General features: G+C 34.9%; 48 protein-coding genes, 1 tRNA gene, 1 rRNA gene and 1 pseudogene. 25 read left to right on the plus strand and 26 right to left on the minus strand.

The genetic code is table 11. The annotated features are described in order from the left end of the window. Positions 1 to 67: 67 nt before the first annotated feature. The 3 genes from A9G34_RS03655 (at position 68) to A9G34_RS03665 (ending at position 2,318) form a co-directional block, all read left to right on the plus strand. Entirely contained in the window at positions 68 to 892 is an 825-nt protein-coding gene (locus A9G34_RS03655; protein WP_081295259.1) for an IS3 family transposase, read from the plus strand. A gap of 108 nt (positions 893 to 1,000) precedes the next feature. Next, complete coding sequence (locus A9G34_RS03660) at positions 1,001 to 1,336, plus strand: fatty acid desaturase (protein WP_255305663.1); 336 nt, start codon at positions 1,001 to 1,003, stop codon at positions 1,334 to 1,336. A 905-nt stretch (positions 1,337 to 2,241) separates the two neighbouring features. Then, positions 2,242 to 2,318: transfer RNA gene (locus A9G34_RS03665), tRNA-Met, on the plus strand. 65 nt (positions 2,319 to 2,383) lie between these two features. Here the strand turns inward: A9G34_RS03665 and metF are convergent. The 4 genes from metF to A9G34_RS03690 form a co-directional block, all read right to left on the minus strand. Further along, positions 2,384 to 3,259, minus strand: a complete 876-nt coding sequence (metF, locus tag A9G34_RS03670; protein ID WP_065568899.1) for a methylenetetrahydrofolate reductase [NAD(P)H] — start codon at positions 3,257 to 3,259, stop codon at positions 2,384 to 2,386. A gap of 127 nt (positions 3,260 to 3,386) precedes the next feature. Further along, positions 3,387 to 5,660, minus strand: a complete 2,274-nt coding sequence (gene metE, locus A9G34_RS03675; protein ID WP_065568900.1) for a 5-methyltetrahydropteroyltriglutamate--homocysteine S-methyltransferase — start codon at positions 5,658 to 5,660, stop codon at positions 3,387 to 3,389. Positions 5,661 to 5,833: 173 nt separating this feature from the next. After that, a complete protein-coding gene (locus A9G34_RS03680; protein WP_034909547.1) occupies positions 5,834 to 6,385 on the minus strand; it encodes a DUF1440 domain-containing protein in 552 nt (183 codons plus the stop codon). Positions 6,386 to 7,137: 752 nt separating this feature from the next. Next, positions 7,138 to 7,590 carry an integrase core domain-containing protein gene (locus tag A9G34_RS03690; protein ID WP_442902650.1) on the minus strand — a complete coding sequence of 151 codons (453 nt, stop codon included), beginning with the start codon at positions 7,588 to 7,590 and terminating at the stop codon, positions 7,138 to 7,140. A gap of 122 nt (positions 7,591 to 7,712) precedes the next feature. On the opposite strand from A9G34_RS03690, the gene recN reads away from it, so the two are divergent. The 5 genes from recN (at position 7,713) to A9G34_RS03715 (ending at position 12,581) form a co-directional block, all read left to right on the plus strand. Next, positions 7,713 to 9,374, plus strand: a complete 1,662-nt coding sequence (gene recN, locus A9G34_RS03695; RefSeq protein WP_065568903.1) for a DNA repair protein RecN — start codon at positions 7,713 to 7,715, stop codon at positions 9,372 to 9,374. A gap of 52 nt (positions 9,375 to 9,426) precedes the next feature. Continuing rightward, positions 9,427 to 10,653 carry a bifunctional phosphopantothenoylcysteine decarboxylase/phosphopantothenate--cysteine ligase CoaBC gene (gene coaBC, locus A9G34_RS03700; protein ID WP_065568904.1) on the plus strand — a complete coding sequence of 409 codons (1,227 nt, stop codon included), beginning with the start codon at positions 9,427 to 9,429 and terminating at the stop codon, positions 10,651 to 10,653. After that, a complete protein-coding gene (dut, locus tag A9G34_RS03705) occupies positions 10,637 to 11,095 on the plus strand; it encodes a dUTP diphosphatase (RefSeq protein WP_065568905.1) in 459 nt (152 codons plus the stop codon). The genes coaBC and dut overlap by 17 nt, the downstream gene beginning before the upstream one ends. Then, on the plus strand, positions 11,092 to 11,685 hold the full coding sequence (slmA, locus tag A9G34_RS03710) for a nucleoid occlusion factor SlmA (RefSeq protein ID WP_065568906.1): 594 nt from the start codon (positions 11,092 to 11,094) through the stop codon (positions 11,683 to 11,685). Before dut ends, slmA begins: the two co-directional genes overlap by 4 nt. Positions 11,686 to 11,747: 62 nt before the next feature. Further along, the gene (locus A9G34_RS03715) at positions 11,748 to 12,581 is read left to right on the plus strand and encodes a mechanosensitive ion channel domain-containing protein (protein ID WP_065568929.1); all 834 of its coding nucleotides are present in this window, start codon (positions 11,748 to 11,750) and stop codon (positions 12,579 to 12,581) included. Positions 12,582 to 12,642: 61 nt separating this feature from the next. Here A9G34_RS03715 and cysE read toward each other — a convergent pair whose 3' ends face one another. Then, positions 12,643 to 13,404 (minus strand): serine O-acetyltransferase, encoded by a 762-nt coding sequence (gene cysE, locus A9G34_RS03720; RefSeq protein WP_065568930.1) that lies wholly within the window; start codon positions 13,402 to 13,404, stop codon positions 12,643 to 12,645. Between the two features lie 181 nt (positions 13,405 to 13,585). Next, complete coding sequence (locus A9G34_RS03725; RefSeq protein ID WP_065568907.1) at positions 13,586 to 14,830, minus strand: oligosaccharide MFS transporter; 1,245 nt, start codon at positions 14,828 to 14,830, stop codon at positions 13,586 to 13,588. 210 nt (positions 14,831 to 15,040) lie between these two features. On the opposite strand from A9G34_RS03725, the gene A9G34_RS03730 reads away from it, so the two are divergent. After that, positions 15,041 to 16,045, plus strand: a complete 1,005-nt coding sequence (locus tag A9G34_RS03730) for a LacI family DNA-binding transcriptional regulator (RefSeq protein ID WP_065568908.1) — start codon at positions 15,041 to 15,043, stop codon at positions 16,043 to 16,045. A 44-nt stretch (positions 16,046 to 16,089) separates the two neighbouring features. Here A9G34_RS03730 and A9G34_RS03735 read toward each other — a convergent pair whose 3' ends face one another. Continuing rightward, complete coding sequence (locus tag A9G34_RS03735; protein WP_065568909.1) at positions 16,090 to 17,559, minus strand: glycoside hydrolase family 32 protein; 1,470 nt, start codon at positions 17,557 to 17,559, stop codon at positions 16,090 to 16,092. A 313-nt stretch (positions 17,560 to 17,872) separates the two neighbouring features. On the opposite strand from A9G34_RS03735, the gene A9G34_RS03740 reads away from it, so the two are divergent. After that, positions 17,873 to 18,832 (plus strand): aminoimidazole riboside kinase, encoded by a 960-nt coding sequence (locus A9G34_RS03740; protein WP_065568910.1) that lies wholly within the window; start codon positions 17,873 to 17,875, stop codon positions 18,830 to 18,832. A 137-nt stretch (positions 18,833 to 18,969) separates the two neighbouring features. On the opposite strand, the gene ispC is transcribed toward A9G34_RS03740, so the two are convergent. From ispC to deoC, 3 genes are all read right to left on the minus strand, one after another. Next, on the minus strand, positions 18,970 to 20,148 hold the full coding sequence (gene ispC / locus A9G34_RS03745) for a 1-deoxy-D-xylulose-5-phosphate reductoisomerase (RefSeq protein WP_065568911.1): 1,179 nt from the start codon (positions 20,146 to 20,148) through the stop codon (positions 18,970 to 18,972). A 1-nt stretch (position 20,149) separates the two neighbouring features. Further along, complete coding sequence (deoR, locus tag A9G34_RS03750) at positions 20,150 to 20,911, minus strand: DNA-binding transcriptional repressor DeoR (RefSeq protein ID WP_065568912.1); 762 nt, start codon at positions 20,909 to 20,911, stop codon at positions 20,150 to 20,152. A 61-nt stretch (positions 20,912 to 20,972) separates the two neighbouring features. Beyond that, positions 20,973 to 21,644, minus strand: coding sequence for a deoxyribose-phosphate aldolase (deoC, locus tag A9G34_RS03755; protein WP_065568913.1), 672 nt, complete (start codon positions 21,642 to 21,644; stop codon positions 20,973 to 20,975). Between the two features lie 461 nt (positions 21,645 to 22,105). Between deoC and A9G34_RS03760 the strand changes: the two genes are divergently transcribed. Then, entirely contained in the window at positions 22,106 to 22,981 is an 876-nt protein-coding gene (locus A9G34_RS03760) for a LysR family transcriptional regulator (protein ID WP_065568931.1), read from the plus strand. A gap of 98 nt (positions 22,982 to 23,079) precedes the next feature. Here A9G34_RS03760 and A9G34_RS03765 read toward each other — a convergent pair whose 3' ends face one another. The 11 genes from A9G34_RS03765 to miaB all read right to left on the minus strand — a co-directional run bounded on the left by A9G34_RS03765 (position 23,080) and on the right by miaB (position 36,015). Continuing rightward, positions 23,080 to 24,150: an alpha/beta hydrolase gene (locus A9G34_RS03765; protein WP_065568914.1), complete on the minus strand. Its 1,071-nt coding sequence runs from the start codon at positions 24,148 to 24,150 to the stop codon at positions 23,080 to 23,082. Positions 24,151 to 24,212: 62 nt separating this feature from the next. After that, on the minus strand, positions 24,213 to 25,409 hold the full coding sequence (locus A9G34_RS03770) for an MFS transporter (protein WP_065568915.1): 1,197 nt from the start codon (positions 25,407 to 25,409) through the stop codon (positions 24,213 to 24,215). 234 nt (positions 25,410 to 25,643) lie between these two features. Then, the gene (gene frr, locus A9G34_RS03775) at positions 25,644 to 26,201 is read right to left on the minus strand and encodes a ribosome recycling factor (RefSeq protein ID WP_065568916.1); all 558 of its coding nucleotides are present in this window, start codon (positions 26,199 to 26,201) and stop codon (positions 25,644 to 25,646) included. 29 nt (positions 26,202 to 26,230) lie between these two features. Further along, on the minus strand, positions 26,231 to 26,965 hold the full coding sequence (gene pyrH / locus A9G34_RS03780) for a UMP kinase (protein WP_034947527.1): 735 nt from the start codon (positions 26,963 to 26,965) through the stop codon (positions 26,231 to 26,233). Positions 26,966 to 27,083: 118 nt separating this feature from the next. Continuing rightward, complete coding sequence (gene tsf, locus A9G34_RS03785) at positions 27,084 to 27,941, minus strand: translation elongation factor Ts (protein WP_065568917.1); 858 nt, start codon at positions 27,939 to 27,941, stop codon at positions 27,084 to 27,086. Between the two features lie 84 nt (positions 27,942 to 28,025). Continuing rightward, positions 28,026 to 28,763, minus strand: a complete 738-nt coding sequence (gene rpsB, locus A9G34_RS03790; protein ID WP_034947534.1) for a 30S ribosomal protein S2 — start codon at positions 28,761 to 28,763, stop codon at positions 28,026 to 28,028. 335 nt (positions 28,764 to 29,098) lie between these two features. Next, the gene (locus tag A9G34_RS03795) at positions 29,099 to 30,280 is read right to left on the minus strand and encodes a serine hydrolase (protein ID WP_034947536.1); all 1,182 of its coding nucleotides are present in this window, start codon (positions 30,278 to 30,280) and stop codon (positions 29,099 to 29,101) included. Positions 30,281 to 30,294: 14 nt separating this feature from the next. Continuing rightward, complete coding sequence (mrdB, locus tag A9G34_RS03800; protein WP_034947539.1) at positions 30,295 to 31,401, minus strand: peptidoglycan glycosyltransferase MrdB; 1,107 nt, start codon at positions 31,399 to 31,401, stop codon at positions 30,295 to 30,297. Positions 31,402 to 31,403: 2 nt separating this feature from the next. Next, positions 31,404 to 33,344 (minus strand): penicillin-binding protein 2, encoded by a 1,941-nt coding sequence (gene mrdA / locus A9G34_RS03805; RefSeq protein WP_065568918.1) that lies wholly within the window; start codon positions 33,342 to 33,344, stop codon positions 31,404 to 31,406. A gap of 39 nt (positions 33,345 to 33,383) precedes the next feature. Continuing rightward, positions 33,384 to 34,394, minus strand: coding sequence for a PhoH family protein (locus tag A9G34_RS03810; RefSeq protein ID WP_051825400.1), 1,011 nt, complete (start codon positions 34,392 to 34,394; stop codon positions 33,384 to 33,386). Positions 34,395 to 34,587: 193 nt separating this feature from the next. Further along, complete coding sequence (gene miaB, locus A9G34_RS03815) at positions 34,588 to 36,015, minus strand: tRNA (N6-isopentenyl adenosine(37)-C2)-methylthiotransferase MiaB (RefSeq protein WP_065568919.1); 1,428 nt, start codon at positions 36,013 to 36,015, stop codon at positions 34,588 to 34,590. 378 nt (positions 36,016 to 36,393) lie between these two features. On the opposite strand from miaB, the gene A9G34_RS03820 reads away from it, so the two are divergent. Continuing rightward, entirely contained in the window at positions 36,394 to 37,629 is a 1,236-nt protein-coding gene (locus A9G34_RS03820) for an N-acetylmuramoyl-L-alanine amidase (protein ID WP_034947548.1), read from the plus strand. Positions 37,630 to 37,661: 32 nt separating this feature from the next. Here the strand turns inward: A9G34_RS03820 and rsmG are convergent, their stop codons facing one another. Both rsmG and mnmG read right to left on the minus strand, forming a co-directional pair. After that, on the minus strand, positions 37,662 to 38,270 hold the full coding sequence (gene rsmG, locus A9G34_RS03825; protein WP_034947551.1) for a 16S rRNA (guanine(527)-N(7))-methyltransferase RsmG: 609 nt from the start codon (positions 38,268 to 38,270) through the stop codon (positions 37,662 to 37,664). Beyond that, positions 38,248 to 40,140, minus strand: a complete 1,893-nt coding sequence (gene mnmG / locus A9G34_RS03830; RefSeq protein WP_065568920.1) for a tRNA uridine-5-carboxymethylaminomethyl(34) synthesis enzyme MnmG — start codon at positions 40,138 to 40,140, stop codon at positions 38,248 to 38,250. The genes rsmG and mnmG overlap by 23 nt, the downstream gene beginning before the upstream one ends. Positions 40,141 to 40,810: 670 nt before the next feature. On the opposite strand from mnmG, the gene hda reads away from it, so the two are divergent. Together hda and A9G34_RS03840 are read left to right on the plus strand one after the other, a co-directional pair. Then, positions 40,811 to 41,494: a DnaA inactivator Hda gene (gene hda / locus A9G34_RS03835; RefSeq protein WP_080715932.1), complete on the plus strand. Its 684-nt coding sequence runs from the start codon at positions 40,811 to 40,813 to the stop codon at positions 41,492 to 41,494. 1 nt (position 41,495) lies between these two features. Beyond that, positions 41,496 to 42,275 (plus strand): Cof-type HAD-IIB family hydrolase, encoded by a 780-nt coding sequence (locus A9G34_RS03840; protein WP_065568921.1) that lies wholly within the window; start codon positions 41,496 to 41,498, stop codon positions 42,273 to 42,275. Between the two features lie 18 nt (positions 42,276 to 42,293). On the opposite strand, the gene A9G34_RS03845 is transcribed toward A9G34_RS03840, so the two are convergent. The 3 genes from A9G34_RS03845 to tusB all read right to left on the minus strand — a co-directional run bounded on the left by A9G34_RS03845 (position 42,294) and on the right by tusB (position 44,370). Beyond that, on the minus strand, positions 42,294 to 43,397 hold the full coding sequence (locus A9G34_RS03845; protein ID WP_034947564.1) for an anhydro-N-acetylmuramic acid kinase: 1,104 nt from the start codon (positions 43,395 to 43,397) through the stop codon (positions 42,294 to 42,296). A gap of 4 nt (positions 43,398 to 43,401) precedes the next feature. Beyond that, positions 43,402 to 43,965 (minus strand): Sua5/YciO/YrdC/YwlC family protein, encoded by a 564-nt coding sequence (locus A9G34_RS03850; protein WP_065568922.1) that lies wholly within the window; start codon positions 43,963 to 43,965, stop codon positions 43,402 to 43,404. Positions 43,966 to 44,088: 123 nt separating this feature from the next. Next, positions 44,089 to 44,370, minus strand: a complete 282-nt coding sequence (tusB, locus tag A9G34_RS03855) for a sulfurtransferase complex subunit TusB (protein ID WP_065568923.1) — start codon at positions 44,368 to 44,370, stop codon at positions 44,089 to 44,091. Positions 44,371 to 44,497: 127 nt separating this feature from the next. On the opposite strand from tusB, the gene tsaE reads away from it, so the two are divergent. From tsaE to A9G34_RS03910, 11 genes and pseudogenes are all read left to right on the plus strand, one after another. After that, positions 44,498 to 44,977: a tRNA (adenosine(37)-N6)-threonylcarbamoyltransferase complex ATPase subunit type 1 TsaE gene (gene tsaE, locus A9G34_RS03860; RefSeq protein ID WP_034947573.1), complete on the plus strand. Its 480-nt coding sequence runs from the start codon at positions 44,498 to 44,500 to the stop codon at positions 44,975 to 44,977. Between the two features lie 56 nt (positions 44,978 to 45,033). Beyond that, positions 45,034 to 45,738 (plus strand): annotated as a pseudogene (locus tag A9G34_RS03865) (N-acetylmuramoyl-L-alanine amidase); the annotation flags it as partial. A gap of 20 nt (positions 45,739 to 45,758) precedes the next feature. Then, complete coding sequence (gene mutL / locus A9G34_RS03870; RefSeq protein WP_065568924.1) at positions 45,759 to 47,612, plus strand: DNA mismatch repair endonuclease MutL; 1,854 nt, start codon at positions 45,759 to 45,761, stop codon at positions 47,610 to 47,612. Beyond that, positions 47,609 to 48,523: a tRNA (adenosine(37)-N6)-dimethylallyltransferase MiaA gene (gene miaA, locus A9G34_RS03875; RefSeq protein ID WP_034947579.1), complete on the plus strand. Its 915-nt coding sequence runs from the start codon at positions 47,609 to 47,611 to the stop codon at positions 48,521 to 48,523. Before mutL ends, miaA begins: the two co-directional genes overlap by 4 nt. Positions 48,524 to 48,809: 286 nt before the next feature. Further along, on the plus strand, positions 48,810 to 49,055 hold the full coding sequence (gene hfq / locus A9G34_RS03880; RefSeq protein WP_034947582.1) for an RNA chaperone Hfq: 246 nt from the start codon (positions 48,810 to 48,812) through the stop codon (positions 49,053 to 49,055). A 20-nt stretch (positions 49,056 to 49,075) separates the two neighbouring features. Continuing rightward, entirely contained in the window at positions 49,076 to 50,371 is a 1,296-nt protein-coding gene (gene hflX, locus A9G34_RS03885; protein WP_065568925.1) for a ribosome rescue GTPase HflX, read from the plus strand. 23 nt (positions 50,372 to 50,394) lie between these two features. Further along, positions 50,395 to 51,606 (plus strand): FtsH protease activity modulator HflK, encoded by a 1,212-nt coding sequence (gene hflK / locus A9G34_RS03890; RefSeq protein ID WP_051825406.1) that lies wholly within the window; start codon positions 50,395 to 50,397, stop codon positions 51,604 to 51,606. A gap of 9 nt (positions 51,607 to 51,615) precedes the next feature. Then, positions 51,616 to 52,578, plus strand: a complete 963-nt coding sequence (gene hflC, locus A9G34_RS03895) for a protease modulator HflC (RefSeq protein ID WP_034947588.1) — start codon at positions 51,616 to 51,618, stop codon at positions 52,576 to 52,578. A 19-nt stretch (positions 52,579 to 52,597) separates the two neighbouring features. Then, positions 52,598 to 53,896 (plus strand): adenylosuccinate synthase, encoded by a 1,299-nt coding sequence (locus tag A9G34_RS03900; RefSeq protein WP_065568926.1) that lies wholly within the window; start codon positions 52,598 to 52,600, stop codon positions 53,894 to 53,896. 78 nt (positions 53,897 to 53,974) lie between these two features. Then, a complete protein-coding gene (purT, locus tag A9G34_RS03905) occupies positions 53,975 to 55,156 on the plus strand; it encodes a formate-dependent phosphoribosylglycinamide formyltransferase (protein ID WP_065568927.1) in 1,182 nt (393 codons plus the stop codon). A 305-nt stretch (positions 55,157 to 55,461) separates the two neighbouring features. After that, positions 55,462 to 56,976: ribosomal RNA gene (locus A9G34_RS03910) — 16S ribosomal RNA — on the plus strand; the annotation flags it as partial.

Below are 56,976 nucleotides of genomic sequence, written 5' to 3' on the forward strand. Positions count from 1 at the left end.
TTAAGCAGATGTTTGCCGAACTGAGCTTAAAATCCCAGCTTCAGGAAGAAATCATAAAAAAGCTTTAGTGCCCACAAAGGCACGTAAAACGTGGGCACAGCAACTACAACAAAATCATTCAGTTACTATTACTATGAGTTGTGCCATTGTTGGCTTAAGCCGTTGTGCTTACTATTATAAACCTAAGTTACCGGATGATTCAGTGATTATTTCGGTGTTGAATGCTATCACGGAAAGGCATTTACGCTGGGGTTTTCCTAAATGTTTTAATCGTATCAGAAAGCTCGGCTATAAATGGAATCATAAACGGGTATATCGGGTGTATTGTGAATTAAAGCTTAACCTCAGGGTAAAGCGTAAAAAACGTATTCCTCTACGATGCCCGGAAAGGTTATTAGTCCCCAATAAACAAGGTGAATGTTGGTCAATGGATTTTATGAGTGACAGTAGCCGTAATCAACGTCGCTTTAGGACATTCAATGTCATTGATGACTTTAATCGTGAGGCGTTAGGGATTGATATTGCAGTAAGCTTACCAGCAGGAAGGATTACCCGTTACTTAGATAAACTGGCCGAATATCATGGGTATCCATTAAAAATACGAGTCGATAATGGACCAGAATTCACCGGAAACACGTTTACTAATTGGGCAAAAACACATGGTATAACTATAGATTACATCAAACCCGGTAGCCCTTATCAAAATGGTTACATTGAACGATTTAATCGGACTTATCGAACTGAAGTGTTAGATTTATATCTTTTTAACAACCTAGCGCAAGCAAGGAGAATAACCGAAGAATGGTTAACGATTTATAACACCGAAAGGCCTCATGAGGCATTAAATAACATGACACCGATTGAGTATAAAACACTAAAACAAGCAGCTTAATTTTCTACGTGAGTTGTGTACTAAGTTGGGGGCATTTACACTTATCTGCTCGATTATCCGCCATTTTCTTTAGTTATTTGTCCTCAATTCAGTGTAGGATTTATTCTCATCACCTATGGGCTAAGTCAACTGTGCTCTTCAATGATCTTTATAATACTGATTCTTGGTACCCACAGGGAAAAAGCCAATTTTTACCTAGCGCCCACTGATGGGCTTATGCCACATGGTTCAACACAACATGTACTTAATACGGCGCTTAATTGGCGATTAAAATATCCTATTATAGAATACTGGTTAGGCGGGCTCAATTTACACCTAACTCACCATATATATCCCGGTTTCAGCCATCGACATTACTTGCGCTTAACGGCGATTATCCAACAAATATCCAAGCAATTTCAGATTGATTATCATGAAATTACTCTGCCTGAACTGTTTATATAGCAGCAAGTTTTTTTAAAACAAATGGGAAGGAAGAAATAAATGCTTTTTGAGGCATTGACAGTATTAAAGCTGAAAAGAATTCAGATAACTAAATTCCATGAGATGATTTCATCTTTAATTTGTAACTATCTAATCACACCATAAATGTGATTGATGACTTTAATAGTGATGTGTTAGACATTCTGATACAGCCATCAGTTCACTAGCAGGTAAGATTCCCCCATTATCTGGATAAACTGGCTGAATATGGGTATAAGATCGTTTTATGATTAAGGATTCAGTAATATCTTGGTTATTAAAATGATCTTGAGTTTTATAGTCAGTATCATTACTTAACAGTTGGTATTTTCTTTTTTTAAAAATAACAAATAACCTTTATCTCTTAATTGCTGCAAGGCGGAGCTAACCCATTAATCAATTACATTATTGTTTGGAAATTGCTCTTCAAATTGTGTTCAATATTGCTTAATGAGGTCTTTGTGAAAAGATATACTTGAACCAATTTGTTCGCAAAGTTGTTTAATAAATTTTAAAGTAAATTTTTGTCATTGATAATTGGATAATAAAGTGGCATTATCCAATTATCGCATTTTCATTGTTACGCATTGCAGTTAAATAAAATTCAGGATAAGAATGAATAGGAAAATTCTCATCAGCAAACTACACTGTTAAATCATCGAGCAATTTAAGATAATCATTATCATTGAAATCGCCTTTCCTTAAATTTTTGTTTTAATACTTTTACTTAAAATCAAAAATTTATATGGAAATTGTTATTTTAGTATGGCTAGGTTTTTTATGTAAAAAAATAATCCATATTTACTCAAGAATGTTTAAAAATATAACTCTTAGTAAAAAAAGTATTGCTTTATTATTTTATTGCTATAATATATCCACTTCTTTGACGCGGGGTGGAGCAGCTTGGTAGCTCGTCGGGCTCATAACCCGAAGGTCGTTGGTTCAAATCCAGCCCCCGCAACCAATTTTAGCTAGTCCGCAACAACTCCACAGTACTCCAAAAAAATATACTTTATCTTTATACCATCACTATTCCAATTTTGGCACTGCTAGCAATGTTGATACTGCTTCGCTAATGCGCCTTGCTATGTAGCTATTGTTCATGGTGTATAAGTGAATGCCATCGACATCTTGCGAAACTAAATCAACAATCTGATCAATTGCATAAGCAATACCGGCATCACGAAATGCTTCTGGATGGTGTTCGTATTTTTCCATCATTTGTTTGAATTTTTTAGGTAAATTCACCCCACACATTGATACCATACGCTCAATTTGGTTTTTATTGGTCACTGGCATGATGCCTGCTTCTATTGGAACATTAATGCCAATATCGCGAGATTTATCTAAAAATGTATAAAAATAATCATTATCAAAAAATAGCTGTGAAATAAGTTGATCGGTACCTGCATTGACCTTTTCTTTTAGGTGGATCAGATCTTGTTTTAGTGTTGCTGCTTCAAGGTGTCCTTCGGGATAGCATGCACCAATCACGTTAAAATCACCGTTTTCTTTAATGAATGTCACCAGTTCGCTGGCGTATCGAAAATCATCTTTAGGTTGCACATTCGGGCTAATGTCACCACGCAAAGCGAGCACATTATCAATTCCTGCACATTTAAGATCATGTAGGATTTTTTGCATTTCAGCTTTATCAAAATTGATCCCCGGCAAGTGAGCGACGCTTTCAATGCCATAAGTGTGTTTGACTGAGTGGGCAATATCAATGGTGGTTTGACCATTTAAGCTACCACCTGCACCATAAGTGACACTGATAAAATCAGGTTTAAAATAACCAAGTTCACGCAATGTACTATAAATTGTTTCTAGAGGTGAGTTTTTTTTAGGGGGAAAAACCTCAAAGGAGAATACGGTTTTTTTATTAAATAGTAGATTTGTTTTCATTTGTTTCATCCATTGGTTATGTCACTTATTGTCCTTATTGACACTTCCGCCGCCCAAATAGGCGGCGGAAACGTAAGGCTAAACAAAGCCTGATTTATTAATAAAAACGACTTTGTAAAAACATTGCTTAGTTCAGTGTTTTTCTTACTTCTAAAGTGGCTTGTACTAAATGTTGTAAGCTTTCAACCACTTCTTTTTCACCACGAGTTTTTAAACCACAATCTGGGTTGATCCACAATTTTTGGTTATCAATCTTCGCTAGTAACTTTTCAATTGTTGCTTTGATTTCGGCTACTGGTGGTACACGTGGTGAATGGATGTCATAAACCCCTGGTCCCACTTCAGTTTTGAAGTTGTTTGCATTAAGTACGTCAATCAACTGCAAATTAGAGCGAGAAGCCTCGAACGAAATAACATCAGCGTCCATTGCATCAATATCTTTAATAATGTCGGCAAATTCGCTATAACACATATGAGTGTGGATTTGCGTATCTGCTTGCACTTTGCTATGTACCAATCTAAACGCAGGGATCGCCCAATCAAGGTATTCACTGTTCCAATCGGCTTTACGTAGTGGTAATTTTTCTTTTAATGCCGCTTCGTCAATTTGAATGATCTTAATACCCGCTGCTTCAAGATCTAATACTTCATCACCAATTGCTAATGCTATTTGGAATACTGATTCTTTTTGAGAAATATCTTCTCGTGGGAATGACCAATTTAGAATAGTCACAGGTCCTGTTAACATACCTTTAACTGGTTTGTCTGTCAGGCTTTGTGCATATTTTGAATATGCAACAGTAATCGGTTTTGAGCGTGAAATATCACCCCAAACAATTGGTGGCTTAACGCAACGAGTACCATAAGATTGCACCCATGCTTTTTCAGTAAACACAAAGCCATTTAAGCTTTCACCAAAATATTCCACCATGTCATTACGTTCAAATTCACCATGAACTAACACATCAATGCCAATTTCTTCTTGTAATTTAATACATTCGGCAATTTTTTGTTGATTAAACTCAGTATATTCGTTCAGGCAAATTTCCCCTTTTTTGAATTTAGCACGATTTAAACGTACGTCAGGCGTTTGTGGGAATGATCCAATAGTGGTAGTTGGTAATAGTGGCAAATTAAAGGCCTTTTTCTGCGCAGCTTCACGCACTGAAAATTCAGGTAAACGAGTAAAGTCCGACTCTTTTAATGCGGCCACTTTTTGGCGTACTGCTTGATTTGCGCCCTCACGCTCACGAGTAAATAATGTTTGGTTAGCTTTATAAGCGGCATTATTTTCAGGATTTACATCTTTAAATAATTGACCAAGTTCAGCAAGTTCTTGTAGCTTTTCTTGTGCAAAAGCAAAATAAGCACGTTGTTGAATGGTTAATTTGGTCTCATTTTGCAATGTATAAGGAACATGCAGTAATGAACAAGAAGTATTGATTACAATATTTGCGGCTTTTTGTTTAATTTTGCCAAGTAATGCTAAGGTTTTTTGGTAATTGTTTTTCCAGATATTTTTTCCATTTACCACACCAGCAAATAAGACTTTATCGGCAGGGAAGCCATTGTTTTCAAGTAAAGCTAATGACTGTTTACCTTCAACAAAATCAAGACCAATACCATCAAAAGGTAAAGCGACAAGTTCTTTATAACAATCACGCACATCACCAAAATAGGTCTGTAGAACAATTTTGGTGTTACCTTTAACCGATAAAATCGCTTGATAAAGTTCGGTGAATAAAGCGATATCGTCTTTATTTAGGTCAGTGACTAAAATGGGGTCGTCAATTTGGATCCACTCAGCACCAAGCGTTGTGAATTTTTGGATGATGTCTTGATAAGCTTTAATAATATCAGCTTTAAAATCAACAAGCTGTTTTTTACCTAAATACTGCGCTAATTTAAAAAAAGTTAACGGCCCAACCACAACCGGTTTGGTTTGCACACCTAACGCTTTAGCTTCTTGATATTCGTCAAAAGGTTTAGTGCCTGTTAACTTAATTTGTACTGAATCTTCAATTTCAGGTACTAAATAGTGGTAATTGGTGTTAAACCATTTTTTCATAGCGAGTGCTCGCACATCGCCTTTTTCACCCTGATAACCACGTGCCATCGCAAAATAACGGTCAAGTTCAGGTAAACCTAAATCTTGGTAACGTTTTGGAATAACATTAAGTAAACACGCTGTATCTAACACCGCATCATAGAATGAAAAATCATTAGATGAAATAAAGGCAATTTTTTGAGCAGCTTGTTGTTTTAAATGCTCAGCTCGTAACGCTTTGGCTTCGTTTAATAATTCGGCTTGTGTTTTATTACCTTTAAAATAGGCTTCTGTTGCAAATTTAAGTTCACGAAGCTTACCAACTCGAGGATATCCAATAACAGCAGTATTCATTTTTATTTCCTTTTTATCGACTTTCTTTAGTGATAAAGAAGATAACAAAAAAAACAGATATTGAATAATTCTAGTTTTTTATTGGTTAATATAGTTTTTAACTATAACCGATAAAATAAAAAATCCCACTATAGTTAAATAGTAGGGTTTAGTATTAAGTGATTTAACTTAAATTATTGACGCCACTCGCCACGAATAGGTCTTGAAAAATGAGCAAGAACGGCAATCATACAAATTTCAATTGAAACGCCCCAATAGATATGACCCAAAATTTCGCTCCAAAGTTCATAGCCATTTAAATTCCATAACCAACCAACAGTACCTTCGGCATCATAAGCAGGATGACGAAAGCCAAGTAATGGAATTAAAAAACCATGCATAGAGATAGTAATAATCGTGCCATAAACAGCGCCATACCATAGTCGGATTTTGTTGCAATAATATGCACCAGCCACATAAACAAAGGCAAAAGCAAAACTGAATAACCAGTGATAAAGCGTTACCGCACCAGAAACAGTTGCTGTTTGATAAATATAATCAAGTGAATGAGAATCAATCCCTAACCAACCAAGCCATGCATCAATATGTGCCGCTGGAGGCGAAATTTCACCCGGGACACGAGGAGGCATATTAACCTCTGATCCCCACTTAACTAAAGCACTAATAAAACCACCAATGATTGTTGTCCAAATAATGATTTGACGATTTGTTTTATTTCCAAACATACTGGGTTTTCCACAATTACAATAATAGGTGTGTGAATTATACTCCAGTGTAATTTTGGATAAAAGAAGAATAGAAAGAATTAGCTAACGGTAAACGTAATTGAAATAATAGAAAGTGGCCATTTATTAAAAATAATCCGTTAAATTTTTATAAACGGTATTTTTATAGTCCACAATTAATTAGTATTTTTATTAATAATAATATAAAATTTTAGATTTTGTTATCGGCTTTAAGTATGGTTTATTTTCTTTACGTGCTTTATTTTTTAGAAGTGTGTTTTATCTTCCCGGGTTTGGGTAATAATGGAATAGGCACAATATCTCCACAGGAAATTATCAATTTCATTATTGTTGTTTTGTTTATTTTTAATTGTATTGTGAATTTTTTTTACATCCTATTAAAAAAGCATAAACGTAGAGCCGATTATATTGTTGTAGCACTGTTGTTTTCTTTTATTACTTTTGTACCAATTAACAACACGATGAAAGAAATTAATGATGCAAAAAGCATGGAAAGAATGGAAAATAATATAAAAATCCAATAAAAACAGCAAATGTAGGAAGAGTTGAGCAACAAATAAAAATAAACAAGAATTAAATAAGTCTCACTTAATAATAGTTACAGAATGCTTTATGGCTATGTCTACAGATATAATATAAATAAGATCTAAAAACTAACAAAAAACCAGACAGTGCAATAATTCTGTTTAATATACAAAAAAATCGACCCTATCCTAAATTTTGTGTTTTTGTCAGTTAAAGTGTAAATATCCCAAACTTAGTACACAGCTCACGTAGAAAATCATGCTGCTTGTTTTAGTTTTATACTCAATCGGTGTCATGTTATTTAATGCCTCATGCGGTCTTTCGGTATTATAAATCGTTAACCATTCTTCGGTTATTCTCCTTGTTTGTGCTAAGTTGTTAAAAAGATATAAATCGAGTACTTCAGTTCGATAGGTACGATTAAATCGTTCAATATACCAGTTTTGATAGGGACTACTGGGCTGGATATAATCAATGGTTATATCATGTGATTTAGCCCAGTCGATGAATGTTTTTCCGGTAAACTCCGGTCCATTATCCACTCGTATTTTGAGTGGATAGCCATGATATTCGGCCAGTTTATCCAGATAACGGGTAATCCTTATTAAATCCTCTTTTACTTTTATCATAGAGAATTTTCTACTTTTTTGCTGTACTATTTTAGGGGATAGTTACATCTTCGCCCCCTTCCCAAAAAACAAAAATACAACCCTGTATTTATTTACAGTGTTTTTACTGCTATACTGCCAATATTATAACTAGCCTTATGTATTAATTTATTATGATAACTCAACTCACTATTAATAATTTTGCTATTGTGGATCAGCTTCTTGTCGATTTTACTTCGGGTATGACTGCTATTACCGGCGAAACGGGAGCGGGGAAGTCGATTGCTATTGATGCATTGGGATTATGTTTAGGTAATCGTTCTGATGCTTCATCTATTCGACATGGAGCTGATCGTGTTGATATTTCTGCAAGTTTTTTACTTGATGATACGCATGCAGCTTTTGATTGGCTAAGCGAAAACCAACTTGATGAAGGTAATGAGTGCATTTTGCGACGAGTAATTAATCAAGATGGGCGTTCTAAAGCGTTTATTAATGGTCGAGCTGTTCCTATTTCGCAATTAAAAGATTTGGGGCAAATGTTGATTCAAATTCATGGGCAACATGCGCATCAACGCCTGTTACGCAGTGATTATCAGCAGTTGTTGTTAAATCATTATATGAATGAATCAACACTACTTGCCCAAATGCATCAAGCCTATAAGCAATGGAAAGAAGCAACACGGTTTTACCAGCAATACGAAATAACAAGGCAAGAGCGTGATGCGCATATGCAACTTTTGCAATATCAATTAAAAGAACTTAATGAATTTTCGCCCATTGAGGGGGAATTTCAACAAATTGATGAAGAGTACAAACGGCTATCTAATAGCGAACAGTTAATTAATCTAAGCCAACAATCAGTCATGCTATTAGATGAAGCTGATGATTATAATGTTAATAGCTTACTAAGTAGTGTAAAAAACAGCGTTCAAGAAATAGCTGAACTCGACCCTTGCTTAAATAGCGTTTATAACATGTTAGAAGAAGCCTCAATCCAAATTAAAGAGGCAAGTGATGAACTGCGCCACTATAGCGAGCGTTTAGAGCTCGATCCTGCTCGAGTCATGCAATTAGAACAGCGGCTATCTAAACAGATTGCTTTGGCGCGTAAACATCATGTTTCTCCCGAAGAATTACCAGATTTACATCAAACTTTGTTAGCTGAATTTAAACAAATTAATCAGCAAGATGAACAAAGTGAACAACTTAAAAATGATATTACTAAATACCATCAAATTGCCGTTGAAATTGCTACAAAATTGCATCAAAAAAGATTAACGATAAGCAAAACATTAGCTAAAAAAGTCACCACTATTATGCATGAATTATCTATGCCTAATGGACAATTTAGTATCGATATTGCTTTTGACGAAAATCGATTAAATGAAGATGGCGCTGATCAAGTCACTTTTTTAGTTAGTACTAATGCAGGGCAAAGCCCCCAACCACTGGCTAAAGTTGCTTCGGGTGGGGAATTATCGCGTATTGCTTTGGCAATTCAAGTTTTAACTGCGCAAAAAATGGATACGCCAGCTTTAATCTTTGATGAAATCGATGTTGGGATCAGCGGTTCAACCGCCGCAAAAGTGGGGCAACTATTAAGGCAGCTTGGACAATCAACTCAAGTAATTACCGTTACTCATTTACCACAAGTTGCAGGACAAGCTAATCAACACTATTTTGTTAGCAAACAAACTAATGGTAAAAAAACCACTACAGATATGCAAAAATTAAACGAAAATGGGCGGTTAAACGAGTTAGCGAGATTATTAGGCGGCGATAAAATTACAGATGCAACATTAGCCAATGCGAAAGAGCTACTTATTATCTAACTTAATTGTGGTAATATAACGCTTTCATTTTTGGTGTGAAGGAAGCATGATCATGAGTCTATCGGGTAAACGTATTTTGTTAGGGATTACTGGTGGGATTGCCGCTTATAAATGTCCTGACCTTGTTCGCCATTTAAAAAAATCTGGCGCGCAAGTGCATGTAGTTTTGACAGATTCTGCTAGCCATTTTGTCACTAAAATGACGCTTCAAGCTGTTTCTGGCAATCAGGTTTCTAGCGATCTCTTTGATCCATCGGCCGAGCTTTCTATGAGTCATATTGAACTTGCCAAATGGGCAGATTTAGTATTAATTGCGCCTGCAACCGCCAATATTATTGCTAAAATGGCAAATGGTATTGCCGATGATTTGTTATCAACAATTTGTTTAGCAACATCTTCGCCAATTGCTATTGCTCCGGCGATGAATCAACAAATGTATAAAGCTGCCGCAACTCAACATAATTTATCTGTATTAGCGTCAAGAAATACCTTAATTTTAGGTCCAGACAGTGGTTTTCAAGCTTGCGGTGATGTTGGACCAGGACGTATGCTTGAGCCGCTCACTATTGTTGAGGAAATAACCGACTATTTTAAATCAACCTCAGCACTTTCAGATATATCAATTACCATTACAGCAGGCCCAACAATCGAAGAAATCGATCCAGTTCGTTATATTAGTAATTACAGTTCAGGAAAAATGGGATTTGCAATTGCAAATGCCGCTGCTCAAATGGGTGCTAATGTCACATTAATTAGTGGACCAGTTCACTTACATACGCCGAATAGTGTCAACCGAATTGACGTTAAAAGTGCTAAACAGATGTACGATGAAGCAATGAATCACGCTAAAAAATCAAATATTTTTATTTCTTGTGCCGCTGTTGCCGATTATCATGCTAAAACAATTGCGACACAAAAAATTAAAAAAACGGGTGATAACGATGAACTTGTGATTGAATTAGTTAAAAATCCCGATATTGTAGCTAATATTGCAGCACTAAAAACACATCGCCCTTTTGTGGTAGGGTTTGCCGCTGAAACTAATGATGTTAAAACTTATGCACTAAAAAAATTAACCGCAAAAAATTTAGATTTAATTTGTGCTAATGATGTTTCCGATAAAACCATTGGCTTTAATTCCGATCAAAATGCATTAACACTGTATTGGCAAAATGGTGAGCAAACGTTACCATTAAGCAGTAAAAATCAATTAGCAACACAGTTACTTCAAACTGTTATAACACGATATAAAGCGAGTCATGATGAAAAGAAAAATTGATATAAAAGTATTAGACAAACGTTTAGGTAACAAATTTCCTCTACCTACTTATGCAACTGAAGGATCTGCAGGCATTGATTTAAGAGCAATGTTTGATAAAACAACCGAAATAAAACCAGGAGAAACTATCTTAACGCCGACTGGTTTATCCATGCATATTGCTGATCCTAGTTTAGCTGCTTTAGTGTTACCGCGTTCAGGGCTTGGTTCAAAAAATGGTATTGTACTTGGTAATTTGGTGGGTTTGATTGATTCAGATTATCAAGGACAACTATTTGTTCCTGTTTGGAATCGAAGCCAAACTCCTTTTGTGATTGAAGCAGGCGATCGAATTGCTCAACTAATCATTGTTCCGGTTGTACAAGCCGAATTTAACATTGTTGATGAATTTGTTGAATCAGTACGAGGCGAAGGTGGTTTTGGACATTCGGGTAAAAAATGATCGTGAGTAGCAAAAATAGAAATCGCAAAGAAGATATCTTACAAGCATTGGCAAAAATGCTTGAATCTAATGAAGGCACTCAAAGAATAACTACAGCCAAATTAGCTGCAACAGTAGGTGTTTCTGAAGCAGCTTTATATCGACATTTTCCGAGTAAAACAAAAATGTTTGAAAGTTTAATTGTCTATATTGAAGATATCTTGTTATCCCGTATAAATGTGATCATGCATGAAGAGCCAAATACATTTACTCGGTTACAACTTATTCTTGCTTTGATATTAGGATTTTCTGAAAAGAACCCAGGATTAACCAGAATTATGACTGGGCACGCATTAATGTTTGAGCAAGATCAGTTACAAGAACGTATTAACCAGCTATTTGAACGAATTGAAACTCAAATTAAACAAGTTTTACGTGAGCGAAAAATTCGTGAAGGTGTTGCCTTCATAACTGATGAACGTATTTTATCTAGCCAATTATTAGCTTTTTGCGAGGGAATGATGGCACGTTATTCTCGTTCAGGTTTTAAATATCTACCAACAACTAATTTTGATATACGTTGGAATTTATTAGCCAAGCAACTGCTTTAACCAATTTCATAATTAAATTCTTTAATAAAAAATTTTTATTACCTATTGATGAGGATAATAATATGAATTTTGAAGATTTTTTAAATTATACTCTTTCATTTATCAAAAAATATGATGGGGTAGTATTTAGCTATATCGCTCATTTTTGCTTTGCTATTATTATTTTTGTTATTGGTAGAACCATCGCTAAATTTATTAGTAACCAATTAAAAAGAATATTAACAAATCGGCATGTCGATCCAACTGTTGTTAAATTTGTCAGTGCTTTATCATACTATGCAACCTTTTTAGTGACATTGGTTGCTGTTTTAGGTCAATTAGGGGTACAAACAGCCTCAATTGTTGCTGTTATCGGTGCTGCTGGTTTAGCGATTGGTTTAGCATTACAAGGCTCGCTATCTAACTTTGCAGCTGGTGTTATTTTAATTATTTTTCGTCCATTTAAAGTGGGTGAAATGGTCGTTATCAATAGCCAGCAAGGGATTATTGATTCTATCCAAATTTTTTCAACTTCTATTGTTACACCCACTAATGAACTAGTGGTGATCCCTAATAGCCAGGTAGTTAGTGCCAATATTATTAACTATACACGTTTGCCTGAAAGGCGTTTAGATCTGGTAATAAATGTTAGTTATAACTCAGATATTCAAAAAGTTTATCAAGTATTAAAACAAGCAGTTGATAAAACTAATAATATATTAACTTCAAAAGAGCCTACCATTCGATTAGATGTTTTAGATGCTTCTTCAATGAATTTTAATGTTTTAGTTTGGACATTAAATGAAAATTATGGAGTAGTAAAAGGTAAGTTGCTTGAAAATATCAAAAATGGATTAACTGAAAATAATATCGATATTCCATATCCAACAATGGATGTAAACCTGAAGTCTAAGTAACAGTTTATTAAAAACTTCATTGATCCGTTTCAATAGAAGTTTATTTATCATTTATTAGCAATTAAATATCTTGATCCATATTTAACGCCGGTTTTTCACAATCTGGACAACCAACAACTGTTGCTGGCACACCAGCAACAGTTGTATGCTGCGGTACATGATCTAATACGACAGATCCTGCTCCAATTTTAGCACCTTTGCCTATTTCAATATTACCTAAAATCGTTGAATGAGCTCCAATCATCACTCCTTCACGAATTTTTGGATGGCGATCACCATTTTCTTTACCCGTTCCGCCTAATGTAACCGATTGTAAAATAGAAACATCATTTTCAATTACCACCGTTTCTCCAATCACAATACCTGTTGCGTGATCAAACATTACTCCACAGCCAATTTTTGCCGCAGGGTGAATATCAACGCCAAATACAATCGCAATTTGGCTTTGTAAAAAAACCGCCAATGACTTACGATTTTGCTTCCAAAGCCAATGTGCAATTCGATAAGCTTGCAAGGATAAAAATCCTTTGTAATAAAGAAGTGGTGTTGAATAATAATTAGTGGCCGGGTCGCGAATATAAACAGCCATGATATCGCATATAGCTGACTGAATAATATTTTGGTCCGCTTGATAAGCCTGCCTAGCAATTTCACGAATTTCAATAGCGGGCATAACCTGAGAAACAAGTTTATTAGCTAAAATATAGCTTAAAGCACTACCCAAATTTTCATGATTGAGTAAAGTTGCATGGAAATAACTAGCTAGCATCGGCTCGCTTTCAACTAACTCTGAGGCTTCTTGTCGAATGGTTTGCCATAACATTTCTGGTTTCACAGCTATTTTTTTATCGTTCACTACAACTCCCTATACATATTAACTAAAATTATTAATATTGTTTCGCAAACTTTCCTTATAAGCAAGGATTGTATTGATTTAACATCAATAAAAATAAAAATGGAAACTATATGTCCCCATTTTTATAATTATTAGAGCTAATTTAAAATTATTGTTGTTTTGCTTTTTTCTCGTCACTTAAAGTAAATATAGCTATTATCGAAGTAATCAAAACAACACCAGCAAGCACATAAAATGTTGTCGCATATCCTGTATTATCAAATAATTTACCCACAAACCATGACAACACAATAACGCCAAGATTTGATGAAATATTAAAACCAACTAAATAAAGTGTAGCAGATAACCGAGCATCAAAATTACCTACAATATATTTAAACATCGCCAAAATAAATAATGGAATTTCAATTGCATGAAATAACTTAACGAATGATATCAGATAAATATTATCTAACGTTGCAGATAATGCAATTCGGCAAATCATAACTAGTGCAGCAACTAATAGCGATTTTTTAGCCCCCATTTTGTGAATAAAATAAGGAGCAATAATCATACAAGTTGCTTCTAAAAAGACTTGGAAGGAATTTAAATAACCGTAAATTTGATAGCCATCTTCTGGTTTTTCAAAAAAACCAGTATAAAAATTAGGAAATAACTGCTGATCATAGATAGTATAAAAACTATAAGTACCAATAACAAAAAACACAAACAACCAAAATTTTTTCAAACCAAACAACGATAAAATTTCACCCATTGTTGGTATAGTCGTTGTTTTTTCTACTAAAGCAGTATCGTTATTTTCAGTTGGTGATGCTTGATATTGTTTTGGCTTAAATATCATATTAATGGTAAAAAAGATAACCGCAACACCCGACGCCATCCAAAAGTTAATATGAGGATCAATGCCAAATAAAATACCGGCAACAAACGTGGCAGCAGCATAACCAAATGATCCCCAAAAACGAGCAGGACCAAATTCAAAGCCAAATAATCGACTAATACGTTCAATAAAAGAGTCAATCAAAGCACTACCTGAAATAAAGCTAGCACTTAAAACGGGTGCTCCGAAACAAACACCCCAAATAAAATCATTTTTTAATAAAGGCTCATACACATAAATTAAAAAAGGACCAATAAGAACCATGATAATACTTTGGAAGGTCACTACCGCTTTACCTATTTGTAATTTATCTTGAATAATGCCATAGAAAATCATGAAAAACATGGCCGCGGCAGAATTAGCCGCATAAACAATACCTAACTGCTCACCGGATAAGTCAATTTTACTTTTTAACCAAATTGCGTAAAAAGACCACCACATCGACCACGCAGCATAAAAGGTAATAAGGTAACCAGACGAGAACCAATAGTTTCTATTTTTTATCATATTCATGTTTATTACTCTTATATTGTTGAAATATCGAATAAGTTTAACGTTAACATGCTAATATTAACATTATTGCCATATTTGATACGAAATAGATAGAACCAATTATCATAAATGTTACTTACCTCACACTTTTTATCATTTCTATTTGTGATATCATCATGCATAGTAATGATTGATAATCATTTTTATCTTGTAAAACAAGAGGATTTAACTATGGCTTCACTTAAGGATGTTGCAAAGCTAGCTTCTGTTTCATTAATGACGGTTTCACGCGCAATAAATAATCCTGAAAAATTAAATAAAGAAACTTACAAACGCGTTAAACAAGCTATTAAGCACCTTAATTACGTACCTGACTTATCGGCAAGAAAGATTCGTGGTGATAAATCAGGACCAAGTGCAATTGGTGTTTTGGCATTAGAAACAGCAATGACACCATTTTCGGTAGAATTACTACAAGCCATAGAAAAGACCGCACAAAATCATGGATGGAATACCTTTATTGTTAATTTATTTGATGATAAAGATGCCGATCATGCCATTAATACCCTACTGTCATATCGCCCTGACGGTATCATCTATACAACAATGGGATTAAAAAAAGTTGAACTACCTGAAAAGTTATTAGATAAAAACGTTGTATTAGCTAATTGCATAAGCGATTCAAAACAACTCGCTTGCTACATTCCAAATGACTATTTGGGTCAATATCAAGCCATGCAACAAGTAATAAAGAAAGGCTATAAAAAACCATTATGCATCTATTTATCAGAAACCACATTAGCAGGAAAAACTAGACGTAAAGCTGTTGAGCAAGCGTGGTTAGATGCCGGTTACAATTTAAATGAGATTACTAGTTACCATACCTCAACTTTATCAGATGATCTTGCTCAAGAATATATGATGACGGTTGATATACTCAAACAGCATTGTAATAAAAAACCCGATTTTGATGTATTAATTTGTGGTAATGATCGAATAGCTTTTGTTGCTTATCAATATTTACTCGGTCAAGGACTTCATATTCCTTCTGATGTGGCTGTATTAGGTTACGATAACATGGTAGGTACTGGTGAACTATTTTATCCACCACTGACAACAGTGCAATTGCCTCATTATGAGATTGGAGAACAAGCAGCTTTACATATAATTAATAACAAAAACCAAAAACAGATAATACAGGTAGCATCACCTTATTTAGAAAGGAATTCATTATAGCTTACTTAAATTGACCGCCAAATGGCGATCAATTCAATCATCAATTACGCATAAATAGATTTTAACTGCCAGCTATCTACTTTTGTTATTTTGGCGCTACCATTTTCAGCAAATAAATTAACTACTCGCTCTGCTGGTAATTTTGGATAGATACGGCTTGAAAGGCTATATAAATCACCATTAACAAATACTTCTACAGATGAAGCATCAACATACACATGTAAAGTTAATTTTTGGCTCTCTGGTAATGGTACGCTACGATAACCAGTTAATTCAAGACCAGATAAACTACGATCAAGAACAATACGATTAGATTGTAAATCAACATATAGTAATGTTGCTTGTTTACCATTTTCAGTGGCTGCAAGTTGCAAACCAAAACGCTCAGCATCACTTTCTTTTAGATCAAATTCAACACAAAGTTCACAACAAATTGACTCAATATTGGTATTTTTAAGCTCACTATTGAGTATTATTTCATCAAATGATTTTGGCTTTTCGCGCAATGCTTCAAGTTCCTTTATTGGGCGATTTTTGACTTTATTATCTTGATCTAAAATCAGTTCACGAGGAAGTGTAAATGCGCCTGCCCATTTATCTTTTTTGCTTGGCATGGCTGACTGCCACATATCCATCCAAGCAAAAATAATACGACGTCCATCAGCGGCAAGAAATGATTGCGGTGCATAAAAATCGTGTCCAAAATCCATTTCTTGAAAGGGTTTAACTATTGAAAATTGCTGCCCAGGTTGCCAATTACCTACTATATAGCCTGATTGGAATTGATTACGATACTGATAACCTTTTGCTTTCAACCCTTGTGGTGAAAACATCAAAACCCATTTATCACCAAGTGGAAAAAAATCAGGGCATTCAAGCATATAAACATCTGGATCGATATCACTCACTACAACATGATCCAATTGCCATTCATTTAAATCATCAGATCTAAATAGTAAAACTTGACCAACATTATTTGGCGTTCTTTGACCAACAACCATCCACCATTTACCATCTTGTTGCCACACTTTAGGATCGCGAAAGTGCATTACTCCGTCTTGGGGGATAAGTACTGTGCCTTGCTTTTCAAAATGAATGCCATCTTTACTAGTTGCAAGACATTGGCTTTGTCGAATCTGTTCATCATAACCTTGGCCACTCAACCATATATGACCAGTATAAATTAAGCATAACTCACCATTATTATCTACGGCCGATCCAGAAAAACAGCCTGACTTATCAAATTCTTGATCGGGAGCAATAGCTATTGGCAACCTTCGCCATGTGATTAAATCATCACTAACAGCATGTCCCCAATGCATTGGTCCCCAATTTTCATCATAAGGATGATGCTGATAAAAGGCATGATATTGACCTTTAAAATAAATCAAACCGTTAGGATCATTCATCCAACCAGCTGGTGGAGCTAAATGAAAATGTGGATAATATTGTTTATTCATTGCTTTTTCTAAATTTTTAACAGCTAGATTGGCTTTATCAATAGCAGTAGACATAAAAACCCCTTTTTTATCCAATATTAGATACCTTTATTTAATAGTATCTTAATTTAATTGTTAACGTTAACTGTTAATGAAATTAGCGATAAAATATGTGATGATAGTCACATATTTTTAACGTTAACAATGAATTTTTTGTCAAATGATTTAGTCTATGGCGGACTTTTAAAAAATGACTATTATAAATTCAACAACAGATTAACTATTAATGACTTTACTAAAAAGTAAAAAGATGACATATTTCAAAAAACTCAAGTAATCTGTCACTATACTAGATTACCGCAGTAACTAACTATAATCGAGTTAAAAAATGAATAATACTAAAGTTTGGTCCCTTGGGGATGCCGTTATTGATTTATTGCCATTTGGTGATATGAATTATAAAGCATGTGCTGGTGGCGCACCTGCAAATGTTGCAATTGGTGTTGCAAAATTAGGGTTGCCTTCAGCGTTTATTGGTCGTGTTGGTAATGACCCTTTTGGTGATTTTATGGAAACCACATTCCGCCAATATAACGTTGATTGTCAAAGCATTGAAAAAGATGAACATCATCGAACAAGTACTGTGGTTGTTGATTTAGGAAAAAACGGTGAACGTAGTTTTACTTTTTTGGTTTCACCTTCAGCTGATCAATTTTTATCTCAGCAAGCAATTCCTAATTTTAACCAAGATATTTTACACTTTTGCTCTTTGGCGCTAGTTGGCCACACTTGCCGTCAAACACTTAAAATTGCGATTGAACAGCTTACCGCTAAAAATGGCCTAATCAGCTTTGATGTTAACTTGCGCGAACAGATGTGGGTCAATAAAGACGAAATGCGCACCACCATTACCCAATTTTGTCATGATGCTGATATCCTCAAACTATCAGACGAAGAACTATTTTGGTTAACTCAAAGCAATGATTGGAGTGAAGCATTAAATAAACTACAACAACACTATGAAGCATCATTAAAATTAATTACCAAAGGTAAAGATGGCAGCATTGTATTATGGCAAGGCAAAAATTTTTCGTTTGATTCGTACCATGTAAATAGTGTTGATACAACCGGTGCAGGTGATGCTTTTGTCGCAGGATTACTCAGCAGTATTGCATCATCAGGCATGCCTGATGATAAACTGATGTTAGAAAGCATGATGACCATTGCCAGTGCTTGTGGAGCCTTAGCTACAACCAAAAAAGGCGCATTAACTGCACTACCTGATAGTACATTTTTACAATCATTTATTAGCGATAATCCAACATTAACAGCAAAACAAATGGCATAATAAAAATAGTAAAAACTTACTAATAGGGCAGCAAAATTGAGCACAATAGTTTCAAAATATAATTGTTATTGACTGCCCTTTACCACTCAATAACTTAACTATTTAGTTAAATTACTGTTTATAAAATCAAATAGCATTTAACACCGACTGCATTGTGATCTTGCCCATTGATCTATCATAAAAACATCATCAATTGTCGATGGCTCAGGGAAAGCCAATTGATCTAATACTTTTGATACATTTTTAGCAATATCCATAAAACCAATTTTATGTTGCAAAAATGCTTCAACCGCAACTTCATTGGCGGCATTGAGCACAGTGGTAGCCGCTTGCCCTTGATTAAAGGCATCGATTGCCAATTTTAAACATGGATAACGGTCAAAGTCAGGTTGTTTAAATGTTAACGACGAAATTTGCGTAAAATCTAAAGGTGGTACGCTTGAAGGAACACGATCGGGGTAAGACATGGCATAAGCAATTGGCGTGCACATATCAGGCACACCAAGTTCAGCTATCACACTACCATCTTGATAACGTACCATTGAATGGATAATTGATTGTGGATGAATAATAATTTCCATTTCGTCGGCACTGGCATTAAATAGCCAACGAGCTTCAATATATTCCAGCCCTTTATTCATCATCGTTGCTGAATCAACAGATATTTTTTTTCCCATCGACCAATTAGGGTGAGCAACCGCTTGCTCGGGGGTGACATGTGCCAGTTTAGCTAAATCCCAATCACGAAATGGTCCGCCAGAACCTGTTAACACGATTTTAGTAATACCATGCTCAGCAAGGTTAGCAAAACCTAAATCATGCTGTACCGTCGTTGGTAAACTTTGAAAAATAGCGTTATGTTCGCTATCTACCGGCAACAACTCAGCACCATACTCTTTAACCGATTGCATAAATAAATGTCCACAGGTTACTAGCGATTCTTTATTGGCCAACAAAATACGCTTACCTTTTTTAATCGCAGCAAGAGTTGGTTTTAATCCTGCGGCTCCAACGATTGCGGCCATCACTTGATCGACCTCGGGCAACTGCGTTAATTCGCAAATGGCTTGTTCACCACTTAACACTTCAATATCCAATTTTAGATTGGCAAGATTTGCTCTTAATGCCATCTCAGCTTGCGCCGTTGCCATGGCAACGTATTTAGGCTTAAAAGCCAGACATTGCTCAGTCATTTTGGCAACGTTATTACCTCCTACTAAAGCATAAGCTTTAAATAGATGTGGATTTTGAGCAATAACCGCTAGCGTACTGCAACCAATTGAACCTGTCGAACCTAAAATTGTGATATTTTTCATATTAATACATTAAATCTATATTATGATTAGCTAAAAAATTAATAAATTCCTTGGTTGGCATTTTATCTGTAATAATTTGATTAAACAGAGTTAACTCACCAATAAAAGCCGGTTTAACTTGATTAAATTTAGTATAATCGGCAATCAAAATATTTTGACCTGATTTTTTTATAGCCTGCAATTTCATATCAAGTTCATCAAAATGATAACAAGTTGCACCTTGTTCAATATCAATCCCTGCGGCCGAAATAAATGCTTTATTTGGGCAAATCGAATTTAATCCACTATGCTGTCCAATAGCGCTAAAAATCGCATTATTAGCCTGATAATGACCTCCACATAAAATTGTCTTACAATTAGATTTATTTTGTAATGCTAAAAATGCGTTTAATGAATAACAGATAGCAGTAAAAGTTATTTCATCATCAATGGCATCAATAATAAAAGGAATAGTCGTACCGCAATCAAAAAAGACGGTATCGTTTTCTACAATGCATTTACTAGCTATATTGGCAATATATTGTTTTTCATAAACCTGTTTATCTTGTTGGTCTGACAAAAAATACGGGGTAATTTGATGACGAGCATCACTAACAACATAGCCACCCAAAACACTTAGGGAACAACCAACATTGCTCAAATCTCGGCGAATGGTCATTTCTGAAACAGCCAACAACTTAGCGGCTTCTTTTAAATGAATCTTATCTGTTTTTTTTAAAAGTTGAATAAGATCATTCACTCTTTTTTGTGATTGTGTTTCCATGCTGATCCTATAAATCAATAATAACAAGCTAGATAAGTAGCTTATTAATTGATATCATTGATTAATAATCACTGGTCGAAGTTACATTACCAGAAACAATCGCAATACCAGCACTAGCCCCTAAACGCGAAGCCCCCGCTTGAACCATTTTTTCAGCCGTTTGACGATCACGAATACCACCCGATGCCTTAACCCCCATCTCATTGCCAACGGTATCACGCATCAACTTAACATCCTCAACCGTTGCGCCAGATACACTAAACCCAGTCGAGGTTTTAACAAAAGCAACACCGATTTGCTTACAAATTTCACAGACTTTAGCAATTTCGTCTTTAGTTAATAAACAAGTTTCTAAAATCACTTTTAATGGCACAGCGCCACAAGCGTTAAATACCGCCTCAATATCTTGTTTAACCGCATCCCAATCATTGCTTTTTAACCAACCCACATTGATAACCATATCGATTTCTTGCGCACCTGCTTTAACCGTCATTTCGGTTTCAAAGGCTTTAGCGCTAGTTAGCATTGCACCTAAAGGAAAGCCAACTACTGAACACACTTTTACATCGCTACCTTTTAGTAAACTAGCCACTAAAGGAACATAGCCTGAATTAACACAAACTGAATAAAAATGATATTGTTTAGCTTCTTCACAGAGTTTAGTTATTTGGTCTTTTGTTGCGTTCATCGCAAGTAAAGTATGATCGATATACTTTGCATAATTCATAGTGATATCCTTAATTTTTTTAGTTTTGATGTCTAATTTAATAAATTTGTTAGGTGTAAAATGTTATTTTAATAACAGATATAAGGTGATAATGTTATTATAGTAACATTATGGGTAATTGTAAAAAATAGTACAGATAAAAATAGGCGGATATTGAGTTTTGTTTTTCTTTAAATGTTAACAAAAAAAACTTAGATAAAATCAATAAATTTTTCTGAGTATTTTTTAATATGTTTGAATGATTAACCTTGGAGTGTACATCTGTGTATTAAGTTTTATTTAACATCCTACTAAATCTTCTAATGCCGATGAGCTTTCTCAGTAAAACTTAAGCAATTTATGGTAAAACATCTGAAGTTTTTATATTATGTTAATAATGAGATATAAACATCCTCATTTTTTACACAAAATCTTTTAAATATAAAAAAAGAAGAGTTGTTAAACAAGAATGATGGGAAAGGAAAATGATAGATATTAAAATTTTACGTTATTTTCTTGCTCTTGCTAAAGAAGAAAGTATTACCTCTGCCGCTAACTATTTACATCTAACTCAACCCACCTTATCTCGTCAGTTGATTGAACTTGAACAAACACTTGGCAAAACCCTATTTATTCGCGGTAGTAGGCGAATTACCTTGACCGATGAAGGAATACGATTACGTAAACGTGCGGAGGAAATACTGGAACTTGTGCATAAAACAGTAGAAGAATTTCAAGCACCAAACGAAAGTATTTGTGGTGATATTTATATTGGTTGTGGTGAAACCGATGCAATGAAGTTAGTGGTAAATGTTATCAAATCAATGCAAGAAGTTTACCCTCGCATCCGCATTCATATTTATAGTGGTAATGCAAATGATGTCACCGAACGTATTGATAAGGGATTACTTGATTTTGGTGTGTTAATTGAGCCAACTCATCTAACAAAATATGAATCATTGTGCCTTCCTCAACAAGATACATGGGGGGTATTAATGAGAAAAGATTGCGCGCTGGCAAACCTTGAGGTTATTTCTCCATCTGATTTATGGTCATTACCACTGATTGTATCCCAACAAAAATATGTTAGTGATAGCATTGAAAAATGGTTTAAACGGAACTACGAAAAACTAAATATTATTGCAACATATAACTTAATATTTAATGCAGCGTTAATGGTTGAACAACATATCGGATATGCCTTGTGTTTAGATAAACTCATTAATACAGCAGGCGATAATTCGCTTTGTTTTAAACCCTTATATCCAAAATTAAAAGTAGATGTAAATATTGTTTGGAAAAAATATCATGTATTTTCTAAAGCTGCTGAACTGCTCTTAAAACAGCTAAAAGAACATTTTTGATATTCATCTATCATTTTATAATGATGAGTAAAAGAAAGGAAGCATCATAAATTCATACTCCCTTTGCGGTCGGATAACATTTCATTAAAAATTAATGGTTATTTTAAATACGTTTTAAAAAAGATTGTTAATTTATCAAAAGGGATTAAATCGATTCGATCATAAAGATCAACATGCCCGGCTCCTTTCACATAATAGAGTTCCTTGGGTTCTATCGCACGGTTATAAGCATCTTCACTGAACTCTTTAGAATGAGCCTGATCACCTGTGATAAATAATATTGGTCGTGGTGAAATGGTTTCAATATCGTTAAATGGATAGAAGTTCATAAATTTTACATTACTAGTTAATGTTGGGTGAGTCGTTAGTTCTGGCGTTGAACTTACAGGTGTATATTCACCACGAGGCGTACGATAAAAATCATAAAATTCATGAGCAATAGGACCATCTTCAGGTCTAAGTTGGCCCTTATTAACCGTGCCACTTGTATATAATGTCTGACCGCCGGTAAATTCAACATAACGTTGTTCTGACGCCTGTTTTATGATCTGTTTTCGCTGTTCAAGTGTTAACGAATGGTGAAGTGCATTGCGATTGGCTGAACCCATATCGTACATACTAACCGTCGCAATGGCTTTTAAACGAGGATCAATTTTAGCGGCACTAATAGCAAAACTACCACTACCACAAACACCAATTACGCCAATATTGTTACGATCCACAAAAGTTTGAGTACCTAAATAATCAACTGCAGCGCTGAAATCTTCTGCATACATATCGGGTAATACAACATTACGAGGCTGCCCCTCACTTTCGCCCCAAAAAGATAGGTCAATGGCTAATGCAATAAAGCCTTGTTCAGCCATTTTAGTAGCATATAAATTCGCACTTTGTTCTTTAACTGCGCCCATTGGATGTCCAACAATAATTGCTGGATATTTGTTTTTGGCATCAAGCGTTTTAGGCATAAATAAATTTCCAACCACACTCATTTTATATTGATTTAGAAAACTAACTTTTTGCATAGTGACATTATTACTTTGATAAAAATTATTTGCATTGCTAGACATATCGGCTCCCATTACTGATGGTGATAAAAATAACCCTAAAAAACTTAAAAAAACGATTAAAGCAGTACTATCTTTGAAATAAAATAAAACCTTTTTCATTGATGTAATCCTTTTAATAAGTAACTTTTATTTAATATTATCAATAAATTGAAAAAAGATTACTATGCAATAGGATGTCCTGTTACACGAGTAAATAATTGAAAACTGAGTTGAATTAATATCAAGGCAAATAAAAAAATAAGTGCAGCACTAAAAAATATGCCTAGTATCCCTTTATGATCAAAGATGAGACCTCCCATTGCTGCTGCTAACCCAATGGAAAATTGAATCGAAGCAACAGATAATCCTCCCATCATTTCGGCTTTATCAGCAAGTGTACGTATAATCCAAGTAGACCAACCTACTGGAATAAAACCAAACACCAATCCCCAAGCAATAACTAGTAGCATATTGAATGTTATATTTTTATGGCTGAACATTAAAGTAATAGCAAGCATCAATAAAATAAAATGAACTGCTATCATCGTTATTTTAAATTGTTTTCCCATAACAAAACCCGCAATAACGGTGCCAATACAGTTAGCTATTCCAAATAGAAGTAAAATCGTGGATATGGAATTTGTTTGCAAGGCAAGATTATGCTCTAAAAATGGTCTTAAATAAGTAAAAAAAACATGATATCCACCATAACTAAATATTGTTGCTACTATTCCTACCGTTATCCAGCATTGCTTTAAGAGAAAAAGCATGCTTTTAAAACTATTACCTTGCTGTGCAGGTAAAGTAGGTAACGTAATAAATTGCCAAATAAAAGCAATCACACCTAGTAATGTCGATAGTAAAAAGATCTTTCGCCAACCAATAAGATCACCTAAATAGCTTGCTAATGGTAGTGAAATAATTGTTGCTACTGAAACGCCAGCATAGATAATACTTAATGCTCGAGGCAGATCTTTTATCGGTACAAGTTGTAGTGTTACTGCTGATGCTAGAGACCAAAAACCACCAACACATATCCCCAATATGCTTCTTCCTATTAATAAAATAATATAATTAGGTGTAAATGCGACTAATATATTGGCTATCACCAATAACATCGAGAGAATTAATAGTACCAAGCGTCTATTTATTTTTAGTGGTGCTAGTATCAAGCTTGCAATAACTGCAAAAATACCAACTGCGGTAACTGTTTGCCCTGCCATTCCTTCAGTAATATGCAAAGTTTGTGCAATAGGTGTTAACAAACTGATAGGAATAAATTCAGCTGAAATAAGACTAGTTACCCCCATAAATAATGAAAAAACAGCAGACCAATGGGAGGTTTTTTCTTCTGTGTGATAGGATAATGGTGTTTTCATTACATAAAGTACCTTTTATTTAACTAGTTCAAATGGCAAGTTTAAAAAAGTATAGGTAATTTAATTAACCATGTAAAATACTTATATTTTATAGATAAACATGCTTTAAAAGCATGGTTTGTTGTTTTATATAATAATTTTTTGCCAGTTATTGATAAGAAAATTAGACTGTTTTTTTAGGAAAAGCGCTCTGTTTGGTAAAGCAGAGCACTTGTTAAGAAAAGGGAGGGAAAATTAGAATTCCATTAGTTCTTTTTCTTTATCGGCAAGCACTGTATCTAATTTTTTAATTGCGGCGTCTGTCGCTTTTTGGATTAAATCTTGCGCTTTACGCTCTTCATCTTCAGATATTTCTTTATCTTTTAGTAATGCTTTGATTTGATCGTTAGCATCACGGCGAATATTACGGATCGATACTCGTCCTTGTTCAGCTTCGTTACGAACAATCTTAGTTAAGTCACGGCGACGTTCTTCTGTAAGCGGTGGCAATGGTACGCGAATAACTGTGCCTGCTGATGCAGGATTAAGCCCTAAATCTGAAGTTAGGATAGCTTTTTCAATAAGAGGGGTTAATGATTTATCAAATACGGTTATAGCAAGAGTTCTTGCATCTTCCGCTACAATATTAGCCAATTGGCGAAGTGGCGTTGGACTACCATAATATTCAACCATAATGCCATCTAATAAACTTGGTGATGCGCGACCAGTTCGAACTTTAGAAATATGAGTCTGAAATGCATCAATGCTTTTTTCCATGCGCGTTTGCGCTTCTTTTTGAATCTCGTTTAACATAATAAAAGCCTTATTTAAAATAAAGATAATTAACTGGTTAAAGTTGCTTTGTTATTAATTAATGTTCCTTCTTGTTCACCTAATATGACACGACGCAACGCACCAGGTTTATTCATATTAAAGACACAAATCGGTAAATTATGATCTCTTGCTAATGTGAATGCAGCTAAATCCATTACTTTAAGCTCATCAGTAAGAACTTTTTCATAGTTTAATGTTTTATAAAGTATTGCTGTTGGATCTTTAACAGGATCAGCTGAGTAAACACCATCTACTTTGGTCGCTTTTAAAACAACATCCGCTTCAATCTCAATACCTCGTAAACAAGCGGCTGAATCTGTTGTAAAGAAAGGATTACCTGTTCCTGCAGAAAGAATAACAACTTTACCATGGCGAAGCAAACTAATTGCTTCAGTCCAACGATAATCATCACAAACGCCGTTTAATGGTATCGCTGACATTAAACGGGCATTAACCTCAATTCGGTGCAACGCATCACGCATAGCAAGTCCATTCATAACTGTTGCTAGCATGCCCATATGATCACCAACCACTCGGTTCATTCCCGCTTTAGCAAGTCCTGCACCACGAAATAAATTACCACCTCCTATGACTACCGCAACCTGAACGTTCATTTCAATAAGCTCTTTTATTTCTTGAGCCATGCGGTCAAGAACGGCTGCATCAATACCAAAACCTTCGTCGCCTTGTAGCGCTTCACCACTAAGCTTAAGCAAAATACGTTTATAAAAAGGGGTTACCATATGAAGTCTCACTATTTCGTTGTTTAATTACCTGATAAGCTAGGACTGCTAGCTGCAATAATTTTAAAATATTTTGTAGATAAACAAAACCGCCTTAACGGCGGCTTTGTTGAAACTATTAAGATTGTTTCGTTATTGCAGCAACTTCTGCTGCAAAATCAACTTCAACTTTTTCAATACCTTCACCCACTTCAAAACGAATGAATGAAGCTACTGCTGCGCTCTTTTCTTTTAATAAGTCGCCAACCGTTTTTGAAGGATCCATAACAAATGGTTGACCGGTTAATGATACTTCACCAGTGAACTTACGCATACGACCTTCAACCATTTTTTCAGCGATTTCACGTGGTTTACCAGATTGCATTGCGATATCAATTTGAATGTTACGTTCGTGTTCAACCACATCAGCAGGTACGTCAATTGGATCAACATATTCTGGTTTACTTGCAGCAATGTGCATTGCAATATGTTTAACTAATTCATCATCAGCACTATTAGCAGCAACTAATACACCAATACGAGCACCGTGTTGATAACTACCAACTACATCGCCAGCAATTTGAGCAATGCGACGGATACCAATGTTTTCACCAATTTTAGCAACTAGCGCTGTACGCTCTTCTTCGAATTTAGCTTGTAAAACTGAAATATCATTAATGCGATCAGTTAAAGCAGCTTCAGCAACTTTATCACTAAATGCTAAGAATCCAGCATCCTTGGCAACAAAGTCTGTTTCACAATTTACTTCTAAGATAATACCAAATTTCTTATCCGCAGAGATTTTAGAAATAATGACACCTTCAGCCGCAACACGACCCGCTTTTTTAGCCGCTTTTGCTTGACCTGATTTACGCATATTGTCAATCGCAAGTTCAATATCACCATTAGCTTCAACTAATGCTTTTTTACATTCCATCATACCTGCGCCAGTTCTTTCACGCAGTTCTTTTACCATAGAAGCGGTAACTTCAGCCATTTTTTAATCCTCTATTTAACCATTGTGATGATTTTCATTAGAATGGGTCGATATTATTATCAACCCTGAAAATATTTGAGTTTATTACTCTGCTGCTGGCGCTTCTTCTACGAAGCTTTCTTCAGATACTGGAGATTGGTTTTGTTCACGACCAGAACGTACTGCTTCAGCAACTGCATTTGCATATAATTGAATTGCACGAATCGCATCATCATTACCTGGAACAACGTAATCAATACCATCAGGATCTGAGTTAGTATCAACAATAGCAATGACTGGAATACCTAAGTTGTTAGCTTCTTTGATAGCGATATGTTCGTGGTCTGCACCAATAACAAAGATCACATCAGGTAAGCCACCCATATTTTTAATTCCACCCAAGCTATTTTCTAATTTAGCCATTTCACGAGCACGCATTAGCGCTTCTTTTTTGGTTAATTTATCGAATGTACCATCACTAGCTTGTGTTTCTAAATCTTTTAGACGTTTGATTGATTGACGTACTGTTTTCCAGTTAGTCAACATTCCACCTAACCAACGGTGATTAACGTAGTATTGTCCACAGCTTTCAGCCGCTTGTTTAATTGCTTCGCTAGCTGCACGTTTTGTACCAACAAATAAAATTTTACCTTTACGAGCGGCAATCTTGTTTAATTCAGCTAATGCTTCGTTGAACAATGGTACTGTTTTTTCAAGATTGATAATATGAACTTTATTGCGTGCACCAAAAATAAATGGTTTCATTTTTGGGTTCCAATAACGAGTTTGGTGTCCAAAGTGTACACCCGCTTGTAACATATCGCGCATTGATACTGTAGTCATGATTTCCTCATTTTGACGTTGGGGTTATGCCTCCACATATCCGCTCTATCCGACCTATACATAAAGTAAAAGGCACCCCGGAAAAGTGTAATGATATGTGTGTGTTATAACGTTAATTAATCATTAAATTTAATGCTTTTATCCATCATTACTTTTGCAAAAAATAATGTGAAATGTAGCGCGCGTTTTATACCATATTTAATCTAAGATTACCAGTTTTATTTATAGAAATGAGGTAATTTTAATTTCGGAGCTTAGCATGTAAGTTATTTTTTATAACGAGTAGCCTAAAAATGTCCGAAATTAAATTGCAGTAACTTTTTTAAGAAAACTATTTAGTTCAATAATTTATGACATTGTAAACATATCCAATCCCATATACCACCCAAAAAACCTGTTTCTTCAACACTTTGTAGTGCAACCAATGATTCTTCATTGATAACTTTATCATCTAATAAAAACTGCATTTTGCCCACAACAGTCCCTTTAGTAATCGGAGCATAAATATAGCCATCAATTGTATATTTAACTTGTACATCTGCTGAACGGCCTTTTGGTACTGTCACATAAGAACCATTAAGTGAGCCTAGTTGGATCTTATTTTGCTCACCATACCAAATTGATTCTGTTATTAATGAGTTACCAGCTTTTACGGGATTTGCTGTTTCAAAAAAACGAAACCCCCAAACTAATAATTTTTTACTTTCTTGTTCACGTCCTTTAAATGTGCGCCCACCTAATACAGCTGAAATTAAGCGAGTATTACCATCCACCGCAGAAGCAACTAAGTTATAACCAGCAGCATTAGTATGGCCTGTTTTTATCCCATCAACATTTAGTGTGGTATCCCAAAGCAAGCCATTGCGATTTAATTGTGGTTTAGATAAGTTATAGGTAAATTCTTTTTCTTTGTAAATAGCATATTCTGATGGCAAATCACGAATTAAGGCTTGACCTAATAATGCCATATCTTTAGCTGTAGTATACTGCCCCGGAGCATCAAGCCCGTGCACAGTTTCAAAGTGAGAATGCTCTAACCCAATTTTTTTTGCATAATCATTCATTAAATTAACAAAAGCACCTTGGCTACCAGCAACGTGCTCAGCCATGGCAATGCAAGCATCATTACCTGATTGAACAATAATACCCTTATTCAGATCTGATACTGAAACTTTTTTACCCACTTCTAGAAACATTAATGATGATCCTTTTAAAATAGGATTACCTGTTGCCCAAGCATCTTTACTTACTATAACCATATCATCATTTTTAATACGACCAACTTTCAAAGCTTGACCAACTACATAACTGGTCATCATTTTAGTTAAACTAGCAGGATCTCGCTGTTGTTCTGCATTATATTGAGCTAAAATTTCGCCTGATTTGGCATCCATTAAAATATAAGATTCTGCATCTAATTTTGGAATTTCTGGGATAGGAAATGCCACTTCAGCTGAAACTGATGAACAAATTGCGAGTAATAACAAAGCAAAAGATAATTTAAATTTCTTTTTCATTTATTTGGATTCCGTCAAATATTTTTAGATAACATATAGCGATGTGTGTGAATAGACATCATAATGCCAAAACTAGCCATTAATACGACTAAAGATGAGCCACCATAACTTATTAACGGTAATGGTACACCAACTACAGGTAATATTCCACTGACCATACCAATATTAATAAACGCATATACAAAGAAAACCAAAATTAATCCACCAGCTAATATTCTGCCAAATGTGGTTTGTGCTTGTGAAGCAATAAAAAGTCCACGAATAATTAAACATAAAAATAGTACTAACAAAATAACGGTACCAATAAAGCCAAACTCTTCAGCAATAACAGAAAAAATAAAATCAGTATGCCGTTCTGGTAAAAACTCCAATTGTGATTGAGTTCCTTTAAGCCAACCTTTTCCCCACACTCCACCAGATCCTATTGCTGTTTTAGATTGAATAATATGATAACCGGTACCATTTGGATCCCGTTCAGGGTTAAACAAGGTTAGTACCCTTTCTTGCTGATAATCATGCATTAAGAAGAACCACATAATAGGTAAAAAAGCAGCAATTAAAATAAGTGCAATAAGGATAAAGCGCCAATCAATACCCGCTAAAAAGATAATAAAAAGACCTGACATAACAATCAAAATTGCAGTCCCTAAATCTGGCTGCATTGCGACAAGCAAAGCAGGCACTCCAATTATAGTGAGTGTCTGTAAAGTCGTTTTTAAAGGTGGTGGACAACCGTCACGATGAATAAATTTGGCAACCATTAATGGTACCGCTATTTTGGCAATTTCAGAAGGTTGAAAACGTAAAATTCCTAAATCCAACCAACGTTGTGCACCTTTGCTGGTATAGCCAAAAATATCAACCAAGAATAATACTATAATACAGGTAACATAAAGTGAAGGAGCCCATTTTTCATAAGTTCTGGGTGAAAATTGAGCAAAAATAATCATAGCAGCAAAACCTAGCAGTATTTGTATTGCTCGTTTTTGCATCATGTCGATATTTTGTCCACTAGCACTCCAAAGTACATAAAGACTATAGCCAAGTAATAATGCAATAAATAGGAAAAAAAGAGGATCAATATGTATTTTTTGCCAAAAAGTTTTTTTGATATTATGCATAATTAATTAGAGTTTCCTGTAGTTGGTGATATTTCATCATCTAATTTTGTAGAGTTATTACCAAGCAAGTAATAATCAAGTATTTTACGCACTACAGCACCACCATTGGAACTTCCTCCTCCCCCATTTTCAAGAACAATAGCTAAAGCAATTTTTGGTTTATCGAAAGGCGCATAAGCAACGAATAAGGCATGATCTCGTAAATGTTCCGGAATTTTATGTGCATTATAGGTTTCGTTTTGTTTCAAACCATAAACTTGTGCAGTTCCTGATTTTCCTGCCGCTTGATATTGTGCATCAACATAAACTTTACGTGCTGTTCCTCGTGAACCAAACATGACGCGACGCATACCTTCTTTAGCTAAATCCCAATAAGTAGATTTGACCTCAGTTAAACTATTGGGTTGTTCAAATAATACAAGATTAGTTTGTGGTTTATTATCATTAGAATTCAAAATATCACTTTTTTTATATAGTAAAAAATGAGGAATATAAGTTTTACCATTATTAATTAAAATGGTTAAAGCTTTCGCCATTTGTATAGGTGTTGCTGTCCAATAACCTTGACCAATTCCAACTGGAATAGTATCCCCTTGCATCCAAGATTTTTTATGACGCAACATTTTCCATTCACGACTAGGCATAACAGCACGAGTTTCTTCATTTGGTGAAATATCAATACCTGTTTTTTCACCATAACCAAACTTAGTCATCCATAAATTCAAACGATCTATGCCCATATCATATGCAACTTGATAAAAATAAGTATCAACTGATTCTTCAATGGCTTTCAATACATCTACATGACCATGTCCCCATTTTAACCAATCACGATAACGCCTTTCAGTTCCAGGTAATTGCCACCATCCGGGATCATTTATAATGCTTTTGGGCGTAACAATTCCTTCACTCAAAGCTGCTATGGAAATATAAGGTTTAACAGTTGAAGCTGGTGGATATGCACCAAGTAACGCTCGATTAAATAATGGTTTATCTGGATCATTAAGTAATTCATTATAATTAGCTCTAGATATACCTCCAACAAATAAATTGGAATCATAACTTGGACTTGAAACCATTGCTAATACTTCACCATTATTAGGGTCAATAGCAACTACTGCAGCTTTGCGTCCCGCAAGAAGTCGCTCAATATAGAGTTGTAATTTTAAATTGATAGATAAATAGATATCCTCACCTGCTTTCGGTGGGTGCTGCTCAAGTAAACGAACGATACGCCCTCGACTATTTACTTCAACCTTTTCATTACCAGCCGTGCCATGTAGCACATCTTCATAATATCGCTCAATACCCATTTTTCCTATATTAAGTGTTGCAACATAGTTACTGGTTTTATTTTCATCTTCTAAGCGTTTTTTATCTTGGCTGTTAATTTTAGAAATATAACCAATTATATGCGTTAAAGATGCGCCATAAGGATAATATCGATGTTGAATCTTAACAATTGAAACAAAAGGGAATCGATGTTGATCAACAACAAAACGGGCAATTTGTAGGCTGGTTAAATTTTCTTTAAGCGGCACAGGGCGATGTGCTTTATAATTTCGTCGCTCTTTTTGAAATGTTTCTATATCTTCATCTGTCAAATCAACAATTTTTTTTAAATAACTAAACTGTTCATTAAGATTTTTTATTTTATCAGGAATAATATTAAGTTGATATGTGATGTTATTAATTGCCAAAGGCGTACCGTTACGGTCATAAATCATACCGCGGCTTGGAGGTATAGGAATATTTTCAATGCGATTATTATTCGATTTTGTACTGTAATAACTATAATTAGCAATTTGAAGGTCGGCTAAATTAACCAACAAAATAATCACTAATAATATTATTACAACAAAAGCAAACAATGCTCGACGCAAAAACAAATTTGTTTCTGCCGAGTGATCTCGAATATTAGTTCGCTTTTTTTTACTTGAGATAGGGATAATAATACTCCTCTAAACGCTTTTTTCATTGAGTTATTTCTTATGATGCTGTTCTTGTTCTTCCCATTTTTCATAGGCATTAACGATTCTAGCTACCACTGGATGACGGACAACATCTTCACTACTAAAAAAATTGAAACTAATTTCATCAAGTTGGCTTAAAACTTCTATCGCATGACGTAATCCTGATTTTTGATTATGCGGTAAATCAATTTGAGTAATATCACCTGTTATTACCGCTTTCGAATTAAAGCCAATTCGAGTTAAAAACATTTTCATTTGTTCAATCGTGGTGTTTTGGCTTTCATCAAGGATAATAAATGCATCATTAAGCGTTCTTCCACGCATATAAGCAAGTGGTGCCACTTCAATCACACTTTTTTCAATAAGTTTTTCGACTTTTTCAAAACCTAACATCTCGAATAAGGCATCATAAAGTGGACGTAAGTAAGGGTCCACTTTTTGACTTAAATCACCTGGTAAAAAACCTAATTTTTCACCTGCTTCAACTGCAGGACGAGTTAATACAATTCGGCGGATTTGCTGTTTTTCAAGAGCATCAACCGCGGCTGCAACCGCCAAGTAGGTTTTACCGGTTCCAGCAGGACCAATTCCAAACGAGATATCATAATCCAACACATGAGCAATATATTGTGCTTGGTTCGCTGTTCTGGGTTTGATTATGCCTCGTTTAGTTTTTATCATCACTAGCTTTCCACCTTGATGATCAATATAAGCTGGTAAGTGTTCACTCGCTTTTTGTAAAAGACCGGACTCTTTTATTGCTAGATGTATTTGTTCAGGCTCAATATCAACAATTTTATCTTTGATTTTGGTTTGTTTATAAAGCGACTTCAAAATGTCATTAGTCGCTTTTACACAAATAGCATCACCTGTTATAGAAAAAAGATTGCCTCGGTGGTTAATTTCAATTCCTAATCGACGTTCAATTTGCTTAATATTGTCATTATAAGGACCACAAAGGCTATTAAGGCGCTGATTATCTTCTGGCTCAAGCACAATTTCATATTTCATAATATTCAAACGTAATCCCTCAAATAATTAACGTTAGCTACTAATACATTGTTCACATAAAGAATAATTTCAACACCTTTTAAAAAGTTGATATTACCGTAACGCCAAGAAACTGTGTTTAAGCTAACAACATTATCTACTGCTCTTGTTGACTGTTTTTTATCAAATCTTTGCCATTTTAATTGAAATAGGCATTTCGTTTTTATGGTTGATAAATCCCTACGCCTAAATCATTTTCTTTTCGAGTTCGTGATATCACTGACATCGGAGATTCATTTACGCGCAAATCCATTTCATCTTCAGTTCTAACCACTTTACCGCGCAATGAATTTGGGTAAACATCAGTAATTTCAACATCAACAAACTTACCTATCATATCAGGATGACCTTCAAAATTAACAATCCGATTATTTTCGGTTCGTCCTGTTAATTCCATGAGATCTTTTTTAGATGGCCCTTCAACTAAAATACGTTGTATGGTATTTAACATACGACGACTAAACTGCATGGCTTGTTGATTGATTCTTTCTTGAAGAATGTAAAGACGCTGCTTTTTCTCGTCTTCAGACACATTATCTTCCATTTCAGCAGCTGGTGTACCTGGACGTGCTGAATAGACAAAACTGTAACTTAAATCAAAATTAACATCGGCAATTAACTTCATGGTTTGTTCAAAGTCTTCTTGTGTTTCACCTGGGAAACCAACAATAAAATCGGAGCTAATTTGAATATCTGGTCGTACTTTGCGTAGTTTTCGAATAATTGATTTATATTCAAGTGCGGTATGCGTACGTTTCATTAAGTTTAATACACGATCTGAGCCACTTTGTACTGGCAAATGTAAAAAATTTACTAGCTCTGGTGTGTCACGATAAACATCAATAATATCATCTGTAAATTCGATTGGATGGCTAGTTGTAAAACGAATACGATCTATACCATCAATGGCTGCAACTAAGCGTAGTAATTCAGCAAAGGAACAAATATCACCATCGAATGTTGGTCCACGATATGCATTTACATTTTGACCTAGTAGATTGACTTCACGTACACCTTGCTCAGCAAGCTGAGCTATTTCATAAATAACATCATCACAAGGTCGACTAACTTCTTCACCTCGAGTGTAAGGAACTACGCAATAAGTACAATATTTATTACATCCTTCCATAATTGAAACAAATGCGGTTGGGCCTTCACTACGAGGTTCTGGTAAGCGATCAAATTTTTCTATTTCAGGAAAGCTTATATCAACCACATGATTACCTTTACCACTTCTAACTTGCTCAATCATTTCAGGCAAGCGGTGAAAAGTTTGCGGTCCAAAAATAATATCCACAAATGGTGCGCGTTTACGAATATGAGCTCCTTCTTGTGAAGCAACACATCCCCCAACACCAATAATGATATTTGGGTTATTTTTTTTAAGATTCTTCCAACGTCCTAATTGATGAAAGACTTTTTCTTGGGCTTTTTCTCGAATAGAGCAGGTATTAAGTAATAAAATATCTGCTTCTTCGGCATTTTCTGTTAAAGTTAAACCGTGGGTGGATTCAAGGAGATCTGCCATCTTAGTAGAATCATATTCATTCATTTGGCAGCCCCAAGTTTTGATATGTAATTTTTTGCTCATCAATAACTCAGCTATATTTTAATTGTTAAAATGAAAACGGGTTTAAATCCGCGATTTTAGCGTGGCATATTGTAATGCTTTGTGATTGTAGGGTCTATAATAAAATAAAAAATGACCATACAAAATGGCACTTTATTTTTTGTTTTTTTAACTACAGCATAAAGGGCGGTTTGTAAGAAGATTAGTAAAAGTATTTTATATATAAAATAGTGGGTTAATCAAAAATAGATTCTAATATTATAAAAATCTATAAACATGAATAGAATCTATTTTATTTATCAAAAAAACAACTAATTATGATATTCATTCTTTTTTAATATCATTTTATTTTATGTTATTATTCGCACTTAATAGTGATAACAAATAAAGTGTTCAGGTATGCCAAAAACATTTAGTCCAAAAAAACGCCTTTTTATCAAAGGGATAATTGCGACTTGTTTATTGTCTGTCACCCGTATTGGCTTTGCAGTAGCAATGGCAAAAATTATTGCTGTTCGTATTTGGCCATCATCAACTTATACACGAATCACATTAGAATCAACTATTCGATTAAATTATAAAAGTGCTTTGCTTTATAACCCTGATCGAATAGTTATCGATATTGATAATATAGATTTAACTCCTACATTAAAAACAATTTCGTCAAAAGTACTCAGTCACGATCCTTTCATAAAATTGATTAGTGTTAATAAAGTCAACCCTAAAATAATCAGAATTATGATCGTTTTAAAACAAGGTGTGGAACCTAATACCTTTACATTATCTCCAATAGCAGAATTCAAACATCGTTTAGTTATGGATCTTTATCCTACTAGATCAATTTCAATAAATGACGATGATCCCTTACTTGCCTTATTAGAAGAATACAAGGACGGCGATCTTAATAAAAAACAAGCTAATATCCCTCCCCCAATTAATAAAAAGAAAAATGCACCAATTATTGTAATGCTCGATCCAGGACATGGAGGCGAAGATCCAGGAGCAATCGGTTATAATAAAACTAAAGAAAAAGATATAGTTTTACAAATAGCCCGTCGTGCTTACAATTTATTAAAAAAAGAAAATAATATAAAAGTCCATATGACACGCAATGAAGATGTATTTATTCCATTAAAAGTTCGTGTCGCTAAGGCACGATCATTGCATGCTGATCTCTTTGTTTCTATTCATGCCGACGCCTTTACTAACCGCTCAGTAAGAGGTTCAACTGTATTTGCTTTATCTACTCGTGGAGCAAGTAGTTCGGCGGCTAGCTATTTAGCACAAACACAAAATAAAGCCGATCAGATAGGGGGGGTTAGTCGAAGTGGTGATAAGTATTTAGACAACACTATTTTGGACTTAGTACAAAAAACAACACTAAGTAATGGAGCTTTATTAGGTAGCGCAATATTAAATCGCATGAAAGGTATAAATAAGTTACATAAACCAACCATTGAAAAAGCCGGTTTTGCTGTATTAAAAGCGCCTGATATTCCGTCAGTTTTAGTTGAAACAGCTTTTATTAGTAATGTTGTTGAAGAGAAAAAACTTAAGACTGCTTCTTTCCAAAATCAAGTATCTAAAGCTATTGTTGACGGAATTAAAGATTATCTAAAAAAACGTAAAAACTAGTTTTTTATCATTTTTAAAGTAAACTAAATAAGTTATATACTTTTAACAATAATAACTAAACATCTTTCAGCACCCAATTGTGGAATGCTCAGCTTAATATTCTGGGTAAGCCTAAAATCTTCAGGAATAGGATCAAGATCGCTACCTTTTAAAGCATAAAAAGATCCTTGTTCATTAGGAAGATGCTTACACCAACTAAGCATGTCTTGCAATGAAGCAAATGCTCGGCTAATAACGCCATCAAACTTTTTATCGCTATACTCCTCTATTCGGCTTTGTATTGGGTTTATATTAGTTAGCTTTAATTCAAACTGAACTTGTTTTAAAAATCGAATACGCTTACCTAAACTATCCACTAAATCAAATTGTTTATCTGGGTTAATAATTGCTAGTGGAACGCCTGGTAAACCAGGACCAGTTCCAACATCAATAAAAGTTTTGCCAGTTAAATAGGGCGATACAACTAAGCTATCCATGATATGTTTGATTAACATTTCATTAGGATCTCGTACAGCTGTTAAGTTGTAAGTCTTATTCCATTTATTAAGCATTTCAACATAATGGATCAATTGATCTATTTGTGATTCTGAGATCAAAAGATCCGTTTGATCTATTAAATTAATGAGTTTCTTTTTTAACATAATTTTTCTTTTTTAAATAAACTAGTAACATTGAAATTGCAGCAGGAGTAATTCCTGATATACGCGAAGCTTGTCCTATTGAAATAGGTTTATGTTGTTTTAATTTAGCCACAACTTCGTTCGATAAACCCGATATTTCAGCATAATCAATATGCTCAGGAATAAGCGTTTCTTCATTGCGTTTTTGACGTTCAATTTCTTCTATTTGTAATTTTATATATCCATCATATTTAACTTGAATTTCAACCTGTTCCGCAGCCTGTGCGTCAGACAATCCAGGAGAAAATAATGAAAGCGATTTCAATGTGTTATAACTCATTTCAGGCCGCTTAAGTAACTCTTCTCCGTTGGCTTCTTTAGTCAAATTAGAACCTAACACAGCATTTACTTCGTCAATGCTTTCAATATGAGGATGTACCCATATATCACGTAATCTTGCTCTTTCTTGTTCAATAGCTTCAAATTTTTCGTTAAAACGTTGCCAGCGATAATCATCAACCATACCTAGCTTGCGACCAATCTCAGTTAAGCGAATATCAGCATTGTCTTCACGTAACATTAAACGATATTCAGCACGAGAGGTAAACATGCGATAAGGTTCGTTAGTACCAAGAGTACAAAGATCATCAACTAATACCCCTAAATAGGCTTGATCACGGCTTGGATACCATTGATCTTGATCATATGCAAAACGTGCTGCATTTAAGCCAGCAAGCATTCCTTGAGCAGCGGCTTCTTCATAGCCAGTTGTTCCGTTGATCTGTCCTGCTAAAAAGAGACCTTTAATAACTTTACTTTCAAGTGTTGGTTTAAGATCCCTTGGATCAAAATAATCATATTCGATCGCATAACCTGGTCTGACAATATTAGCATTTTCTAATCCTTTCATACTGCGTACAAATGCTAATTGTGTATCAAATGGTAAACTTGTTGAGATCCCATTTGGATATATTTCGTTGCTATCTAATCCTTCAGGTTCTAAATAGATCTGATGAGAATTACGATCCGCAAAACGCATAATTTTGTCTTCAATAGATGGGCAGTATCTTGGACCAACTCCTTCTATCACACCAGTATACATGGGACTACGATCTAAACTATTTCGGATGATCTCGTGCGTTGTTTCGTTAGTGCTTGTTATATAGCAAGGAATTTGTTTAGGATGTTCGTTTGCATTACCTAAAAATGAGAATACAGGAACAGGATCATCACCATATTGTGTACCTAATTTTGAAAAATCAATTGTTCTAGCATCAATTCGTGGAGGGGTACCAGTTTTTAATCGTCCCATTCTAAATGGATATTGATGAAGTGATTTTGATAAGCCGATCGAAGCAGGATCGCCTGTACGTCCACCACTGTAATTATTAAGTCCTATATGGATCTTTCCGTCTAAAAAGGTACCTGTTGTTAATACGACTGTTTTAGCTTTAAAGCATACTCCCATTTGGGTTTTTACACCTACGATCTGATCGTTTTCGATGATCACATCTTCAACAGATTGTTGAAAAAGAATTAAGTTTTCTTGATTTTCAAGTGTAGTTCGGATCACTTTGCAATATAGTGATCGATCTGCTTGTGCTCTTGTAGCCCTAACTGCAGGTCCTTTACTGCTATTTAAGATCCTAAATTGGATCCCAGCATGATCGATAGCGCGTGCCATTAAGCCACCCATTGCATCAATTTCTTTTACCAAATGGCCTTTACCTATACCACCAATGGCAGGATTACAAGACATTTGTCCTAATGTATTGATATTATGGGTTAAAAGTAGTGTTTTTCGCCCCATTCTTGCTGATGCCATTGCTGCTTCTGTTCCTGCATGACCGCCACCAACGATGATGACATCAAAAAGATCTGGATAAAACATAAAAAGCCTCGTATTTATTTTGTGTATAGATGATCGCTAATTTAGATCGGGAGATTTGATTTATTCAGGGTAGGAGATTTTACTCATCTTTTTGGTTACGTCAAATGATCTATTAGGATCGCATTCTAAATAAAATAAGATCTTTTAGATGATCTTTTTATTTTTATTATTATTATGTAGGATAACTTTTGTGGGTAACTCTATTTTATTATTATTTTGTTTGATCTTATCGATCGCTAAATTATGTTAGTTGATCGGATCTTTTTTGTTTTAATTATGTTGATAAGTGCTACTTTTATTCACAGTTAATTTTGTTTCTTAGGTTGTTAATAGGCTTATCACAACTTATTATCCCGTTTTATCACAAAGTTATCCACAAAAAAATAAATTCGTTTGCTTACTTTTTATCTTTTATTGCCTTTATTTTATACATAAGTGAGTAATCTACTCTTTTTATGATCTTATTATTTGAATAAAATTCAAAAACAACTGAATAACTTGGTTAGTTTTATTTTTTTATTAATAGTAAATTAACTTGTATTTGTGTTATTTAAAATACACATTAAATACTTTGAAAAGTAGGATGTTTTTCTTTTCTATAAAAGTGATTGATTTTTATAAAAGCAAATTTATACTTAATATGATTTTATTTGTATTGTGAGGTTACTTTATTACTCTTTCACAGCTACCTTTGCCTTTTCCGTTATCTAATAATGAAACTTTTGATAGTTTTTATGTAGGTAATAATCGGTTATTGTTTGATTCGTTGCAAACCTTATTAGGTAAAGAGGGTTTTAATGTCTTTTATATATGGGCGGCTAACGTTGCAGGCCGAACTCACCTTTTACATGCGTCAAGCCAAAATAAATTAGCTAGTTATATTCCATTAAAACAGCATTATCATTTGGTACCTGAAATTTTACAAGGATTAGAAAATTATGATTTAGTCTGTTTAGATGATATTGATGCAATAGCAGGTCATAGAGATTGGGAAGAGGCTATTTTTGATTTATTTAATCGTTTGACAGAAAAAAATGTGAGTAAATTATTGATAACTGCAAATGCACCACCTAAACAAATTCCTTTTATATTGCCTGATTTAGTTTCTAGATTATCTTGGGGGCAGGTTTATCAATTAAAAGAACTTAGCGATGATGACAAGCTTAAAGCTTTGCAATTGAGAGCACAATTAAGTGGATTTGAACTATCAACAGATGTTGGGTTATTTTTATTAAAACGTGTTAATCGTGATATGCGTACATTATTTTCTTTGTTAGAAAAGTTTGAAGTAGCAACGTTAGCACAACAACGAAAGCTAACTATTCCTTTTATTAAAAATATTTTGGATTTGTAATATGAGCCATAAACCTGAAGCTATTGTTTTTTTTGATTTAGATGGGACATTATTTAATAGTCAAATTGATATATTGTCCAGTTCCCTTGATGCTATAAAAAAGTTAAAACATAATAATATTATTCCAGTGATAGCAACTGGTCGAACACCCTGTGAAGTTTCTGATTTAATGCAAAAGACTCAAATAGATTCGATTATTGGCATGAATGGGCAAGTTGTTTTATACAGAGGCGAAAAGGTTTTTACTAATAATATTGATAAAGATTTGATAATAAGAATACATCAGTATTCTAAGCAGGAAACGAATATTCCTTTATCTTTTTATAATGATGAAATGATGTGTATATCTGAGTATAGTCAAGCAGCCGAGAAGTTTTATCATTATCTTAAGCAACCAGTTCCTCCTGTTGATGATCAGGTTTATTTAAAATCACCTATTCAGATGCTTTTATTACTTTGTGAATCTGGAGAAGAGTTTTATCGAGATGTTTTCCCTGAGTTAACTTTTATTCGTAATACCCCTTACTGTGTTGATGTTTTTAATCATGGTGGCTCTAAAGGTTATGGTATTACTCAGTTATTAAAAAATAAAGAGTTCACTGATGTGCCAACTTATGCATTTGGTGATGGTATGAATGATTTTGAAATGTTCTTAACCGTTGATCACCCTATTGCTATGGGTAATGCAGTTGATGAATTAAAAGCAAAAGCTGAGTTTGTTACAGATACTAATAATAATGATGGTATTGCTAAAGCGTTACAAAAATTTGGGTTGATTTGATCGATATTTTTTAGTTTATTAATAAATAACGCCCAAACACACAGCTTGGTTTGCCCCAGTTACTTCGGGAATATTTGATGGAATGTTGTTGATCCGGCAATAAGCGAGCCAAGCGAAGGCTATAGCTTCCATGTCGTCACCATTTATGCCTTTAGTATCTGTTGTTAATACTGACCATGATGGTAATAATGCTGATAATCTTTGCATAATAAGTGAATTTTTAGCTCCTCCTCCACAAACTAAAAGCTCACAAGGTAATGTTTTTACTATAGGTAATTTATTGATTTCATTTGCAATTGATAAAGAGGTTAATTCAACGAATGTTGCTTGAATATCTTCAGCTTTTAAATCAATTCCTGTTAGTTTTTTATGTAACCATGGTAAATTAAATAGCTCACGCCCTGTACTTTTAGGTGCTGGTATTTTGAAATAATCTTCATCAAATAATTTATTCAGTAAGTCTTGGCTAACTTTTCCTGTTTTTGCCCACAACCCATTTTTATCATAGCTTTTACCTAGATTTTGATTTATCCAGCAATCAAGCAGTACGTTTCCTGGACCTGTATCATAACCAATAACAGTATGGTTAGGAATTAATACTGAAATGTTACTAATTCCTCCTATATTTAATACTACACGATTGATTTTTGGATCTTGTAGTATAGCTTTATGAAAAGCAGGGACCAGTGGGGCTCCTTGCCCGCCATAAGCCATATCTTTTCGGCGAAAATCAGCTATGGTGGTTATGCCTGTTTTTGCAGCGATAATATTGGCATCGCCAATTTGTAGGGTAAATGGATTGTCACTGATTGGTGCATGGTAAATAGTTTGCCCGTGGCAACCAATTGCTTTTATTTGTTGTTTATCTATTTTATTGTCTTTTAAAAATTGATTGATACTATCTGCAAATAATCCACCAAGTTGATGGTCTAATTCACCCAAATTTTGTAATGTGGTTTGTTTTGTTTCACATAATGTTAATAATTTCTGTCTTAAGTTGGTGGGCATTGGGTAGCAACTACTAGCTATTGATGTGACATTTTTTTCGGTAATACTAACCATAGCAATATCAATTCCATCCATGCTGGTTCCCGACATCACACCAATATATAAATTTTGCATATATCTATCCTTGTCGAATAATGTTACCTGTTTGAATATCTCTGATTTGAGATGGCTGTAATCTATTACCTGCTTCGCCTGCTAAAATCGGAAAATTTTGGCCAAATTGTTTGGCTACTTCGATGGCTGTTTTACAAGGAGGATAACTCGATAAATTAGCACTGGTTGAAACTATCGGTTTGCCATAAAGATCGCATAATTTACGAGCTAAAGGGTGATTGGTGACTCGTACTGCTATGGTTTCGAATTTACCAGTCAAAAAATAAGGTGTTTTTTTATTTTTAGGAAAAACCCAAGTAATAGGACCTGGCCAGCTAGTAAGTGCTAACTGTTTTTGTTCATTAGTTATAGCTGATTCATCTATATAAGGAATCAGTTGTTGGTAATGACTAGCAATTAAAATCAAACCTTTATCTATTGATCGCTGTTTTAGTTGTAACAGTTTTAATACGGCTGATTCACAATTAGGATCACAGCCTAATCCAAAAACAGCTTCGGTTGGGTAGGCCACAACCGAAGCTGTTTTTAGTAACTTCTTGGTTTGTTTTAAAGATAATAAATTTGCCATTAATACATAAATATTAGTTAAACATGGTTGAAAATTATATTAAACCTAGGTATTGAGATTTGCAAATTGGTCTCATTTACTTTTAAACAATTGCTAAAGCCAAATAAATTAAATACTCTTTGATTATTCCCAGTTTATTTGTGGAAAATAATAGGTTGTTAATTTAATAACTTGTTGCATCGTAATAATTTTAAGCCTAGGATCGATACTTGAACTAAGTCCACGAGCTTTAATATCGTTATCTAATATGTAGCAATGATCTGTTTGTTGGAAAATATAATCCAATAATGGATTATTCTGCGTAGCCATAATAACTCCATTTTGCCAAAATAGCACGGCATCTTGTTTTGATATTATTAGAGGTTCGATAACTAATCGGTTAGCAGAAGAAATTGTGTGTAACATAATTTTTCACTTTTTATATTGAATAACATGCTCGAATTTTAAAAAAAATTTAGTCCAATCTTATTTGGTACATCTTTATAGGGTATTAGTATATAATAAGTACTATTTATTGAGCAAAGAATGCGTGATGAAACTTACTATTTTATCCAATGAGCAAGAAACAGTTTTGTTTGGTAAGCTGCTTGCATCTAAATGTTTAAACTATTTATCAAATCATAATAGTACAATAGTCATTTATTTGATTGGTGACCTAGGTGCAGGTAAAACAACTTTTAGTCGTGGTTTTTTGCAACAATTGGGACATATTGGTAACGTAAAAAGTCCTACGTATACTCTAGTTGAACCTTATCAATTTGATGGTTTTTCAGTTTATCATTTTGATTTATATAGACTTAGTGATCCAGAAGAATTAGAGTTTATGGGGATTCGTGAATATTTTTCTTCGCGATCAATTTGTTTGATTGAGTGGCCACAGCAAGCAAATGGGATCTTGCCAAGTGCTGATCTTGAAATTCATTTGACTTATTTGGCGCTTGAACGTACTGCTTGCGTTCAGGCAATAAGTGAAAAAGGCAGCGAGATTATTAATCTATCATATTTGAAATAAACAATATAAAGACAATGAAAAAATTATTCACTTTTTTTATTTTATTACTGCTTTGTAGTTCTGCCTATGCAGCTAAAGTTGTTATTGCCGTTGATGCGGGGCATGGTGGTAAAGATTCCGGCGCAATAGGGAAAAATAAGTTATATGAAAAAACAGTTACGCTTTCTATTGCTAAAAAACTTACCAATTTACTAAATAAAGATCCTAATTTTAAAGGAGTATTAACCCGTAGCAATGATAATTTTATCTCTGTTTCACAACGCTCTGAAATAGCTCGTAAAAATAAAGCAAATTTATTAATTTCAATTCATGCCGATGCAGCACCGAATCGAAATGCAATGGGTGCTTCTATTTGGGTATTGTCAACCAAGCGAGCTGATACGGAATTAGGAAGATGGCTTGAACAGAGCGAAAAACAATCAGAATTGTTAGGTGGTGCTGGCAATGCATTAAGCGACGATAGCAATCCTCATTTAAGTCAAGCAATATTAGATTTACAATTTTCTTATTCTCAACAAGTGGGTTATGAGCTAGCACAACAAGTATTAAAACAAATTAAAAAGATAGTAAAATTACATAAATCAGTTCCTGAACATGCAAGTTTAGGTGTATTACGTTCGCCAGATATTCCGTCAATTTTAATTGAAGTTGGTTTTATTTCTAATGAAGGCGAAGAACGATTACTAAATAGTAATGCTCATCAAGATAAGATAGCTAAAGCAATCTATCAAGGTATAAAAAATTACGTTAAACAAAATCCAAAATTTGGAGAGCAACACTAATGGCAATTCATATTCTTTCACCTCAATTAGCAAATCAAATTGCAGCTGGTGAGGTGGTAGAACGTCCTGCTTCTGTTATTAAAGAGTTAGTTGAAAATAGCCTTGATGCGTGTAGCACTCAAATTGATATTGAACTTGAGCAAGGTGGCTGTAAATTAATTCGTATTCGTGATAATGGCTGCGGTATTGCGAAAGATGAATTAGCACTGGCGCTTGCTCGCCATGCTACAAGTAAAATAAGCAAATTAGATGATTTAGATTCTATTATTAGCCTCGGATTTCGTGGTGAGGCTCTGGCGAGTATAAGTTCAGTTGCAAGATTGACATTAACTTCACGCACAGCAGAACAAACTGAAGCTTGGCAAGTTTATGCTGAAGGGCGAGATATGCAGCCGGTGATTAAACCTGCTGCACACCCAGTTGGCTCCACTGTTGAAGTACTTGATTTGTTTTATAATACTCCTGCAAGACGCCGTTTTTTAAAAACAGAAAAAACCGAATTTATGCATATTGAGGAATTTGTTCGGCGTATTGCGTTATCTCGTCCTGATGTGACTTTTAATTTGCAACATAATGGTAAATTAGTAAAACAATATCGTTTATCTTCTCTTGAAAAAAGAGTTGAATTAGTTTGTGGTCGATCTTTTATGCAAAAAGCTATAAAACTTGATTGGCAGCACGATGATCTGTTTATTCAAGGTTGGGTTACTAGTAGTGAAGTAAGTAATTTACAATATTTTTATGTGAATGGTCGAGTGATCAAAGATAAATTACTTAATCATGCGTTACGACAAGCTTATATAAGACGTACGAATGAACAACAAAGTTATGTGGTATTTTTACAAATTGACCCAAAACAAGTTGATGTTAATGTTCATCCTGCTAAATATGAAGTCCGTTTTCATGAGGCAAGATTGGTTCATGATTTCGTTTATCAATCCATAGTTATGGCGCTTGAATCAGATTTATCTGCAATAGATGAAAAAGTAACAATAACACCTAATCGGCAAGCAGCTGGAGAAAATATCTTTAATCAACAGGCTATTTCTAAGCCTTATCAAGCTAATAACCAATTACCCAAAAAAAATAGCAATTATGCTAAAGAAAATGCGTTATATGGTCAGTTAGTTAGTGTTGAATCTCCCTCTCAAAATATTGCACAACGTGATATCGAAAAACCATTTTTATCTATAGAAGAAAATGACGTAACCGGACCACAAAAAGCGGTGATTGAATCATTATTTCCAAAACGAAGTACTCCGTTACAAACATTACAACAGCATCTTGATAGCTCATCACTAGTACAATTTGGTCGGGTATTAACCATTATTCAGCCTAATATTGCATTGCTTGAAAAGTATGAAGGTGATCAGCAAAAATTATTGTTAATAAAATTGCCTATTGCTCAACAAAAAGTCATTGCGATTAAATTATTATCACAAGATTCTGAAAAATTGCTTATTCCATTAACAATTTTACTCGATAATAAAGAGCAGAAAGTCCTGTCTTCTTATCAACCTCAGTTGAGTTTTTTAGGTTTTCATTTTTATATTGATAAAGCTAAATTATATCTACAAAATGTGCCTAAAATATTGCGAGCAATGAACTGGCAACAAATTTTACCTACTTTAATTAGTTTTATCTCATCATCGGAAAAGGAAGTGTTCAATCCAACTCAAATTGCTGCTTGGTTAGCTAATCAATACTATGATAGTTGTGCGGAGAGTTGGAGTGTAGCTAAGGTAATTCAATTGTTAGCAAAGTTAGAACAGATAGATATTAATTTGTTACAGCAAGAATCATTTTTATATCCGATTGATATAAAAAATTTAACACAATCAATTTTATTATGAATAAACCAAAAATTATTTCGTTAATGGGACCAACAGCATGTGGTAAAACAGCTATCGCTATGGCTCTTTATGATCGCTTTCCCATTGATATTATTAGTGTTGACTCAGCGTTAATTTATCGTGGTATGGATATTGGTACAGCCAAACCAACTAAAGAGGAACAACAGATGTATCCTCATAAATTGATTGATATTTGCGACCCTGTAGAAAGTTATTCAGTTGCAAATTTTCGACGTGATGCATTGGTAGAAATTAAAAAATCACTGGAAAAAGGACGAATTCCTCTATTAGTAGGTGGCACAATGCTTTATTTTAAAGCGTTAATTGAAGGGCTTTCACCACTTCCTGCTGCTAATAGCGAAATTCGTAAGCAAATACAGGAAAAAGCCAATAAATTAGGTTGGCAAGCAATTCACGAAGATCTAAAAAAAGTCGATCCAATTTCAGCTGAACGAATTCATCCTAACGATCCCCAGCGACTTAATCGTGCTTTAGAGGTTTATTTAATTTCAGGTAAAAGCCTAACTGAACTTACACAAGAAAGTGGTGAAGCATTACCATATAATATTATGCAATTTGCTATTATGCCAAAAGATAGGTCTCAACTACATGAACGTATTGAGCAACGTTTTTTACAAATGCTTGATCAAGGATTTGAAAATGAGGTTAGAGCACTTATGCAGCGAACTGATTTGCATTTAAATTTACCTTCTATTCGTTGTGTTGGTTATCGTCAAATGTGGGAATATTTAAATGGTTGTACTAGCTATGATGAGATGGTATTTAAAGGGATCTGCGCTACACGCCAATTAGCGAAAAGACAAATAACGTGGTTACGAGGTTGGAAACAACCTATAACATGGTTAAATACCGATAATATAGGTTCTATTTTTGATAACATATTGAAATAAAAGAGTACGAATATTTTTAATTTAAATTACCCTAGTAATTTTAGTAAAAATATTGCAAGCGTTTGTTAAACATGGGTATAATTTTTTACTTTTTGGTTTAAATTCATTAAAATTTTAGTTATTTGTGCATTAATTGTTGTTGTTTGGTTTAAGAACAGTGCTTTTTATGTTATTTTGGTAGATAATAAAAGAGTTTTATTTTTCGTCGTGAATAATAATTTATTTTCTGCGATAACATTATTGGTTCTTTCATCTTATTATAATTTTCTTATTAAAGGATAAACTCATGTCAAAAGGGCAGTCATTACAAGATCCTTATTTAAACTTGCTTCGTCGCGAGCATATTCCAGTATCTATCTATTTAGTTAATGGTATTAAATTACAAGGACAAATTGAGTCTTTCGATCAATTTGTGATTTTGTTAAAAAATACTGTTAGCCAAATGGTATATAAACATGCTATCTCAACAGTCGTACCATCTAGACCTATTTCTGGATTTGTATCTCAGACTGAAGAGGAAGGCGAAAGCTGATATTTCAGTGGAGAATCTGATTGTTTGAAAGACATAAAGGCGGTGAAACTGCCTTATTAGTTCATGTATTCTTCCCTAAAGAAAGCAATATCGAGGATCTTGAAGAGTTTGAAGTATTAGTTTCTTCAGCTAAGATAGACGTTCTCGATATTGTAACAACTTCAAGAAAAGCACCTCAAGCAAAATATTTTATTGGTGAAGGTAAAGCTCAAGAAATAGCTGAAAAAGTTAAACAGCTTGACGCTTCGGTTATTTTAGTAAATCATGCTTTGACGCCATCCCAAGAACGTAATTTAGAATTATTGTGTAAATGCCGAGTTGTTGATCGAACCGGATTAATTCTAGATATTTTTGCGCAACGAGCTAGAACACATGAAGGTAAATTACAAGTCGAGCTAGCACAATTACAATATTTATCCACACGTTTAGTTCGAGGTTGGACGCATTTAGAACGTCAAAAAGGTGGGATAGGCTTACGTGGACCGGGTGAAACTCAGTTAGAAACCGATAGAAGATTGATTCGTCATCGCATTCAATTAATTTTGTCAAAACTAGCTAAAGTTGAAAAACAACGTAACCAAAATCGCCAATCTAGGAACAAAGCTGATCTGTCAACAGTTTCACTTGTTGGTTATACTAATGCTGGTAAATCGACATTATTTAATGTGTTAACTAATGCCAATGTTTATGCGGCTGATCAACTATTTGCTACGCTTGATCCAACATTACGGCGTATTTATGTTAATGATGTTGGTCAGGTTGTTTTAGCTGACACAGTAGGTTTTATTCGTCATTTACCGCATGATCTTATTGCAGCTTTTAAAGCAACACTTCTCGAAACACAAGAAGCAGCATTATTATTGCATGTGGTAGATGCAGCCGATCCTAATTTGTTAGATAGCATGTATGCAGTTGATGAGGTATTATTTGAAATTAATGCACACAAAATACCGACACTATTTGTTATGAATAAGATCGATTTAATAGAAGATAAACAGCCAAGTATTGATCGAGATGAAAATGGCATCCCAATTCGTGTTTGGATTTCAGCCCAAAATAATTTAGGATTAGATCTTTTATTTATCGCTTTAAAAGAAATACTTACTAAACAAATGCAAATTTGTCAGATAAGTTTGCCTGCTTATTTAGTTAGAATAAGAAGTCGTCTATATCAATTAAATGCAGTAGAAAAGGAAATTATTTGTGATGATGGTAATTTTTATTTAAATGTAAGAATGCCTTCAATTGAGTGGAATAGGCTCTGTAAACAAGAGCCAGATCTGTTATACTTAACTAATACGCAAAATAACAACTAATTGTTAAATGGAGCATATAAAATATGGCGTGGAATCAGCCCGGAAATAACGGACAAGACAATGATCCATGGGGAAATAATAACAAAAAGCCTTCTGGTTCATCAGGTAATTTATTTGATAAAATTAAAAACCTTTTAAAAAAAGGTAATTCAGGCAATATTGGTGGATTATTACCAGGAAAACGCCCAATTAGTGCTACTAAAATAGGTAGCATTGTTATAATTGCATTAATACTTATTTGGGGCGTAAGTGGCTTTTATACTATAAACCAAAGCCAAAGAGGCGTAATTACTCGTTTTGGTCAAGTTCAATCTGAAATCATACAACCAGGGTTGAATTGGAGAATGCCATTGATCGATAATCTTTATATTGTCGATACACAAGGAACACAAAATTTTAATGTGAAAGGATACATCGTTACTACAGGTGAAAACTTAGTTTATGTTGAAATGAATGTTCAGTATCGTATTAATGATCCTTTAAAATATTTATTTAATGTTACTAATGTTAAAGATAGCCTTCATCAAGCAGCTGATAGTGCGCTTAGAACGGCTGTAGGTAGTTCTAATATTGATGCTATTATTTCAGATGGGCGTGCAGCACTTGAAAGTAGCACTAAAGATGAGCTTGTAAATGTTATTACTCATTACGATATGGGAATTAATATTGTTGATTTAAATTTCCAAGTTGCAGGACCGCCAGAGCAAGTTCAGGACGCTTATGATGATGCTATACGAGCTCAAGGTGACAGTGAACGTGAGATAAAGCAGGCTGAAGCGGATAAAGTGCAGTTAATTCAGCAAGCAGAAGGTCGTTCTGCAAGAATTTTAGCTGATGCTAATGCTTATAAAGTTAGCGTTCAACTTGAAGCATCTGGTGATGTTGCTCGATTTGAAAAAATATTACCACAATATAAAGTTGCGCCTGAAATAACTAAAGAGCGCTTATATATCGAAACAATGGAAAAAATATTAAGTAAAACTAATAAAGTCATTATTAATGATAAAAGTGGTAATTTAATGGTATTGCCGTTAGAGCAATTATTAAAAAATAAAGCTGAAAAGGGTTTTGATACCTCGACCTTATCAAATACAAATGAAAGTTATCATTTTAATATGCTAAATACTTCTGAGGAAATAAAAAATCGACAAGAAACTAAACCTGAATCACAAAATAGTAATAAACCTAATGGTGGTAGTATTTCAGGAAATACTACGCGAACTATAGGACGATAAGGAGAAAAAATGCGTAAACTATTAATTCCTATTGTCTTAATCTTGATTGGGATATTTTTTTCAAGTGCTTATGTTATTGAAGAAGGTACGCGTGGAGTCGTATTGCGATTCAATAAAATTATTGCTTTGTCAAAACCTGGATTACATTTCAAAATTCCTGGTATGGATAGAGTAAAAATAATTGATGCAAAAATCCACACGACAAATAGTTCTAATAATAATAGAGAACAGCGGTTTTTTAATGTACAAAAAAAAGAGCTAATTGTTGACTATTTTGTTCAATGGAAAATTATAGATTTTAACCGTTATTATGAAACGGTAGCTGGTGGTAACAATGTTGAAGACTTATTATTAGCACGTTTGAATGGCCGTTTAAGAGCTGAAATAGGTAAGCTTAGTAATGAAGATATTATAAACGATTCTAACGCGGATACTAAATCACGTAATTCTTTAATGATTCGTGTTAAAGATTCTTTAAATGGTACTCATCATGAAGTAGTTAAACATGCTCAAATTGGTAATCTACCTGTTGATCTTAAAAAAGATTCTGAAGATGGCAAAACTAGTTTAAGAGCTTTTGGGGTTGAAGTAATTGATGTGCGTATAAAAAAGATAAACTTCCCTGATGCTGTTTCTGGTTCTATTTATGCAAGAATGCGAGCAGAACGCGAAGTTATTGCTCGAGATAAGCGTTTTGAGGGTGTAAGAAAAGCAGAGGAAATCCGAGCTAGCGCAACATTGCAAGCGGCTAAAATTTTATCTGAAGCTGAGCGAGAGTCACGTATTATCCGTGGTGAAGGGGATGCCGTTGCCGCAAAACTATATGCTGATGCTTTTGGTAAAGATATGATGTTTTTTAGCTTCATTCGTAGTTTAAAAGCTTATGAAAAAAGCATTACAAGTAATGATGTTATGGTAATTAGCCCTGATAATGACTTTTTCCAATATATGAAATTAAAATCAAATAAATAATAGAATGAGTAAATAGCTTATGAGTAATAATGTTGTTGTGCTAGGTACACAATGGGGTGATGAAGGTAAAGGTAAAGTTGTTGATTTACTCACAGAAAAAGCAAAATATGTTGTTCGTTATCAAGGTGGGCATAATGCAGGTCATACATTAGTTATTAATGGTGTAAAAACAGTATTACACTTAATTCCATCAGGAATTTTACGTAATGATGTTATTAGCATTATTGCTAATGGTGTAGTGCTTTGTCCTGATGCTTTGATGAAAGAGATGAAAGAGTTAGAAAATAGTGGTATTCCTGTTAAGGAAAGACTCCTTATCTCTGAATCATGTCCTCTAATTTTGCCTTACCATATTGCATTAGATCAAGCTCGAGAAAAAGCTCGTGGTAATAAAGCTATTGGAACAACAGGGCGTGGTATTGGTCCTGCTTATGAGGATAAAGTTGCTCGCCGTGGGCTTCGAGTCGGTGATTTACGTGATCGCCAAGCTTTTGCTGAAAAATTAAAAGAAGTGATGGAGTACCATAACTTCCAATTAGTCAACTATTACAAAGCAGAAGCGGTTGACTATCAAAAAGTGTTAGATGATACATTAGCGATTGCTGATATTTTAGTTGCTATGATTGCCGATATTCCTGCACTTTTGGAAGATGCACGAAGAAAAGGCGAAAGAATTATGTTCGAAGGTGCACAAGGTACATTACTTGATATCGATCATGGTACTTATCCTTTTGTAACTTCTTCTAATACTACTGCTGGTGGTGTGGCAACGGGATCTGGTTTTGGTCCGCGTTATGTTGGCTATGTGTTAGGTATTGTTAAAGCTTACTCTACGCGTGTTGGTGCTGGTCCATTCCCTACCGAGCTATTTGACGAAGTTGGTGAATATCTTTGCAAACAAGGTAATGAATTTGGTGCAACGACAGGTCGTCGCCGTCGAACTGGATGGCTTGATGCTGTTGCTGTGCGTAAAGCAGTACAACTTAATTCTGTCTCTGGATTTTGTTTAACTAAACTTGATGTGTTAGATGGGCTTAAAGAAGTAAAAATTTGTGTCGGTTACCAATTACCAAATGGTGATGTTATCAAAAACGCTCCAGCTGCCGCTGAAGAGTGGAGCTTAGTAAAACCTGTTTATGAAACTATGCCAGGTTGGAGTGAATCAACTTTTGGTATTAAAAGCTATGATGCACTGCCGCAAGCCGCAAAAGCTTATATCAAAAGAATTGAAGAGTTAACTGAAACACCAATTGATATTATTTCAACAGGTCCTGATCGCAATGAAACCATGATTTTACGTGATCCTTATCAAGCTTAATATTGATTAAAAAATCGGGATAATTTTCCCGATTTTTTATTTTTTGAGGTATAACGATTAACTGTGTATGAGGGAATTATGGCTAAATTAGGTACTCCTTTATCACCGACTGCAACTAAAGTATTGCTTTGTGGTGCAGGAGAATTAGCTAAAGAAGTGGCGATAGAATTACAGCGTTTTGGCTGTGAAGTTATTGCTGTTGATCGCTATGCTAATGCGCCAGCAATGCAAGTAGCTCATCGGTATCATACTGTTAATATGCTTGATGGGGGGGCTCTAAGAAAAGTCATTGAAGTGGAAAATCCTGATTATATCGTACCAGAAATTGAAGCTATTGCTACATCTACATTAATTGAGTTGGAAAAAGAAGGATTTACTATTATTCCAACAGCAAAAGCAACGCAATTAACAATGAATCGTGAGGGAATTCGCCGTCTTGCTGCAGAAGAATTAAAACTACCCACTTCACCTTACCGTTTCGCTGAAAACGAATTTGAATATGAACAAATGGTAAAAGAGATCGGTTTTCCATGTTTGGTTAAGCCAGTTATGAGCTCTTCGGGTAAAGGTCAATCTTTATTGCGTAGTGAAGCAGATATCAAATCTTCATGGATATATGCTCAAGAAGGGGGGCGATCTGGTAAAGGGAAAGTAATCATAGAAGGTTTTGTTGATTTTGATTACGAGATTACTTTGCTGACTGTTCGGCATATTAACGGAGTTTCATTCTGCGAACCAATTGGCCATCGTCAAGAAAAAGGTGATTATCGAGAATCTTGGCAACCTCAGCAGATGCCAGAAAAAGCATTGAAACAAGCGAAAAATATTGCAACTAAAATAACAGAAGAATTAGGTGGCCGAGGGGTATTTGGTGTTGAATTATTTGTTAAAGGGGAGCAAGTATGGTTTAGTGAAGTATCACCTCGTCCTCATGATACCGGTATGGTGACGTTAATTTCACAAAACTTATCTGAGTTTGCATTACATGCTAGAGCAATATTAGGATTGCCAATTCCAATTATAGAACAATATGGTGCTTGTGCATCGTCTGTCTTATTAGTAGAAGGTAATTCCAAGCAAATAACTTTTGCTAATATTGATAAAGCATTAAGCGAGCCGCAAACCGATTTACGTTTGTTTGGTAAACCAGAAGTAAAAGGAATACGAAGAATGGGTGTTGCGTTAGCTAGAGCATCGACAGTTAAAGAGGCCATTAATAAAGCAATTGATGTGACAAAACAACTAAAGATAACCCTATAATGCATAAATTTGTGTAAAAAGCAGTCACTCAATACAAAAAAATAAAAAATTCTAAAATAGGGGTTGACGTTCATAAGTGAAGTGAGTAATATACGCAACCCTTGAGACAGCAAAGATGATTAACAAAAAGTTGATTGAGAATTGGAAGCTGTTAGCTCTTTAAAAAGAAGAAACAGACAATCTGTGTGGGCACTTGCGAGACGAAAGATTAAAAGTCTACGGACTAAAAAGATTAAGAAGTCTTGATAAGTGACACTGAAGATTCATTTGAATATGTCAGAGACAGTTATTGAGCATCAAACTTTAAATTGAAGAGTTTGATCATGGCTCAGATTGAACGCTGGCGGCAGGCTTAACACATGCAAGTCGAACGGTAACATGAGTGCTTGCACTTGATGACGAGTGGCGGACGGGTGAGTAATGTATGGGGATCTGCCAGATGGAGGGGGACAACAGTTGGAAACGACTGCTAATACCGCATAAAGTTGAGAGACCAAAGTACGGTTCCGCGAGGACGTGCGCCATTTGATGAACCCATATGGGATTAGCTAGTTGGTGGGGTAAAGGCTTACCAAGGCGACGATCTCTAGCTGGTCTGAGAGGATGACCAGCCACACTGGAACTGAGACACGGTCCAGACTCCTACGGGAGGCAGCAGTGGGGAATATTGCACAATGGGGGGAACCCTGATGCAGCCATGCCGCGTGTATGAAGAAGGCCTTCGGGTTGTAAAGTACTTTCGGTAGTGAGGAAGTTTTGGGTATGAAAAGTGCCTAGAATTGACGTTAGTTACAGAAGAAGCACCGGCTAACTCCGTGCCAGCAGCCGCGGTAATACGGAGGGTGCGAGCGTTAATCGGAATGACTGGGCGTAAAGGGCATGTAGGCGGATAATTAAGTTAGGTGTGAAATCCCTGGGCTCAACCTAGGAATTGCATTTAAAACTGGTTATCTGGAGTATTGTAGAGGAAGGTAGAATTCCACGTGTAGCGGTGAAATGCGTAGAGATGTGGAGGAATACCGGTGGCGAAGGCGGCCTTCTGGACAGATACTGACGCTGAGATGCGAAAGCGTGGGGAGCAAACAGGATTAGATACCCTGGTAGTCCACGCTGTAAACGATGTCGATTTGGAGTTTGTTGCCTAGAGTGATGGGCTCCGAAGCTAACGCGATAAATCGACCGCCTGGGGAGTACGGCCGCAAGGTTAAAACTCAAATGAATTGACGGGGGCCCGCACAAGCGGTGGAGCATGTGGTTTAATTCGATGCAACGCGAAGAACCTTACCTGGTCTTGACATCCACAGAATCTTGTAGAGATATGAGAGTGCCTTCGGGAACTGTGAGACAGGTGCTGCATGGCTGTCGTCAGCTCGTGTTGTGAAATGTTGGGTTAAGTCCCGCAACGAGCGCAACCCTTATCCTTTGTTGCCATCGATTAGGTCGGGAACTCAAAGGAGACTGCCGTTGATAAAGCGGAGGAAGGTGGGGACGACGTCAAGTCATCATGGCCCTTACGACCAGGGCTACACACGTGCTACAATGGCGTATACAAAGGGAGGCGACCTCGCGAGAGCAAGCGGACCTCATAAAGTACGTCTAAGTCCGGATTGGAGTCTGCAACTCGACTCCATGAAGTCGGAATCGCTAGTAATCGTGAATCAGAATGTCACGGTGAATACGTTCCCGGGCCTTGTACACACCGCCCGTCACACCATGGGAGTGGGTTGCACCAGAAGTAGATAGCTTAACCTTAGGGAGGGCGTTTACCACGGTGTGATTCATGACTGGGGTGAAGTCGTAACAAGGTAACCGTAGGGGAA

The sequence above is a fragment of the Gilliamella sp. Choc4-2 genome (assembly GCF_001690355.1).
GTDB classification, from domain to species: domain Bacteria; phylum Pseudomonadota; class Gammaproteobacteria; order Enterobacterales; family Orbaceae; genus Gilliamella; species Gilliamella apicola_A.

What these genes read in the sequence shown, in the direction of transcription:
- metF (WP_065568899.1), bottom strand. Translation starts at nt 3,259, where the DNA reads ATGAAAACAAATCTACTATTTAATAAAAAAACCGTATTCTCCTTTGAG.
- metE (WP_065568900.1), bottom strand. Translation starts at nt 5,660, where the DNA reads ATGAATACTGCTGTTATTGGATATCCTCGAGTTGGTAAGCTTCGTGAA.
- A9G34_RS03680 (WP_034909547.1), bottom strand. Translation starts at nt 6,385, where the DNA reads ATGTTTGGAAATAAAACAAATCGTCAAATCATTATTTGGACAACAATC.
- recN (WP_065568903.1), top strand. Translation starts at nt 7,713, where the DNA reads ATGATAACTCAACTCACTATTAATAATTTTGCTATTGTGGATCAGCTT.
- coaBC (WP_065568904.1), top strand. Translation starts at nt 9,427, where the DNA reads ATGAGTCTATCGGGTAAACGTATTTTGTTAGGGATTACTGGTGGGATT.
- dut (WP_065568905.1), top strand. Translation starts at nt 10,637, where the DNA reads ATGAAAAGAAAAATTGATATAAAAGTATTAGACAAACGTTTAGGTAAC.
- slmA (WP_065568906.1), top strand. Translation starts at nt 11,092, where the DNA reads ATGATCGTGAGTAGCAAAAATAGAAATCGCAAAGAAGATATCTTACAA.
- A9G34_RS03715 (WP_065568929.1), top strand. Translation starts at nt 11,748, where the DNA reads ATGAATTTTGAAGATTTTTTAAATTATACTCTTTCATTTATCAAAAAA.
- cysE (WP_065568930.1), bottom strand. Translation starts at nt 13,404, where the DNA reads ATGTTATGGCAAACCATTCGACAAGAAGCCTCAGAGTTAGTTGAAAGC.
- A9G34_RS03725 (WP_065568907.1), bottom strand. Translation starts at nt 14,830, where the DNA reads ATGAATATGATAAAAAATAGAAACTATTGGTTCTCGTCTGGTTACCTT.
- A9G34_RS03730 (WP_065568908.1), top strand. Translation starts at nt 15,041, where the DNA reads ATGGCTTCACTTAAGGATGTTGCAAAGCTAGCTTCTGTTTCATTAATG.
- A9G34_RS03735 (WP_065568909.1), bottom strand. Translation starts at nt 17,559, where the DNA reads ATGTCTACTGCTATTGATAAAGCCAATCTAGCTGTTAAAAATTTAGAA.
- A9G34_RS03740 (WP_065568910.1), top strand. Translation starts at nt 17,873, where the DNA reads ATGAATAATACTAAAGTTTGGTCCCTTGGGGATGCCGTTATTGATTTA.
- ispC (WP_065568911.1), bottom strand. Translation starts at nt 20,148, where the DNA reads ATGAAAAATATCACAATTTTAGGTTCGACAGGTTCAATTGGTTGCAGT.
- deoR (WP_065568912.1), bottom strand. Translation starts at nt 20,911, where the DNA reads ATGGAAACACAATCACAAAAAAGAGTGAATGATCTTATTCAACTTTTA.
- A9G34_RS03765 (WP_065568914.1), bottom strand. Translation starts at nt 24,150, where the DNA reads ATGAAAAAGGTTTTATTTTATTTCAAAGATAGTACTGCTTTAATCGTT.
- A9G34_RS03770 (WP_065568915.1), bottom strand. Translation starts at nt 25,409, where the DNA reads ATGAAAACACCATTATCCTATCACACAGAAGAAAAAACCTCCCATTGG.
- frr (WP_065568916.1), bottom strand. Translation starts at nt 26,201, where the DNA reads ATGTTAAACGAGATTCAAAAAGAAGCGCAAACGCGCATGGAAAAAAGC.
- pyrH (WP_034947527.1), bottom strand. Translation starts at nt 26,965, where the DNA reads ATGGTAACCCCTTTTTATAAACGTATTTTGCTTAAGCTTAGTGGTGAA.
- tsf (WP_065568917.1), bottom strand. Translation starts at nt 27,941, where the DNA reads ATGGCTGAAGTTACCGCTTCTATGGTAAAAGAACTGCGTGAAAGAACT.
- rpsB (WP_034947534.1), bottom strand. Translation starts at nt 28,763, where the DNA reads ATGACTACAGTATCAATGCGCGATATGTTACAAGCGGGTGTACACTTT.
- A9G34_RS03795 (WP_034947536.1), bottom strand. Translation starts at nt 30,280, where the DNA reads ATGAAAAAGAAATTTAAATTATCTTTTGCTTTGTTATTACTCGCAATT.
- mrdB (WP_034947539.1), bottom strand. Translation starts at nt 31,401, where the DNA reads ATGCATAATATCAAAAAAACTTTTTGGCAAAAAATACATATTGATCCT.
- miaB (WP_065568919.1), bottom strand. Translation starts at nt 36,015, where the DNA reads ATGAGCAAAAAATTACATATCAAAACTTGGGGCTGCCAAATGAATGAA.
- A9G34_RS03820 (WP_034947548.1), top strand. Translation starts at nt 36,394, where the DNA reads ATGCCAAAAACATTTAGTCCAAAAAAACGCCTTTTTATCAAAGGGATA.
- rsmG (WP_034947551.1), bottom strand. Translation starts at nt 38,270, where the DNA reads ATGTTAAAAAAGAAACTCATTAATTTAATAGATCAAACGGATCTTTTG.
- mnmG (WP_065568920.1), bottom strand. Translation starts at nt 40,140, where the DNA reads ATGTTTTATCCAGATCTTTTTGATGTCATCATCGTTGGTGGCGGTCAT.
- A9G34_RS03840 (WP_065568921.1), top strand. Translation starts at nt 41,496, where the DNA reads ATGAGCCATAAACCTGAAGCTATTGTTTTTTTTGATTTAGATGGGACA.
- A9G34_RS03845 (WP_034947564.1), bottom strand. Translation starts at nt 43,397, where the DNA reads ATGCAAAATTTATATATTGGTGTGATGTCGGGAACCAGCATGGATGGA.
- A9G34_RS03850 (WP_065568922.1), bottom strand. Translation starts at nt 43,965, where the DNA reads ATGGCAAATTTATTATCTTTAAAACAAACCAAGAAGTTACTAAAAACA.
- tusB (WP_065568923.1), bottom strand. Translation starts at nt 44,370, where the DNA reads ATGTTACACACAATTTCTTCTGCTAACCGATTAGTTATCGAACCTCTA.
- tsaE (WP_034947573.1), top strand. Translation starts at nt 44,498, where the DNA reads ATGAAACTTACTATTTTATCCAATGAGCAAGAAACAGTTTTGTTTGGT.
- mutL (WP_065568924.1), top strand. Translation starts at nt 45,759, where the DNA reads ATGGCAATTCATATTCTTTCACCTCAATTAGCAAATCAAATTGCAGCT.
- miaA (WP_034947579.1), top strand. Translation starts at nt 47,609, where the DNA reads ATGAATAAACCAAAAATTATTTCGTTAATGGGACCAACAGCATGTGGT.
- hfq (WP_034947582.1), top strand. Translation starts at nt 48,810, where the DNA reads ATGTCAAAAGGGCAGTCATTACAAGATCCTTATTTAAACTTGCTTCGT.
- hflK (WP_051825406.1), top strand. Translation starts at nt 50,395, where the DNA reads ATGGCGTGGAATCAGCCCGGAAATAACGGACAAGACAATGATCCATGG.
- hflC (WP_034947588.1), top strand. Translation starts at nt 51,616, where the DNA reads ATGCGTAAACTATTAATTCCTATTGTCTTAATCTTGATTGGGATATTT.
- A9G34_RS03900 (WP_065568926.1), top strand. Translation starts at nt 52,598, where the DNA reads ATGAGTAATAATGTTGTTGTGCTAGGTACACAATGGGGTGATGAAGGT.
- purT (WP_065568927.1), top strand. Translation starts at nt 53,975, where the DNA reads ATGGCTAAATTAGGTACTCCTTTATCACCGACTGCAACTAAAGTATTG.